Below are 53,886 nucleotides of genomic sequence, written 5' to 3' on the forward strand. Positions count from 1 at the left end.
TCGTCACGTTTGCAGAACGCGAACCGCAGCAGCGTGCGCGCGGCTCCGGAGTCGTCGTGGAACGCCTGTACCGGGATGGCCGCCACGCCCGCCGCCGCCGGCAGCAGCCGGGCGAACGCGCTCGCGTCCACCACGCCCAGCGGGGCGACGTCGGCGACCACGAAGTACGTGCCCGACGGCACCGCGACGGGCAACCCTGCGCCAGTGAGGGCCCGGACCAGGAGGTCGCGCTTGTCGCGAAGCGTGTCCCGGAGCCCGTCGAAGTACGCATCCGGCAGGCCCAGGCCGGTGGCGACGGCCAGCTGGAACGGCCCGTTCACGCCGAACGTGAGGAACTGCTTCACGCTCCGTACGGCGGCCACGGCCGCCGCCGGGCCGCTCACCCAGCCGACCTTCCACCCGGTGACCGAGAAGGTCTTGCCCGCAGAGGAGATCGTCAGCGTGCGCTCCGCCATCCCGGGCAGGGTGGCCATCGGCACGTGCTCCGCCCCGAACGTGAGGTGCTCGTACACCTCGTCGGTCACCACCCAGGCACCGTGCTCGGTCGCCAGCCGAGCGATCAGCTCCAGTTCGGCCCTGGTGAACACCTTCCCGGTCGGGTTGTGGGGGCTGTTCAGCAGCACCAGCCGGGTGCGCTCGCTGAAGGCCGCCCGCAACTGCACCTCGTCGACGGCGAAGTCCGGGAACCGCAGCACCACCGTCCGTCGGGTCGCGCCCGCCAGATCCACCAGCGCGGCGTAGGAGTCGTAGTACGGCTCGAACATCACCACCTCGTCGCCCGGGGAGCAGAACGCAAGGATCGTGGCGGCGATCGCCTCGGTGGCACCGACCGTCACCAGCACCTCCCGCTCGGGATCCAGGTCGATGCCGTACCGTCGCCGCTGGTGTGCGCTGACGGCGGCCAGCAGCTCCGGGCGTCCGGACAGCGGCGGGTACTGGTTCGCGCCGTCGTCGATCGCCCGCTTCGCGGCGGCCAGCACTGTGGCCGGACCGTCGGTGTCCGGGAACCCCTGGCCGAGGTTGATCGCCGCGTGCCGCTGGGCCAGCGCCGTGATCTCGGTGAAGACCGTCGTGCTCTGACCGCGCAGCCTGCTCACCAGCTCCATCCCGGGCCCCCTCGCGCCGGCCCCGCCGTCCACGTCATGCCAGCGCCTGCTCGATGTCGTCCACGAGGTCGTCGACGTCTTCCAGACCCACCGAGAACCGGACGAGCTCCGGCGCGATGGCGTCCGGGGAGCCCTCCTTGGCGGCGTGGGTCATCGACGCCGGGTGCTCGACCAGCGACTCGACCGCCCCGAGCGACACCGCCAGGGCGAACAGGCGAGTGCGCTCGCACGCCCGCCGGGCAGCGTCCGCGTCCCGGAGCGTGAGCGACACGACGGTGCCGAAGCCGCGCATCTGGCGTCGCGCGACGTCGTGGCCGGGATGATCGGGCAGGCCCGGGTAGTGCACCCGCCGCACCGCCGGATGGCCCCTGAAGTGCTCCGCGATCCGTCCCGCGGACGCCGCCGCCCGCTCCGCCCGGACGTGCAGCGTCTTCAGCCCGCGAGCGGCCAGCCAGGCGTCGAACGGGCCGGGCACCGCGCCGGTGGCGTTGCGCAGGTAGGCGATCGAGTCGGCCACGTCGCTGCTCCCGCCGACACCGGACCGGTCGCGCGGAAGAGGCAGCCCCGGACGGGTCACCAGGGCCCCGCCGACCATGTCGGAGTGGCCGCCGATCAGCTTGGTGGTCGAGTGCACCACCACGTCGGCGCCCAACGCGAGCGGCTGCTGGAGCGCCGGCGACGCGAACGTGTTGTCCACCACGAGCAGCGCACCTGCGGCGTGGGCGAGGGAGGCGATGCGGTCCAGGTCGGCGATCTCGAGCAGCGGGTTCGACGGCGTCTCCAGCCACAGCACGACCGGCCGCGTCCGGGCGAGGTCCCGCTCGAGCGCGGCGAGGTCGAACACGTCCGTCGCCACCGGGGTCCGGCCCTCGCCGGCAAGCACGGCGGTGAGCAGGCGGAACGTGCCGCCGTAGACGTCGCGGCCGAACAGCACGGTGTCACCGGGCCGGGTGAGCACCCGCAACAGCGTGTCCTCCGCCGACAGACCCGAGGGGAACGCGAACGCCGCCCCGCCCGCTTCCAGCGTCACCAGCGCGGTCTCCAGGGCTGACCGGGTGGGGTTGCCCGAGCGCGAGTAGTCGTAGCCGGAGCGGGGGACGCCCGGAGTGTCCATCACGAACGTGGACGCCAGCGTCAGCGGTGGAACGATCGCACCGCTCAACGAATCGGGCGCCTGCCCGGCGTGGATCGCGTCGGTGGCGCGGGCTGCGGGCGGCCGGTTCATCGCTCCTGCCCGTGGCGGTCGTCGGCGAGCGGGTCGAGGACCCGCTTCAAGAACTCCCGCGTCCGCGGTTCCACCGGCGCGGCAAGCACCTGCGCGGGTGGGCCCTCCTCCACGATCACGCCGCCGTCGAGGAACGCGACGTGGTCGGCGACCTGCTCGGCGAACCGGATCTCGTGGGTGACGACGACCATCGTCCAGCCCTGCTTCGCCAGATCGCGCATGACGACGAGGACGTCCCCGACCGTCTCCGGGTCGAGGGCGGAGGTCGGCTCGTCGAACAGGATCAGCCGGGGACGCAGCGCGAGCGCGCGGGCGATACCCACACGCTGCTGCTGGCCGCCGGAGAGCTCACTGGGAAAGGCGTCCGCCTTGTCGGCCAGCCCGACCTGTTCCAGCAGCGCGCGGCCGCGCTCGCGTGCCTGGGCTGCCGGCTCCTTCTGCACGTGGATCGGGCCCTCGGTGATGTTCTCCAGCGCCGTCCGGTGCGGGAACAGGTGGTGGGCCTGGAAGACCATGCCCGAGCGAGCCCTCAACGCGGCGAGCTGGTCGCGTCCCGGGCGGGCGGCGAAGTCGACCGTGACGTCGTCCACGGTGACGATCCCCGCCTGCGGGTGGGACAGCCCGTTCAGGCAGCGGAGCAGGGTGGTCTTCCCCGAGCCGGACGGCCCGATCAGGACGGTGACCGATCCCTCGGCCACGTCGAGGTTCACCTCGTGCAGCACGACGTGGTCGCCGAACGCCTTGCGCAGGTTTCGCACGCTCACCAGGCTCATCGGGATCCTCCTAGACGGTGGTGTAGCGGCCGAGCCTGCGCTCGAGCCGCTGCTGGGCGACGGACAGGACGGTGCACACCAGCCAGTAGATGAGCGCGGCCAGCGTGTACAGCTGGAGAAAGGCGAACGATGGCGCGGCGATCTCCTGCGCCTTCCGCAGCAGCTCGGTCACCATTACCGACGAGGCCAGCGAGGTGTCCTTCACCAGCGAGATGAAGGTGTTGGACAGCGGCGGGACGGCCACCCGCAGCGCCTGGGGCAGCACCACCCGGCGGAGCGTGAGCGAGTAGCCCATGCCCACCGTGCTGGCCGCCTCCCACTGGCCACGCGGCACGGCGAGGATGGCCGCGCGGATCGTCTCCGCCGCGTAGCCGCCGACGTTCAGCGAGAACGCCACCACGGCCGAGGGGAACGGGTCGATCACCACGCCGAGGCTCGGCAGGGCGTAGACGATCAGGTACAGCTGCACCAGAAGGGGCGTGCCACGGATCACCGACACGTAGAACTGCGCCAGCCGCGCCAGCACCGGCACCGACGACAGCCGGGCGAGCGCGACGAGCAGGGCGATGACCAGCCCGATCGCGAACGAGATCACGGCGAGCGGGATCGTCCCGGTCACCGTGCCCAGCAGCATCGGGACGATCGAGTGCAGCAGCAACTCCCAGTCACCCTGGCCCATGGCACACCCTTCCGAAGAGGGAACTACTTCGAGATGTCCTTGCCGAAGTACTTCTGCCCGATCCCGGCCAGCGTGCCGTCGGCGGCCAGCTCCTTCAGCGCGGCGTTGATCGGCTCGAGCAGGCCGGAGTCCTTGCGCAGCGCGAACGCCTGGCTCACCTTCTGGTCGGGGACCTCGAAGCCGATCTTCACCGAGGTGTCCTTGGTGGTCGTGAAGTACTCCAGGGCGGCGAGGTTGTCGTTGAAGGTGGCGTCGACGCGGCCGTCCTTCACCGCGGCGACCGCCTCGGTGAAGCCGTCAACCGGCTCGACAGTCGCACCGGCCTTGCGGGCGAAGTCGGCCCAGTTCGAGGTCGCCGTCTGGGCGGTGGACTTGCCCTTCAGGGACTCGACGGAGGTGATGGCGGCGTTGTCGGCCTTCACGATCACCACAGGGTAGGAGACCGAGTAGGGGTCGGACAGGTCGTACTTGGCCTGGCGCTCTGGATTGATCGACACCTCGTTCGCGATCAGGTCGTAGCGCTTGGCCTCCAGGCCGGCGAAGATCGAGTCCCACTTGGTCTCGGAGAACTGCGGCTTCACGCCCAACTTCTGTGCCACCGCGGTGATCACCTCGATGTCGTAGCCGGTGAGCTGGTTGGAACTCGCGTCGTGGAACGAGAACGGCGAGTACGTGCCCTCGGTCGCGACCTTGAGGACGCCGGACTTCTGCAGCTCGGCGAGGGCGGGGTTGGTGCTGGTGGCGGACGAGGACGCCGGGGCCGGGGCGGCAGACGGCGTGGCGGGGGCCGCGCAGGCCGCGAGGCCGGTCAGCGTCACGACAGCGATGGCGAGGGCGGGGACGAATCGGGTGAGCTTCATGAACTTCCTGCTTTCCGGAGGTGGCGAACGGGGGACGGCACGGGCCGTCGGGGATGGAGCAATCGAGGATGGCGGGCTGTCGTGGGGACGGGTACCCGCGCCGGAGGCTCTGTGCCCGCCTCGCCTCCGGCGCGGGCGCAGTGGGTCAGCCCTGGCTGCCCGGAATCACGTCACCGGAGGGCCAGGTCTTCGTGATGAAGTCGGCCACCTCGGGCGAGTGCAGCAGCTTCTCCAGAACGGCGACCCCCGGGTTGGTGTTGTCCGTGCGCCAGACCAGCAGGTTCGCGTACGGGTTGCCCGCCACCTGCTCCACCGCGAGGGCGTCCTTCGTGCTCAGCCCGGCGGTGAGGATGAAGTTGCCGTTCACGAAGGCCAGGTCGACCTTCGGGTCGTCGAGCTGCTGCACGATCACCTCGGGCTGGTTCTCGATGAACTTCAGGCCCTTCGGATTCTGCTCCTTGGTGAGGTTCAGCACGTTCGATGCGTCCGTGATCCCCTTCAACAGGCCGGCCGTCTCCAACACCCGCAGGCCCCGGATCTGGTTGGACGCGTCATTGGTGATCGCGACGCTGGCACCATCCGGAAGCTCGGCGAGGCTCTTGTACTTCTTCGAGAACGCGGCGTACGGCTCGATGTGCACCCCTGCGCCGTGCTCGAAGGCGTAGCCCTTCTCCTTGATCTGCGCCTCGAGGTAGGGCAGGTGCTGGAAGTAGTTCGCGTCCAGTTCCTTCGAGGCGAGGGCCTCGTTCGGCTGGACGTAGTCGTCGAACTCGACGATCTTGAGCTCGATCCCCGCCTTCGCCGCCAGGTTCTGCTGGATGAACTCCAGGATCTTGGCGTGCGGCACGGGGCTGGCGCCCACCGTGACCTTCGTCAGCGTGGCCGGGGTCGCCGACGGCTGGGGCGTGGCGGCCGTGCTGGTGCCGGCGCAAGCCGTCAGCGCCATGACGGCCGCGGCGATGGCGACGGCGGACAGGTGCTTGCGTAGTGATCCCATGAGTGACTCCTTGCGGTACTGGCCCTGGGTCGGGGCCGTGGGTTGTTCGACCGTGTGGTCGGCCCGGCGTGGTGTGCCGGGGGCTGTGGGGGCGCTCATCGGTGGTCCACCCGTCGGACGAGCGCGTCTCCGGCCAGCTGCACGAGCTGGACGAGGAGCAGGAGGATGACGAGGACGACGAGCATCACTTCGGGCTGGAAGCGCTGGTAGCCGTAGTTGTAGGCGAGCCGGCCGAGGCCACCGCCGCCGATCAGGCCGGCCATCGCGGAGTAGCCGATGAGGGCGACCAGCGTGGTCGTCACGTTGGCGACCAGCGACGGCAGGGCCTCGGGCAGGAGCACCTTGGTGACCGTCTGGAACCGCGTGGATCCCATGGCGTGGGCGGCGTCCACCTTGCCGGGGTGAACCTCGCGCAGCGAGGCCTCAACCAGCCGGGCGAAGAAGGGTACGGACGCGATGGTCAGCGACACCGAGGCCGCGACGGGCCCGATCGAGGTGCCGGCGACGAGACGCGTGAACGGGATCAGCGAGACCATCAGGATCGCGTACGGGATCGACCGGGTGATGTTCACCACGATGCCGCCGAGCACCACGTTGACGGCACGGTTGTGCGCCAGCCCCCCGGGCTGGGTGACGAAGAGGACGACGCCGAGCGGCAGCCCGAACAGGACCGTCGCGAAACCGGAGATCGCCACCATCAGCAGCGTCTCCAGGAGCGCGGGCCACAGAGCGGTGCTGATCGCCGGGTTGTCCAGCAGCGACGTGATCCACCCACTCATCGGATGGCTTCCCCGCCGGGCGTGCCGAGACTGGCCCGGACGCCGCGCCGGTGGAGGTGTGCGACTACCTCCACCGGGTCCAGCGGCGGACGGACCAGAACCCGCCAGCGGCCGAAGGTGGTGCCACCCAGTCGTTCCACAGTCGCAGCGACCACGGCGAAGTCCACGCCGAAGTGCCCGGACGCCTCGGTCAGCGCGGTCAGCCGGTGGTCGGTCGCGACATCGAGCACCTCGATCGTCGTCCCGATCTCCGGATCGACCGCCGGTGTCGCCGGCAGGCCGATCAGGGTCTCGCTGAGCCTGCTGCCGAACGCTCCCACCACGTCGGTGAGCGCTCCGGACTCGACGACCCGGCCGCTCTCCAGGAGCGACACCGAGTCGCAGATCCGCTTCACCACCTGCATCTCGTGGGTGATCACGAGGACGGCGAGCCCGAGGCGGGCCTTAAGGTCGCCGATCAGGTCGAGGATCTCACCCGTGGTGGTCGGGTCGAGGGCGCTCGTCGGCTCGTCGCACAGCAGCACGTCGGGGTCGGTGGCCAGCGCCCGGGCGATGCCCACCCGCTGGCGTTGGCCCCCGGACAGCTGTGCCGGGTAGGCGCCGCCGGTGTCGGCGAGTCCGACCAGGCCGAGCAATTCGCGTGCCTTGGCGGTACGTTCAGCGCGCCCGACCCCGGCGAGTTCGAGCGGGTAGGCGACGTTGCCCTGGATGGTGCGAGCGTCGAAGAGGTTGGCGTGCTGGAACACCACGCCCAGCCGGCGCCGTGCGCGACGGAGGTCGTCGGATCGGACGGAGGTGAGTTCGACCCCGTTGATCTCGACCGTGCCCTCGGTGGGCCGGTCGAGCAGCGCAAGGCACCGCACCAGCGTCGACTTGCCCGCCCCGGACTGGCCGATCACGCCGTGCACCGAGTTCTCCGGCACAGCGAGGGTGACTCCGTCGAGCGCACGCACCTCGCGGTGCGCCTGGCGGTAGACCTTCTTCAGATCGGTGACTGCAATCACGATGGCGACTCCTGTCGGGCGGACGCAGCGCGCGAACGCGCGGCGAGAGGGCGTGGAAGGAGGTGGCCCGACAGGGCAGTGCGGACGCCTCGGAGGCGTCAGCAGGAGGAGATCAGGCCGCTACCGGCCGACCAGGGGCGCTGTCGGGTCGAAGATCACCGACAACACATTCGCGCACACATCATGGCCGGCGTCAGCGGACGCAGGCTGGTGTGACGGCGCGAGGTGATGAACACGGCGCCAAGGTAGACCGGTCGGACCGGGACGCGCAAATCCCGGGCTCATGCCCACCATGCGAGATCGCGATTCGTATACCCGTGGATACAACTGGCACGATGTCTCCCATGAGTCCGGACCTGGTGGTGCGCGTCGGCGCTGTCGCCGTGGTCTGTGCGTGTTGTTGTCGAATGCCCCGCTGACACTCGACCCAACCCCTCCCGCCCCGGCCTGGGCGTCCCGCTCGCGGCCGACGGTCATACCCAAGGACTCTCATGGCCACCCTGATCGAGGCGTCGCTGCCTCTCGCCGACCGCCCCCAAAGGCTCCTCGCCGGTCCGGTCACGGTGCTGCGCGGACGCGCTCCGCTCCGGCTGCCGGCCGTCCCGGCCACGGCGCTGTCCCGCGTGCGGGGAGGCACGTTCTCCTCGACCGTCGACGTGATCCGCCTCGCCGACGGCACGGTGGCACACACCGACCTGATCCGGCTGAACCCGAACATCGACGCCTACTCCCTCGACTTCACCGGCACTAGCCCGCGGCAGCTCTCGCACTACCGCGAGGTGTCGTTCCGCAACGCGCCGGTACGGGCCGCGCAGCTGTGGCAGGAGGAGATCACCCGGATCCTCACCCACGGATACCCCCACGTCTCCACCACCGAGCTCACCCGGCGGCTCGTCGAGGCCGGGTACCCCGTCGGCGCCGGAGCGATCCGCGAGCACGAGGCCATCGCGGCGACGCAGGCCGCGATCTGGCGCCTGACGAACGGCCTCGAACTCGACACCACGGCCCTGGACGAACCGGTACGCGCGTGGGCCCGGATCGGCGACCACCCCAGCGCCCGTCCCGTCGCGCCGACCGGCGCCGGGGTTCTCGACTGGCACACCACCGTGCCGGCGGGCGAGGCGGTCCACCTCGAACTGGAACTCGCCGAGGAACCGGAGCTGGAGTCGTTCGGGTTCGTGGTCGGTGCCCGCACCGGACGCCAAGAGATGCAGGTCACGCTCGAGCGCTCGCTCGACGGCCGCACCTGGCAGCCGGTCTCGCACTCCTCGCTCCCGCTTCCTGCGTCCCGCGGACGACGGGTGCAACGCCGCCTCGGCGTCGGCGCGACGGTCTCCCGCGCGACCGCGGCGTCCGGGCGGCGGGGCTACCGCTTCTACCGGCTCGTCGCCACCGGGCCGTCTGATCGCGACGGCCTGCTCGACCTCCGCGACGTGCGGCTGGACGTGGCCGGGGGCTCCCGTTTCCGGAACAACGAGCGGGTCGTCTTCCTCTACGACCTTCTTCTCTCCCAGGCCACCGGTGAGGCACCGGCCGTTCGCAGGGAGCCCGTGCGCACAGCGGCTGGGGAGGTGCTGGGGCCGTTCGTGCTCGCGGAGGCCCCTGCCACCGTCGACGCCGGCGGCGCGCGGGTGGTGGACACCGACGGCAACCACCTCTGGGGCCCGATCGAGCCCGGCACCCGCTTCTTCGTCCAGAGGGACGGCGGGCCCTCCACGACACGCCTGGAGCTGAGGGTCCACCACTCCCACCTCCACGCGCGGGTGCTCATCGGCGCCCGCACCCCGGGCGGCCCCAGCGCGTTCACCCCGCTGGTCTCGCTGGCGAATCTCGCGGGCACGGAGGCCGGCCCGCGCACCGTCGTCCTGGCCCACGACTCCTGACCTCGTCCAACCAAACCTGAGGAGCCCCATGTCCATCGACCAGACCGAGTCGCAGGCGCTCGGCGATCTCGCCGCACGGCAACTCGCCAACGCCACCAAGACCGTCCCCCAGCTCGACACCATCACGCCGCGGTGGCTGCTTCACCTGCTGCAGTGGGTGCCGGTGGAAGCCGGCATCTACCGCGTGAACCGGGTGATCAACCCCGAGCGTGTGGCCGTGCAGGTCGGTGAGGCCGGCGAGGAACCGTTGCCCACCACCTTCGTCGACTACCAGACAAACCCCCGCGAGATCACCCTGCGTTCGATCTCGACGATCGTCGACGTGCACACCCGCGTCTCCGACCTCTACTCCAGCCCGCACGACCAGGTGACCCAGCAGCTGCGCCTGACCATCGAGACGGTCAAGGAGCGCCAGGAGTACGAACTGGTCAACAACCCCGAGTACGGCCTGTTGTCCCAGGTGGTGCCCGAGCAGACCCTCACCACGCTCGCCGGCCCGCCCACCCCCGACGACCTGGACAGCCTGCTCACCAAGGTCTGGAAGACGCCGAGCTTCATCCTCACCCACCCGCTCGGTGTGGCGGCCTTCGGTCGCGAAGCCACCCGGCGCGGCGTGCCGCCGGTGGTCACCAACCTGTTCGGCGGCCAGTTCCTCACGTGGCGGGGCATTCCGATCATTCCGTCGGACAAGGTGCCGCTGGAGGATGGGAAGACCAAGTTCGTCCTGGTGCGCACCGGCGAGGAGCGCCAGGGCGTCGTGGGACTGTTCCAGCCCGGCCTGGTCGGCGAGCAGTCCCCCGGCCTGTCGGTGCGGTTCAACGGCATCAACCGCCAGGCGATCGCGTCCTACCTGGTCTCGCTGTACTCGGCGCTGGCCGTGCTCACCGACGACGCGCTCGCCGTGCTCGACGGCGCCGAGGTCGGCGTCTTCCATGACTACGCCTGAGCTCCGTTCTGCCGGCGCCGGCGGCGAGGCACCGATCAGTCCGGCGGAGCTGTCGCGCCTCGCCTCGCAGATCTACGCCGAACTGGCGCCGTTGCAGGTGGCCTCCCCGGCCCCTCCGACCGCCCCGCCCGCTCCGCGTGGCTCGGCGTCGGACACCACGTCAGCGGCGTCCGGGCTTCCTCAGACCGCTGACGCCGCCGGCGTCGCCTCCCCCGTCGGCCAGGTCGCGCCGGACGGGATCGAGCCGGCAACCTTTGCGCTGGCCCTGCCCGGACCGGACACCCCGCCCTACACCGTCCCGGTCGCACCACGGGGTTCCGCCCCCGGCTCGAGTGCCGCCACCGAGCCGCTGACCGGCCACAGGGTTCCCGTGGTCAGCCCGTCGGCCCTCCCGTCCGGCCCGGCGGGGCCGGCCGCAGGGCCAGTCCTGCGGCCATCGGGCTTCGCGGCCGGCGGGCTTCCGTCCCTCCCCCTGGCGCCCGGTGTCGGGGGCGTTGCGATCCCGCAGCTGCCGGACCTCGGCCGGCTCCTCGCCCCGTGGGGTGCCGCCGAACCGACACCCGTGCGGCCCGACCGGTTCAGCCTCGCGGACCAGCAGCGGTCGGGCGGGCTGCCACCGAACGCACTCAAGGCCCACCCGGACGGGTTCGACGTCGAGACAGTGCGCAAGGATTTCCCGATCCTTACCGAGCAGGTGAACGGACACCCGTTGATCTGGTTCGACAACGCGGCCACGACCCAGAAGCCGCAGGCGGTGATCGACCGGCTCGCCCACTTCTACGCCCACGAGAACTCCAACATCCACCGTGCGGCGCACGAACTCGCCGCCCGGGCGACCGACGCCTACGAGGACGCTCGAGACACGGTCCGCGACTTTCTCGGCGCCGGGCGATCCGAGGAGATCATCTTCGTCCGGGGGGCGACGGAGGGCATCAACCTCGTCGCCCACTCCTGGGGCAGCAAGAACCTGGGCCCGGGCGACGAGATCCTGATCACCCACCTCGAACACCACGCCAACATCGTGCCGTGGCAGATCGTCGCCCAACGAACCGGTGCCGTGCTGAAGGTTGCCCCGGTGGACGACAGCGGCAACCTCCTGCTGGAGGAGTTCACCCGACTGCTGGGACCCCGGACCAGGCTCGTGGCTGCCACGCAGGTCGCCAACGCCGTCGGTACGGTCAACAACGTCGAGGCCATCGTCGCGCTCGCCCACCGGGCGGGAGCGCGAGTGCTGATCGACGGCGCGCAGTCGGTCCCCCACCTCGCAGTGAACCTGCAACGGCTGGATCCTGACTTCTTCGTGTTCTCCGGTCACAAGGTCTTCGGCCCCACCGGCATCGGCGCGGTTTACCTGAGCGAGCGGATCTGGGACGAGACCCCTGCCTGGCAGGGGGGCGGCAACATGATCGCCGACGTCACCATCGAACGCAGCATCTACCAGGGCCCGCCCAACAAGTACGAGGCCGGCACCGGCAACATCGCCGACGCGGTCGGGCTCGCTGCTGCGCTGCGGTACGTCAACGGCGTGGGGATCGAGCGGATCGCCGGCTACGAACACTCGCTGCTGGACTACGCCACCCCACGGCTCGCCGCGATCCCCGGCGTGACGCTGGTCGGCACGGCCGACGCCAAGGCCAGCGTCCTCTCGTTCGTGCTCGCCGGGCACGAGCCCGAGGACGTCGGCAAGGCGCTCAACGAGCGCGGCATCGCCGTCCGGGCCGGGCACCACTGCGCCCAGCCGATCCTGCGTCGCCTGGGCGTGGAGAAGACCGTCCGTCCATCCTTCGCCTTCTACAACACGGTGGGCGAGATCGACCGGTTCCTGGAGGCGGTCCGAGACCTCAGTGAGCGGGGCACAGCGGTGTAGCCGCTCACCGGGATGAAAAGCCCGGCGCCCCTCGTTCACGCTGGAAGAGGGGCGCCGGCCCCTAGATCCGAACCTGAGGCACCAGCCGGCGTCCGCGCGGAGGGATGCCGGTGGCGCTGATCAGCTCGCTGTGGAAGGCGGGCTCGCCGGTGAGCTCCGGATGGAAGGAGAGCCCGGTGACCCCGCCCGCGCGTGCGCCCACGACCCGGCCGGCGTGCGTACCGACGACGTCCACCCCGGGGCCCAACCTGGTCACGATCGGTGCGCGGATGAAGGCCACGCGGACCGCGCCCAAAGGCGTGGCCAGGGTGGTCTCAGCGGAGTCGACCTGGGGGCCGAGTGCGTTGCGCTGCACGGTCACGTCCAGCACCTGGAGCGAGCGCTGGCCAGGCGCTGGATCGACCACCTCGCGGGCGAGCAGCACCAGTCCGGCGCAGGTCCCCAGCGTGGGCAGGCCGCCGGCGATCGCCACACGCAAGGGTTCGAACAGGTCGAACAGGCGCAGGAGCTTGTCGATCGTCGAGGACTCGCCGCCGGGCAGCACCAGCGCGTCCACGCGCAGCCCGTCCGGCCCGGCGAGGTCGGACGGGGCGCGTACCAGCGTGACGCGGGCACCGAGGTGCTCGAGCAGCTCGCGGTGCTCCCGCACGCCGCCCTGGAGCCCGAGGACGCCGACGGTGGGCGGCATCACCAGCCCCGTTCCGCCAGCCGGTGCGGCGCCGGGAGGTCGGCGACGTTGATCCCGACCATGGCCTCCCCCAACCCGCGTGACGCCTCGGTGATCACGGCGGGGTCGTCGTAGCGGGCGGTCGCCTTCACAATCGCCGCCGCCCGCGCGGCAGGGTTGCCCGACTTGAAGATGCCCGAACCGACGAACACGCCGTCGGCACCGAGCTGCATCATCAGCGCGGCGTCCGCGGGGGTGGCGACACCACCGGCGGTGAACAACACGACCGGGAGCACGCCGGTCTCAGCCACCTCGCGGACGATCTCGTAGGGCGCCTGCAGGTTCTTGGCCGCAGCGTAGAGCTCGTCAGGGTTCGCCGCGTAGGTGGCCTGGAGCACGGCGATCTCGTGCCGGATGGTGCGGATGTGCCTGGTCGCCTCGGAGACGTCCCCGGTGCCGGCCTCGCCCTTCGAGCGGATCATGGCCGCACCCTCGGCGATCCGGCGCAGCGCCTCGCCCAGATTCGTCGCACCGCAGACGAACGGGACGGTGAACGCGTGCTTGTCGATGTGGTTGACGTAGTCGGCCGGCGAGAGCACTTCGGACTCGTCGATGTAGTCGACCTTCAGATGCTCCAGTACCTGGGCCTCGACGAAGTGGCCGATCCGCGCCTTGGCCATCACCGGGATCGACACCGCCTCGATGATCGCGCTGATCAGGTCGGGATCGCTCATCCTGGCCACCCCGCCCTGCGCGCGGATGTCCGCCGGAACCCGCTCCAGCGCCATCACCGCCACTGCGCCGGCGTCCTCGGCGATCCGGGCCTGCTCTGGGGTGACCACATCCATGATCACCCCACCCTTGAGCATGTCCGCGAGTCCGCGCTTGACCAGTGGGGAACCGAGTGTCGTCGTCATGGCTCCATCGTGCGGGGGTTACTGGTACAGCGCCAGATCCGGAACTGGGAACAATCGACTGGACCAGTAAGCTGACGGCGTGCGCAGCAGCCCCGAGATCACCCTGCCGGTGAGGCTGGACCGGTCCGGCACCGACCCCCTGCCGGCCCAGCTCGCCGGCCGGCTTCGGGAGCTGGTGACCGCGGACGTCCTCGCCCCCGGTGACACGCTGCCCTCGACGCGCGCGCTGGCCGTTCACCTCGGGGTGTCCCGGGGCACCGTGCTGGCCGCGTACGACCAGCTCCTCGCCGAGGGCTACCTCAGTGCCGCCGCCGGGCGCTCCACCGTCGTCAACCCGCAGTTGCGGCGGGTCCACCCGCACCCGCCCCGGGCACACCGCCCGTTGCCGCCGGAGCCGACGCCGGCCTACGACCTGCGACCCGGCCGCCCGTGGGCAGAGGAGGTCACCGGGCCGGCGTGGCGCACAGCGTGGCGGCAGGCGTCCGCGGCACCGGTCGGCGGGCCGGTGCCGGTGCTCGGGCTGCCGGCCTTGCGTTCGGCCTGGTCGGAGCACCTGCGCCGGATGCGCGCCGTGGTGCGCGATCCCGCGCAGATCGCGGTCACCGGCGGCGGACGCGAGGGCTTCGCGCTGGTGTTGCTCGCCCGGGCCGGAGCCCGCCCGCTCCGGGTGGCGGTCGAGGAGCCCGGCTACCCGTCGCTGCGTCGCGTGCCGGCCCGCTTCGGCGCGACCGTCGTCCCGCTGCCCGTTGACGAGCACGGCCTGCGAGTGGCCGACCTCCCCGGCGGACGAGCCGCGCCGGACGTCCTGCTGGTGACCCCCAGCCACCAGTACCCGCTGGGCGGATCGCTCCCGGTCGACCGGCGCCAGGCCCTGCTCGAGTGGGCCCGACGAAACCACGTCCTGATCGTTGAGGACGACTACGACTCCGAACTGCGCTACACCTCGCAGCCGCTGCCGGCCCTGGCTGCGCTCGACGACCCGGTCGAGGGCAACGTGGCGCTCCTCGGCACGCTATCGAAGACCCTGACCCCGGCGCTCGGCATGGGCTTCCTCGCGCTTCCGGCCACCCTCGTCCCCGCCGTCGCCGCCGCCCGGCACGATCTCGGCCAACCCGTGGGCGCCGTAGCTCAGCAGGCGATCGCCCACTACCTCGCCGCGGGGGCGCTACGCCTGCACACCCAGCGCATGCGCAACCGCTACCGCCGCCGGCGCGCCCAGGTCACCGCCGCCCTCGCCGACACCCCGGGGGTGCGCGTCTACCCGATGGACGGCGGCCTGCACGCGGTGGTGCAGACCCGCCGACCCGAGGCCGAGGTGGTGGCGGCACTCGCGGCCGCCGGGGTACTGGTGAGCCCGCTGTCGGAGTACTGGTCGGGAGCCGGGCAGCGCCAGGGCATCGTGTTCGGCTTCGGAGCTCTCACTGAGCGTGAGCTGGCCGAGGCGATGTCACTAGTCGCACCAGAGGTCGGTCTGAACCGCCTGTAGATCGCTTTCGGGCGGCCTGGGACGGGCGGGCAGCGTTTCTGTCGTGCTCGTCTGCGGGTAACTCGGGAGTCATCTGCCCCCGGGGCACCGCCGGTCACGTGAACACCGTCACCGGCGTCTTCCCGGTCACCGCAGCGGCCGCCGATCGCCTCAGCCGATTCCGGGCCGGCGGAGTCATCCTCGCACTGGTGGCCATCTGAACCGAACGACGGGCACCCGCGGGCGGCGGACCTCCCGGCACAGCGTCACGCAACGCGAGCGCGGCGCCCAGCGGTTCAGATACCCCATTCGTCGATGGCTGTCCCGGTTCGGGAAAAGGTCGATGGACAATCGTCCAAAATCAAGGTATGCATGATAGTATTCCTCTCACGGCAGGGTTCTATATCCTGTTGATCCGGTTGAAGGCGCGGAAAGGAGGAGCCATGAGTCAGATCAGTGGCACCACCGCCTGTTGTTGTTGTCTCTGACAGCATCCGACCTGCTCTCGTGAGCAGCAGTCCTGCTTGTGGGCCGCGATCAGGCGGCCGAACGCGGACTCTCTCCAACGGCCCGGGAGCCTGGACGCATCGGTCGAAGTCGTCCACAGATCGCCTTCCAATCCTGAGCAATAGTGCTGGTTCGTTGCGTGGGTGGCCTGCCTCGCGTCGGACATGAATTTCCCTTGGGAAAGTGCCGCATTCTGCACGTCCCTTTCTGGCGGAGTGGCCGAGTGGTTAGGCAGCGGCCTGCAAAGCCGTACACGCCGGTTCGAATCCGGTCTTCGCCTCTGATGCATCAAGGCATACATGCCTGCCATTTCGAGCGGGAGAGCCACCGTCAGCGCACCTAGTCCACACCCACGAGTGAACGGGAAGGCCCGCCGGCACACCTCCCGCCAGGACTGGAGCTCCGCCACGCGAGTCAGGGGCGGGCGTCCGGGCCAGGGCGTGCGTGGCGGTCAACACCGCCACCGGGCCGCAGGGGAAATCGGTCGACTGCCGGTAGGAGACGAGCTCCGGTGAGCTCCGAACTGCCGGTCATCGAAGCCCAGCCGCGAGCGAACTCGCGGCTGAAGCGAGCGCGTGGTCTGCATCGCGGGCGTGCTTGCGGCTGCCCAGTCCCCTGGCTACCGTTGCTTCGTGATCATCACCTCGCGCCGTTCGACCGCCCTGCGTCTCACGACGCCGGCGATGATGCGCGAGCGAATGCCCCGCTCCTGACGTCTGGCACCTGGCAGCGCGCACGATCACCAGATCGCCCCTGTTCGACGCACTCGTGGGACTGCCCCACGGCTGTCGGGTTGCCCTCCCGCCCAATCCGTCACGAGAGGCAGCACCATGACCACAACCGCACTGACCCCGCTCATCCCCACCGACGCCCGACCGCAGGTACTCGACACCGTCGCCGCCGCTCGCGCCGCTGACTCGGCACTCTCGCCGGCCGATCCCGGCCCAAGGCAACCCGGCCGGACGGGTCCGCGGACCCGGGCCGTCCGCGCCGGCATCACCACCGACTCGTCCCACGGTGCGGTGATCCCGCCGCTCTACCTGTCTGTGTCGTATGCCTTCGACGGGCTCGACGGGCGGGGTCGCTACGACTACAGCCGCTCTGGCAACCCCACCCGCGACCTCTTCGCAGCGGCGGTCGCCGACCTCGAGGCCGGGACCACGGGATGCATCACCGGCTCCGGGATGGGCGCCATCACCGCCACGGTGAACGCCCTGGTCCCGGCCGGCGGCACCCTGCTCGCCCCGGTGGACTGCTACGGCGGTTCCTGGCGGCTGTTCGACGCCCTCCAGCGCACCGGACGGCTCAGCCTTCGACTCGTGGACACCAGCGATCCTGGAGCGATCGCGTCCGCCATCACCGAGGGCTGCGACCTGCTGTGGCTCGAGACCCCGTCCAACCCACTGCTGCGAATCACCGACGTGGCGGCGGCCGCCTCAGCCGCCCACAGGGCGGGAGCGGTCGTCGTCGCGGACAACACCTTCGCCGGGCCAGTCCTGCAGCGCCCGCTGGAGTTGGGCGCAGACGTCGTGGTGCACTCGGCCACCAAGTACCTCAACGGCCACAGCGACGTGGTTTCCGGCGCCGTCGTTACCGCCGACCCGGGACTGGGTACAGACATCGCTTGGTGGGCCAACACCCTCGGAGTCACCGGGGCTCCGTTCGACTCCTACCTCGCGCTCCGCGGCCTGCGGACCCTCCACCTGAGGATGGCGGAGGCCCAGCGCAACGCTGCGGCCGTCGCGGACACCCTTGTCGCTCACCCCGCGGTACGCGCCGTGCACTACCCCGGTCTCGCCGACCACCCCCAGCACGCCCTCGCCGCGCGTCAGATGGACGGCTTCGGCGCGGTCGTCACGATGGAGCTCGCGGGCCTCGAGGAGGTCAGGGCGCTGGTGGACGGGCTGCGATGTTTCGCCCTCGCCGAGAGCCTCGGCGGGATGGAATCACTCATCTCACACCCCGCGACAATGACTCACGCCGGCATGGCACCGCAGGCCAGGGACGCCGCGGGGATCACCGACGGCATGGTGCGACTCAGCCTCGGCATCGAGGAGGCGACCGACCTGGTCGACGACCTCGAAGCGGGCCTGGACCGAGTGCTCGCGCTCGGGTGAAGGGCCCCGGAGGGCAGCGCCGTTCGGAGCCCGCGCGCGGCTGCGCGCTCCTGGCATCGAGGTTCGACGGGCCAAGTGGCCGAGAGTTGCTCGCGCGCCAGCGCGCTGATCCCTTCATTGGTGTTGGCGGGCCCCGCCATCCCCATCCGCCAACGACGGCTTCACGCTGGCGGGCCGCCTCAGGCGGCCGGGCTGGCAGCCACGTGTCCGAGAGCCTCGAACACGTCCGCCCTGCGGGCGGCGCCCACGATGCGGTGACGCACCACCCCCTCACCGTCCAGCAGCAGGACGGTGGGCGTCCGGGTGATGCCGAACTCCTCGGCCAGGTCGAGCCGCGTTTCGGCGTTGATGTCGATGTGGGCGAGTCCCGGATCCTCCGCGGCTACTTCCGACAGCAGGCGGTAGGTCGCGCGGCAGGGTGCGCAGACGGTGGACGAGAACTGCACGAAGGTGGCCTGGCGTCCCAGTTGGCCACCGAGACGCTCCGCGTCCAGCCGCGGGCGCGTGTCGGCTCGGACGATCCTGGCCCGTCCATCGGTCACCGCGCGGTAGCCCCCGAACGCCAGGGCGAGCACCAGGGCGATGATCACGACCAGCACACCCGTCATGGCTACTCAGGCCACCCCGCCCGCGGCCGGGCGGTTCAGCAGGCGCTTGCCGAGGAGGTACATCTCGCAGCCGAGGCAGAAGTCGAAGATCGCGTTCAGCAGCGCGGCGACCAGTGCGAAGCCGACGGCGATGTAGAACAGGACCGGAAGGCCGAACACCACACCGACGAGTCCGGCGAGGGCGAAGACGAGACCCACGGTCTGGGCGAACCGGGGCGGACGCGAGTCCTCCAGTTCGGCCGGCGGCTGCAACCGCGGCCGCACGACGGTGCGGAAGATCCAGCCGTAGGGCTGGTAGCCGAGTCCGAGCAGCGACCCGGCGGCGAAGGCCAGCGTCTGGATGATCAGGAGCGGCAGGCCCCCGGCCGGTCCGAGGAGAAGGGTCAGCGCCAGCACCACGGAGGTGATGGCGGCGCCGAACCGGGGGCCGCGAGGGTCGACGGACTCCGGTGCCTTCACGGATTGGGCTGAACTCATCTGCGGGCCCTTCTTCGGTCGAGTGGTGGTCTGCGGAGGCCGCCCGGCGGGCCGCCGGCGGTCTTGGAAATGGTGGGATCGGCCCGGCGTTGAGCGCGCGAGCGAAAGGGGTTCGGGGTCGTCTGGCGCGGTCAGCGGCGACAACACATCCGCGACGGCCGCGCACCCATGTGGAGGCTGGCGTATACATGTGCGGACATGCGCCGAGGATAGCACCCCTCCCCGCCTCACACACCCCCTCCCACGAGGACGACTGGCGTGTATACATTTGTATGCACTAGGCTTCGGGTCGAGCCATTCGAGACGGGACCACGCGATGAACACGACCACCGGCATCCACGCCGTGGCAATGCGTGCCGCCCGGGGCCGAATGCCGCGATGTCGCGCCGCGTGAGCTGACCTCCCCGCGCCCAGCACCCGGCGCCACCGCATCTCCGGCCTCAGACCCCGCCGTCCAGGCCGCACGCCTTCACCGACTCCCCCGTTAGGTAGCGATGACCGACCCGCACACCGTGATCGCCGTCCAGGACGCCCTCGCTCGTATCGACCGCGGCGAGCGCCCGGTCATCCTCGACGCGTCCCTCGACCTGGCCACCCCCCGCTTCGACGGGGACTACCGCGCCACCAGCGGGCACGGCGAGTGGCGGCGGCTCCGGATCGACGGCTCCCGGCACATCGACCTGCTCACCCAATGGGTCGACCCCGCGGCCCCCTACCACTTCGGCGCGCCGCGCCCGGACGCCTTCGCCCGCGAGCTCGCCGCGGCCGGCATCGATGGCAGCCGGCCGGTGTGGCTGTACGACCGGACGAACCTGATGTGGGCCTCCCGGCTGTGGTGGACGCTGCGGAACGCCGGCATTCCGGCCGCCGTACTCGACGGCGGCCTCCGGGCGTGGCTGCGCGCCGGCGGTCCCGTGGCCAGCGGCGGGACCGACGACCCCGTCCGTCCCGTCGCCCCACCACCGGCGGTCGACCTCGGGCTGTGGGTCACCCGCGCCGAGGTCGAGGAGGCCCTCGTCGGCGCCGCCCCACACCGGCCCGCCCTGATCTGCGCCCTCTCCTCCGATGCGATGTGGGGACGGGTGCCCACTCGCTACACGCGCCGCGGCCACATCCCCGGCAGCCTCAACCTGGCCGGGCACGCGTTGCTCGACGGCGACGGGTCGGTGCTGCACGGGCCCGGGGCCGCCGCCGTCGACGCCCTCGGTCTCGACCTGCGGCGCCCGCTGATCGTGTACTGCGGCGGCGGTATCTCCGCCAGCCTGACCGCCCTGGGACTCGTGCACTGGGGGGCGGCGGACGTCCGCATCTACGACGGTTCCCTGGAGGAGTGGTCGGCTGTGCCCGAACTCGCGTTGGTGAGCGCATGATGCCGCGTCCGCCCTTCACGACCGCGGTGGCCAGGGCCATCGCGCGATGTCGCCCACGGCGACTCCCCCGTCCGGCGGCGCCGTGCCGCACCACCACTCATCATCGACCTCATCTCACGAAGGACCGACATCATGTCCAGCTCAGCTGAAACCGAAACCAGCAAGATCCCGGCCGCCGCGCCTGACGCTGCCACCGCAACCACCAATACCCCAGCGGCTTCGGCCACCGGCTCCCGCTACGCCTGGCGGGTCGTCGACATCATCATCGCCAGTGTCATCGGCGTCGCTTCCGGCATCGTCTTCTGGGCGTGGGGCCTGGCCTACAACGGCCTGAGCGCCCCGCTCCAGCTCCTGCCCGGCCTCTCGGCCATCCTCGGCGGCGGCTGGCTCTTCGCCGGCGTCCTGGGCGGCCTGGTGATCCGCAAGCCGGGTGCCGCGATCTACACCGAGGTGCTCGCCGCCGTGGTGTCCGCCCTGATCGGCACCCAGTGGGGATTCCTCACCCTCGAGTCGGGCCTGGTCCAGGGACTCGGCGCGGAACTCGTCTTCCTGGCGTTCGCCTACCGCAAGTTCGGCCTCGGCGTCGCGACCCTCGCCGGAGCCGCGGCGGGCGTCACCCTCGCCATCAACGACCTGATCCTCTGGTACCCGGGTGTCGACGTCGGGTTCCAGGCGGTCTACTTCGTCTCGGCCATCGTGTCCGGCGCCGTCATTGCGGGCATCGGTTCGTACTACCTCGTCAGGGCCCTGGCCCGGACCGGGGCCCTGAGCCGCTTCGCGGCCGGCCAGGAAACCGCAGAGGCCGTCTGAGATGACCACTCGCGGAGCGCACGTCCAGGCCCGGGACTGGGGCTGGCGGCACTCCGGCCGGAAGGCATTCGCCGTCGCCGGGCTGGATCTTGAGGTCCAGCCCGGCGAACGGGTTCTGCTCCTCGGGCCGTCGGGTGCCGGGAAGTCGACCCTCCTCCATGCGCTGGCCGGCGTGCTCGGCGGCGCGGACGAGGGTGAGGAACGCGGGCGACTGCTCGTCGACGGGCTCCCGCCGCAGCACCAGCGTGGCCGGATCGGCCTGCTCCAGCAGGATCCGGACGCCCAGGTGGTGCTCAGCCGGGTGGGCGACGATGTCGCCTTCGGGCTGGAGAACCTCGGGGTGCCCCGGCCGGAGATCTGGGGACGCGTCCGTCGTGCGCTGGCCGATGTGCGGCTCGACCTGCCCCTGGACCACTCCACCTCTGCCTTGTCCGGTGGTCAGAAGCAGCGGCTCGCGCTCGCCTGCCTGCTGGCGATGCGACCGGGACTGTTGCTGCTGGACGAGCCGACCGCCAACCTCGACCCCGACGGGGTCGAGGAGGTCCGCGCGGCGGTACGTCGCGTCCTGGACAGCACCGGCGCCACCCTGGTGGTGATCGAGCACCGGGTCGAGATCTGGGCCGACATGGTCGATCGAGTGATCGTCCTCGACCCGAACGACGGCCTGCTCGCGGATGGCTCGCCGGGGCAGGTGCTCGGCCGCGAAGGCGCGCACCTCGCCGCCGCCGGGGTCTGGGTGCCGGGGTTGCACCCGGTGCACCGACGGTCCACCGCGCCGCAGGACGACGTCGTACTCAGTGCCAGGGACCTGTCCACAGCGCGGGTTCCCGGTCATCTGGTCGCCGAGCGCATCGGACTCGACCTCACCCGCGGTCAGGCGGTGGCGATCACCGGCGAGAACGGCGCCGGCAAGTCGACCCTGGCCCTCACCCTCGGCGGACTGCTGCCCGCGGAGGCCGGATCGGTGGTGGCGGCACCCGCCCTGGCCACCGGAGCGGGGACCGACCCGTTCAGGTGGAAGTCCCGGCAGCTGCTCAGCCGGATCGGCACCGTATTCCAGGAACCCGAACACCAGTTCCTCGGCGCCACCGTCCGCGACGACCTGCGCCTGGGCCCCCGCGCGCTCGGGCTCCCACCGGCAGAAGTCGATGCCCGCGCGGACGAACTCCTCGAACGGCTCCGCCTGACCCGCCTCGCCGGCGCCAACCCGTTCACCCTGTCCGGTGGGGAGAAGCGGCGGTTGTCGGTCGCGGGTGTTCTGGCCAGTCGGCCGCAGGTCCTGATCCTCGACGAGCCGACGTTCGGCCAGGACGCGCGGACGTGGCTCGAGCTCGTCGTCCTGCTCGACGAGCTTCTCGCGGCCGGTCGCACCGTGCTCGCCGTCACACACGACCGCTCCTTCATCGACGCAGTGGCCGACGCGGAGATCGAGCTGGAGGCCCGCTTCGCCGGCGGCACGTACACCGGTGCCGCGGTCAGGGAGGTAGCACGATGAGTGCCACGATCCAGCCCGTCCTCGGCTCGGCGGCCTCGCGGCTGAACCCGGTATCCAAGATGGCTGCGGTGGCCATCCAGACCGTCGCGCTGCTGACGTCCATCGACCCGGTGTCCGCGGCGATCGCGCTCGCGCTCAATCTGGTGCTGTTCGCCTGGGCGGGGCTGACCTGGACGCAGTTCTGGAAGCGGACCTTCGCCGTCTGGACGGCCGCCCTCCTGGCGGGAGTCACCACCGCGCTCTACGGCCGCGTCTCGGGAACCGTCCACCTCGACTTCTGGTTCGTCACGGTGTCCGACGGTTCGATCACGCTCGGCATCGCGACCGCGCTGCGCGTCCTGGCGATCGGACTCCCCGGGATCGTGCTGTTCGCCACCACCGACCCCACCGACCTCGCCGACGGCATGGCGCAGATCCTGAAGCTGCCCGCCCGCTTCGTGCTCGGCGGCCTCGCGGGGATCCGCCTCGTCGGGCTGTTCCTCGACGACTGGCACCAGCTCAGCCTCGCGAGACGCGCCCGCGGGGTTGCCGACGCCGGCGGGTTCGTGGAGCGGCTCAAGCGGTTCCTCGGCCAGGCGTTCGCGCTCTTCGTGGTCTCGATCAGGCGCGGCAGCAAGCTGGCCACGGCCATGGAGGCGAAGGGCTTCGGCGCCCCCACCCCCCGCACCTGGGCCCGCCCGTCCGTCCTCCGTCCCGCCGACCTGTGGCTCATCGTGACCGCGCTCGCCGTCGCGGTGGCGTCGATCGGCGGGGCGGTCGCCGCCGGCACCTGGGTCTTCCTGCTGAGGAACAGCTGATGGCGCCCACGGCCGTGTCGTCCTGGCAGCAGGCCGTCGACGAACTTCTGGGGCGGCTGGCCGAAGGGAGTCGCCTCGTCCTCATCGACGGCCCTTCGGGGTCTGGCAAGTCGACCCTCGCGACGCTGCTTCACCAGCGCGCAAGCCAGGCCGAGCCGGCGACCCGGCTGGTGCGCCTGGACGACGTCTACCCCGGCTGGGACGGACTCGCCGACGGTGCGCGGGAAGTGGCCGAGGACCTGGTGGCCCCACTGGCGGCCGGGCGCGCCGGACGGTACCGCCGATACGACTGGGCGGCGGGCATGAAGACGGACGCGATCGAGATCGAACCGGGCGTCCCCGTCATCGTCGAGGGTGTCGGCGCGCTGCACCCGCTCTCGACACCGCTCGCCAGCGGACGTGCCTGGGTGACCGCCGCTCCCAGGGAGCGCCGCCGACGTGCGCTGAACCGTGACGGCGACACCTACCGCCCCCACTGGGATCGCTGGGCGGCCCAGGAGACGGCCTTCTACGCCGACACCCGTCCGGCCGCCCGCGCCGATCTCGTCCTCAACACCACCCGCACCCGCATCCTGGAGGCCCCCGATGACTGACCGTGTCCGGCTCGTGCAGGAGTACTTCCACCCCTGGCCCAACTCGGCCGGGTTCTACCTGGCCCGCAGCCACGGCTGGTACGCCGAAGCGGGCATCGAGCTGGAGTTCGTCCTCTTCGATCCGGGCGTGGGCGACGCCCTGCACTACCTGAACACCGGTCGCGCCGACGTCGGCGTGTTCCCGACCAACCGGTTGTGGCAGCGCCGCGAACTCGGCCAGCCGCTGGTCGCCGTCGCGGCGGTGAACCAGCGCGGGCTGGAGACCGTGCGCACCGTGGCTGCGACCGGGATCCGCCGGCTGCGCGACCTCGCCGGGCGTCGGGTCGGCCTGAACCCGACCCCCAGGGGGCGGGCGATCGTGCGCGAACTGGTCGCCCGCGACGGCGGCGACCCCGACCAGGTGCAGTTGGTCGACCTCGGCTCCCGGGAGCTCACCGCTGCCGAGATCGCCTCAGGTCGCGTCGACGCGACCTACGGCTCCTACTTCGCCTGGGACAATCTGCGCGACGAGTATCCCGAGGACCAGCAGCTGGCCTGGGAGGTCGACACCTGGCTGGGCGTCGAGTACCCCAGCTACCTTCTCGGCACCCGGGCCGACCTGCTGGCGAGTTCTCCCGACCTGGTGCGCCGGTTCACCGAGGTGACCGCTCGCGGGTACGAGGCCGCAGCCGCTCAGCCCGAACTGATCGCCGACCTGTACGAGCCGGTCACCCCGTACTTCCCGCGCTCGCTCCTGGCGCGCTCCGGGCACCTGATCTCGGCCACCTGGCTGCACCAGGGACGGTGGGGCGAACTGCGCCGCGAACTGATCGAGCCGTACGCGCACTGGCTCGCCGCCCACCGGGTGATCGCGTCCGCGGACAACTGGGACCAAGGGATCCGGCCGGTACTGGTCCCCGCCTGATCCGGCACTCAGCCGAGCTGGCGGAGCCGGATCTCGCGGCTGCGCGCGAGGTGAGCAGTCATCGCATCCCGGGCGGCCGCCGCGTCGCCGGCGGCAATTGCCTCCTGCACCACGAGATGCTCCTGCGCGGTGACCATCAGGTCGTCCGAAGGTCCGGGCGGGCCCTGGTCGTAGATGCGCAGTTGCGCCGACCAGCGGTTCAGCGTGTGCGAGAAGATGCTGTTGTGAGCGGCCTCCCAGAGCGCCCGATGCCACGCGGAGTTCGCCTCGTGCGCGTCCCGGGGCTCGGTGGCTTGGCGGGCCCTGTCGTACTGGGTGGACAGCCGCACCAGATCGAGGTCGGTATGACGGCCGGCGGCCATCGCCGCGGCGGCCGCTTCGAGCACGATCCTGGCCTCGTAGATCTCGATGACGTCCTCGGCGGTCCCGGTGCGCACGCGGAAACCGTTGTCGACCCGCTCGATCAGGCCGTCCTGCTGCAGCGCCACCAGTGCCTCGCGCACCGGCGTCCGCGACACGCCGTACCGCGCCGCCAGGGACGTCTCCAGGAGACGCTGGCCGATCGGGAAGACGCCGTTCAGGATGTCGTCGCGGATGCGCAGGTACTGATCACTGGCCAGTGATCCTGAACCAACCCTTTCCGGCATCCGGACTCCAATCGCGTGGGGTTGGCCGAATTCTCGCACAACCGACCTTGTCAGCGGGCCACGGACCCGCCTGGGAACAGACGGAGGCACCCGCTGGTTGAAATACCGGTGGATACACTGGTGTCCACTCGGGTGGTCGCTGGACGGTCACCTGACTACAGTCTGCTCGCCGACCCGAAAGCGATCCTCCGTGTCCGACCACAACCTGCGCACCTACGACACGATCCTCGACCTCCTGCCCAGCGCCGAGAACCCCACACCGATCGTCCGGCTGCGCCACATCCCGGGGTTCCAGCACGCGCAGGTCTACGCCAAGCTCGAGTGGTACAACCCGTTCGGCGCGGTCAAGGACCGGGTGGCGGCCAACCTCGTGCAGGACGCCGAGGAGCGCGGCGAGGACCTGGAGAACCTGGTGGAACCGACCTCCGGCAACACCGGCATCGGCCTGGTGATGGTGGCGAACGCCCGCAAGTACGGCTTCTCCGCGACCCTGTCGAAGCAGATCCCGCTGGAGAAGCGGACGGCGCTGCGCCTGTTCGGCACCGACCTGGTCGAGCTCGACGACGACCTGTGCCCGATGCCCGGCCAGCCGGAGGGCGCCATGGAGAAGGCCGCCGAGCTCGGCCGGCGTCCGGGCTGGACCCAGCTCAACCAGTACGCCAACCCGGCGAACCCGGACGCGCACTACCGCACCACCGGCCCGGAGGTCTGGCGCCAGACCGAGGGAAGGGTGACGCACTTCGTCGCCTCGCTCGGCACCTGCGGCACGATCACCGGTGCCGGCCGGTTCCTGAAGGAACAGAACCCGGACGTGCAGGTGATCGGCGTGCACCCCGCCCTGGGCCACGACATTCCCGGCGTCCGCAGCAGGCGGGCGCTCGCCCTCACCGAGTTCTTCACCCCCGAGGCGTACGACAGCATCCTCGAGATCACCGACGACGAGGCGTACGGCCTGTGCCGGCGGCTGCACCTGGAGGAGAGCATCATCGCCGGCCCCAGCTGCGGGCTGGCCCTTGCTGGCGCGCTGAAGGCGATCCCCGACGAGCCCGGGGTGGTGGCGGTCGTGGTGTTCCCCGACAACGCGTTCAAGTACCTGTCGTCGTTCCGGCGCCACCTGCCCGACCTCTTCCCACCCGAGGCCGACGAGGTGGCGGTGCCGGCGAACCCGTTCGCCGAGCACCTCGAGGCGGCCTTCGCGTTCGCGAAGAAGGGGCCGGACGTGATCGACGTCCACCAGGCCAAGCTTCTCCTCGATGCCGGTGTCACGCTGATCGATGTGCGGAACCCGCCCGAGGTGGCCCGGGTGCAGATCCCCGAGGCGATCAAGCTGCCGCTGCCAGACCTGTCGCAGGGCAGCCTCGACGGGCTCCCCGCCGACAAGGACGCACCGATCGTGACGATCTGCGCGGCCGGCACCCGCTCCCTGTACGCGCTCCTGCTGCTCAAGGCGCTGGGCTACCGGGACGTGAAGAGCGTCGACGGCGGCATGGGCGCCTGGGTCGAGGCCGGCCTCCCGGCACGCTAGCCGTCCGCCGCCCTCGCGTGTCGCCACGCCGGCTCTCTCAGGCAGTGCCCGTCGCGAGGTCGAGCGCGGCGGCGAGGTCGGCGAGCAGGTCGTCGGCGTCCTCCAGTCCGACGGAGAAGCGCAGGTGGCCGAGGCGGCGGAACGGCTCGGGGTAGTACTCGCTGCCGCCCCGGCCGGCCGGACCCACGTGCACGATCAGCGACTCGTCGTGGCCGAGCGAGACGGCCGAGGTGATCAGCCTCAGCCCGGAGACGAAGCGGTCCTGGAGGCCGGAGTCGCCGTCGAGCGCGAAGGCGAGCACACCGCCGAACCCGGTCGTGCCGAACTGGCGGCGGGCCACCTCGTGTTGCGGGTGCGAGATCAGCCCGGGGTAGGAGACGAAGGCGATCCTGGGGTCGGCCTCGAGGAACTCCGCGACCCGCTGGGCGGTGGCGAGGTGCCGCCGGATACGGAGAGGCAGCGTGACGGACCCGCGCAGGATCAGCCACGCGTTGAACGGCGAGATCACCGCCCCCAGATCGGCCAACGCGTCGGATCGGACGCGGCCCACCAGCGATGCGTCGCCGATCACCGCTCCACCCATCGCATCGCCATGGCCGTTGATGAACTTGGTGAGTGAGTGCACGACGAGGTCGGCGCCCGCCGCCAGCGGCCGGAACACGGGCGGGGGCGTGAAGGTGTTGTCCACGCTCAACAGGAGGCCGGCGGAGTGCGCGAGCCGGGCGAGTGCAGCGATGTCAGCGACCTTCGTGGTCGGATTGGCGATCGTCTCGGTGTGAATCAGGCGGGTCTCGGGACGGATGGCGGCGAGAACCTGCGCATGGTCGGTGATGTCGACGAAGGTCGCGCTGATCCCGTACCGCTGGGGCAGCAACTCGGCAAACAGCCGCCACACCGCCTCGTAGGTGACGTCGGAGACGATCACGTGGTCGCCGCTGCGCAGCAGCGAGAAGAAGACCGCGTGCAGCGCGCCGACACCGCTCGCCACCACCATCGCCGCCTCGCCGCCCTCCAGGGCCGCGAGCTTCGTCTCCAGTGCCTGCTGGTTGGCCCCGGTGGTGCGGGTGTACAGCAGGCGGTCGGGGTTGGACCAGTCGACGCCGGTCGGATCCTCGGGAAGCAGGTAGGAGTTGGCCATGACCAGGGGCCGGCGCAGCGCACCGGTGCCCACGTCGGGCTCGTTCCCGCCGTGGACGGCCCAGGTGTACTCACCGACACTCGTCGGGTCGTGCTTGTCGGGACGGCCGGTCATCGCCACTCCTGCCTCGGCCCGCGCATCGGGCCACGCCCGAATTGTCGAACTCACGCCTGGCCGTTCTCGGCGTGAACGCCATCCGGACGGAGCCCGCCGCGACGGTTGCCGTCCTCGCCGGGCCGGACGGCCCTGCCCAGGTACGCCTCCTGGATCTGCGGGTTGTCGAGCAGGTCGCGGGCCGCGCCCTCCAGCACGATCTCCCCGGTCGCCAGCACGTAGCCCCGGGACGCGATCGACAGCGCCAGCTCGGCCTGCTGCTCGACCAGCAGGACGGCCACACCGAGCTCGGTGTTGATGCGCACGATCTCCTCGAGCACCTGCTCCACCAGCCGCGGGGCCAGCCCCATCGTGGGCTCGTCCATGCAGACCAGGCGCGGGCGGCTCATCAGCGCACGGGCGAAGGCCAGCATCTGCTGCTCACCGCCCGACAACGTGCCGGCTTCCTGCCGACGGCGCTCGGCAAGCCGGGGGAAGTGGGCGCGCATCCGCTCGAGGTCCTCGGCGATGCCCGCCCGGTCCCGTCGGGTGTAGGCGCCGGCGATGAGGTTCTCGTCCACAGTCATCTGCGGGAACACCCGGCGCGCCTCCGGAACCGAGGCGATTCCGGCCCTGACGCGATGGCTGGTGGAGTCGTGGGTCACGTCCCGCCCGGCGAAGCGGACGCTGCCCGACCTGACCTTCACCAGGCCGAGGATCGACTTCATCGTGGTGGACTTGCCGCTGGCGTTGCCGCCGAGCAACGAGACGATCTCGCCGTCGGCCACCGTCAAGGTGTTGCCGCGCAATGCGTGGAACGGGCCGTAGTAGACGTTGACGTCCTCCAGTTCGAGCAGGTCAGCCACGGGTGCTCCCTCCCGCCGCGCGGCGGCGTCCGAAGTAGGCCTCGATCACGGCCGGGTCGCGACGCACCGCCTCCGGCACCCCCTCCGCGATGATCCGGCCGCCGTCCATCACGACGATCCGGTCCGACACCGTCATCACCAGGTCGAGCTTGTGCTCGACCAGCAGGATGGCCTGGCCGTCCGCCTTCAGCTCGAGCAGCTGGTCGAGCACCTCCGCGGTCTCGGACTGGTTCATGCCGGCCGTGGGCTCGTCGAGCACGAGCAGCTTCGGCTGCAGCGCCAGGGCACGCGCGATCTCGGTGCGGCGACGGTTGGCGTAGCTCAAGGAGTACGCCGGGTCGTCGAGGCGCGGGCCTAGCCGTGCCTCGAAACGATGGATCTCGGTCTCCACGACGGCGTCGATTTCCCGGGCCTCGCGCCGCGAGTACGGCGTCCCGACGACGGCGACGAACAGCTCGGCCAGCAGCGGGATCCAGCGCAGCAGGAACAGGTGCGACAGGCTCCGGAACGGCCGGGTGGCGCGCAGGGTCGAGTGCAGCCCGACCCTGATGTTGTCGGCCACCGTCAGGGTCGCGAACACCCGGCCGTTCTGGAACGTCCGGGCCACCCCCTGCTCGGCGATCCGCGCGGTGTCGGCGTGGTCGATCGGGACGCCCTCGAGTGTGATCGTCCCGCCGTGGGACGGGATCGTCCCGGTGACCAGGTTGAGCGTGGTGGTCTTGCCGGAGCCGTTGGGCCCGATGATCGACACCACCTCACCGGGGCCGACCGTGAACGAGATGCCGTCCACCGCCTTCAGCCCGTCGAAGTGGCGCTCGAGGTCGCGGACCTCCAGGAGGGGGCGGGTCATGAGTTCCTCACCAGGACGCCGCCCGGACGGAACCTCACCACGAGGATCAGCACCAGGCCGTAGACGATGATCCGCAGTTCGGGGGTGAATCGCAGCAGCTCCATCGCCCCGATCAGGATCAGCGATCCCACCACAGCACCGTGCGAGAGGCTGACGCCGCCCATGATCACGATCGTGACCACAAGGAGCGACATCAGCATTGTGAAGATCGTCGGGTCGATATAGGTGTACTGGTGAGCGAGCAGCGAGCCGCCGACACCGGCGAAGAACGCGGAGATGGCGAACGCGAGGGCCTTGTAGTCCCGCGCTCGGACGCCGGAGGCGAGCGCGGCCACCTCGTCCGACCCGACCGAGGAGATCACGCGTCCGAGGTGGGAGTGCCGGACGCGCCACATCACCACGAGAGTGACCACCAGCACTCCGAAGTCGATCAAGTAGAACGCGACGGGGCTCGCCAGCGGAGTGTCCCCCCAACTCGGCATCGGGATCCCGTAGATGCCCTGCGGCAGTACCAGGCGGATGATGGCGACGATCACCGTCCCGACCCCGAGGGTGGCGATCGAGATGTAGTGGCCCTTCACCCCCCAGATCGGCGAGGCGAGGACGGACGCAAGGATCGCCGCCGCGACACCGGCCAGCGGCACTGCGACCCAGAACGACACCGGCAGGTACAGCGTGAGCAGCGCAGAGGTGTAGGCGCCGATGGCGATCGGCCCGGCCTGGCCGAGCGCGAGCACGCCGGCCTGCCCGGCGGTGACGGTGAACCCGGCGGCGATCACGGCGTAAACCAGCACCTGCGTACCGGTGATCAGCACGTAGTCACCGGCCACCAGCGGGATCACGATGCCGCCCACCACGAACGCGGCGATCCAGACCCAGCGCGGGATCCTCAGCGGGCGACCCTTGCCGAGGAAGGTGCCGGTGAGCGGCTCGGCGGAGATCAGCGGCACCTTTCCCAGGAGGCCACCGGGACGCAGGATCAGCACCACGATCAGGATCGCGAAGACGATGATCTCCCTGGCGGTGTCGCCGAAGAAGTGGATGCCGAAGGCCTCGAGGATGCCGAGGGTGAAGCCGCCGAGGACCGCCCCGACGAGCGAACCCAACCCCCCGAGGGTCGCTGCGACGAAGGCGGTCATGCCGATGCTCAGTCCGGAGGTGGGGTTCGCCACGCCGACGTACAGGGCGATGAAGATACCGGCGATCCCGCCCAGGGCGGACGCGATGATGAACGACAGGTGTTGCACCAGGCCGACCGGGATGCCCATCTGCAGCGCAGCCTCCTGGTCCTGGGCCGTGGCGCGGATTGCCTGGCCCACCTTGCCGAACTTGAGGAACAGCGCCATCACCACCATGACGACCGCGGTGAACCCGAGCATCACCAGGTCGGAGGTGCCGAAGCGCATGTTCCCGACAGCGAAGTCCGAGGTGGGCAGGACCTTCGGGAAGACCCGGAACTCGGCGGTGAAGGCGATCTGCGACAGGTTGTCCAGGATCTGCGAGACCGCGTAGGTCGAGAGCATCGCGGCCAACGGGAGGTACTTCGCCAGCGGCCGCACCACCGACACGTTGATCAACAACCCCAGAGCCCCACAGATGGCCGCCACCAGGAGCAGCGCCACCCAGAACGACCATCCGAGCTGGGCGATGAGGAACCAGGCCAGCATCGCGCCCAGGCCGAAGAACGAGAACTGGGCGAAGTTGACGACGTTCATCACCCCGAAGACCAGGGAGATGCCGACCGCTCCGAGGGCGTAGACGTTCCCTCGGAGCAGGCCGGCGATCAGTGTGTCGAGCATCGTGTGCGGTGGGTCAGCAGCGGATCAGCAGCTCAGCTGTTGATCTCGACCCACTTGCCCGCATTGAGCACGGTGGGCGTCAGCTGGGGCGAGGCCACCCTACGGGTCGCCGGGTCGAAGGTGATCGTGCCGTAGACGATGCTCGGCACGTCCTTGACCTGGCCGAAGCCCTTCAGGATGCCGTCCCTGGTGGTGCCGCCGGCCTTCGCCGCTGCCACCGCGACGTTCAGTGCGTCGTAGGCACCGGCCTCGAAGCCGGTCACTGCCGACTCGCTCGGGTACTTGGCTTTGAAGTCCTTCACGAACGTCTGGACCGCCGGGTCGGAGCTGCCTTCCAGGAACTGCGCGCCGACGACGGAGCCCTCGGCGTCCGGGGTGCCGTTGAACGACTTCTCGTCCTGGCCGCCGTAGAAGGTGCCCTTGTAGCCGATGGCCCGGAGCTGTGTGACGAGCTTCGCGGCGTCCGGGCCGTACCCGATGTGGGCGAAGGCTTCTGGATTGCCGGCGACCGCCTTGGTCAGCGAGGGACGGTAGTCGTCGGAGGTGTCGAGCACGCCCTCGGCATCGGTGATGGTCAGGCCGATCTTCTCGGCCTCGGCCTTGAACGCGTTGAACGCCGGGATGCCCCAGTCTGCGGTGTTGAGGTAGGTGACGCCGACGGACTTGACGCCCTTGCTCTTGATGTAGTCGGCGGTCCACTGGTAGCTGGCGCTGGTGGTGATCGAGGTGGACCACTGGTACTCGCTGCCCTTGGCCGTGAAGTCGGGGTTGGAGTTGTTGAACCCGTACTGCACGAGTTTGCCGGACGTGTAGATCGGCGAGGCCGGGATGGACGCGGCCGACGAGTAGTCACCGAACACCAGGATCACGTCCTTGTCGCTGACGAACTTCTGGGCGACGGTCACCGACTGCTTGGGGTCGGACTGGGAGTCCTCGTACTTCAGGGCCACTTTGTGCCCGTCGATGCCGCCGGCGGCGTTCACCTTGTCGAGGGCCAGTTCGAAGCCCTCCTTGAACTGCTGGCCGTACTGGGCGTACTGCCCGGTGATCGCGGCGGAGACGCCGAAGTAGACGGTGCCGTCGGAGCTGCCGCCGGCCGCCGCGGCGTTGCTCGAGCAGGCCGACAGCCCGAGCGCCGCAGCGGTTGCCAGAGCGACGGCGGCGAGCGATCGCTGGTGGATGGTCGTGTGCTTCATCGTTGTTCCTTCGTGGTGTGTCGTGGCTGGTCGGATGGGGTTCAGTGGGCGTCGCGGAGGCGGCGAAGGGATTCCGGCTCGGCCGGAGTGGGGATCGTGCAGCTGGGAGCGAGCAGGAACGGCCGGTGCACCCGGGTGGCCAGGGTTGCGTCCAGCTGGCGGGCCACCTCGGTCTGGTCGCCACCGACCGCGAACAACTCGCTGCTGACCCCGCCCACCACGGCGAGGCCGAAATCGGTGTCCAGCGGCGGGTTTCCGGGCTGGAACTGGTCCCAGTGCAGGGCATCGACCCTGTAGCCGGTGAACCAGTCAGGGTGGGAGTGCGCGCGGCAGGTGTGGAACACCACCTGGCTGCCGCCCGCGGCGGCCAGCACCTGCTGGTCGTACGGGCGGGAGAACTCCAGGAAGGCCTCCTTGTCGACGCGGTTTCCGCTGGCGGTGCCGGTGACGGCATAGAAGATGCCGTCCAGGCCGGCGCCACCCTCGTCAAGGGGCGCCACCAGGAGCTCGACGTAGTCGGCGAAGGTCTGCGCGATCGAGGCCAGAGCGGCGTGGGCGCCTTCGGGGTCACTGCGCAGCAACTCGTCGGCGGTCAACTGAGCGGCGGAGCCGGGCACGGGATCGTCCAGGTAGAGCGGGAGGCCGGCCAGCTGGAGCAGCACCGACAGCGGCGAGAACACCGTCTGGAGCAGCGTCCGGTCCGGGAGTTGCTCGCGGATCAGCCGGGACGAGAGCAGGTGCTCGGACAGCACGGGGTTGGCCGCGGGGTCGAGCGGGCGGATGGACGCCAGGTCGGCGACCGTGCTGATCGCCGGGCTCACCAGTCGGGGAACCACTCCGACGTAGTCGTCCGGATCGTAGATCGAGCCCCACACCTCGGAGTAGTAGGTGGCACGGGGGTTGATCTTGACCCAGTCCCAGTCCCACCGGCGGTTGAACTCGACGGTGGTGGCGGCGAAGCGCACCGGGTCGTACTCGTCGCCGACGAAGTGCTGCCATGCGCTGGTGAGGAACCGCCGCGTGGACTCACCGTGCAGCAGGGCGCCGAACTCGGCGCGCCTGTCGGCGACGGCGGTTGAGGTCAGTGTGGCCATTGTTCAGGGCTCCTGAAATAGTGCTGTTAATGGCGGGCATGGTGGTGGTTCAGAGCAGCACGAATACGCCATTCGCGATGCCCGAGCAAGGCGTGCTGAATTCTTGGGCGAACCCAGGGTATTCGGGCGCTACGAGCGTCGGAATTGCGCATTGCGCGATCTTCAAGAACCGCAATCGGGTTGCACACAGCGCGAGCGAGGATGCCTGTGGCAGGTGAGGCGGAGCGCGAACGGGGCGAGATGCCTGCCGGCAGGAGCCAACGGCCGCACCTGGCCGGCAGGTGCGGCGACAGTGCCGTGGATCAGGGGGTCAGACGCTCAGTTCGCGCTCGGCATACAGCGCTGACAAGGACAACAGTGACGGGGCATGGCCATGGCACGCATCGTGCGGTGGCTCGCGCCACTCATCGATCGGCTCATCACAGGTCGCTTTCTGCCAACGGGCGGACCGGAATGTTCCGGCCCCGCACGCCGAGCCCTCACTGGCACCCGGCAGGCATGACACTAACACCGACAATGACCAATTGCCAAGGATTGCCCAGATTGCGGACACCGCAGGGAAATACGCTGGACGCGACCGCCAGCCCAATGGTTCCATTCTGGGCAAGGCATCGAACGCCATCGATCGCCCGGATACCTCGGCTAAGGAATGTGGACGATGACACACGTGAAACTGGGCTTCTTCACCCGGCTCCTCGACCGCGGCGGAGCCGGCGACCGCTACCGGCTCGCGCTCGAGCAGGCCCGCCACGCCGAGCGCCTCGGGTTCGACACGGTGTGGGTCGCCCAGCACCACTTCCACGCCGACGAGGGTGGGCTGCCCTCACCCCTGGTGTTCCTCGGCCACCTCGCGGCGCTGACCAGCCGCATCCGGCTTGCCACCGGCGTCATCACGCTTCCGCTCGAGGACGTGGTCCGGGTGGCGGAGGACGCGATCGTGGCCGACCTGCTGTCGGGCGGCCGCCTCGAGCTCGGCCTGGGATCCGGCTCCACACCAGCGTCCTTCGCGGCGTTCGGCGTCGACCCGTCCGATCGTACCCGGGTCTACGAGGACGGGGTGGAGACCCTGCTCGCAGCCCTGGCCGGTCGCGAGCTCGCGCACCCGGAGAACCACCTGTATCCGGACGGCACGGACCTGCTGGAACGCATCTGGCAGGCGACCTTCTCCCCGTTCGGCGGCACCCGCGCGGGGACCGCGGCGCATGGCCTGCTGCTCTCGCGCACCCAGCCCCGACCAGACGACCAGCCCGATCTGCCCCTTGAGCAATTGCAGCAGCCGATCGTGGACGCCTACCTCGCGGCGCTGCCCGAGTGGGTCGCCCCCCGCATCCTGGCCTCGCGCACTCTCGTGGTGGCCGACACCGAGACCGAGGCCGAGAAGTACCTGGAGGCGGCGTGGGTGCGTTACCGGGCGCGTCCCGGGGCTGGCGGCTTCCTGGTGCCGGCGGAGGACGCGCACACCTGGGCGCGGCGCACCGACACCCACATCGGCACGCCGGAGCAGGTGAGGGCGTCGTTGCAGGCCGACCCGATTCTCCCGCAGGCGACCGAGGTCGCCTTCCAGGTGCACAGCGTCGATCCCGGTCACGAGGCCACGCTGCGCTCGCTCGAACTCATCGCCGCGGAGGTGGCACCGGCGCTCGGGTGGGCTCCGGCCGTCCCTGGCCTCGAGCCGGCCGCGGCCGGCGTCTGACAAGGGAGGGGACCGATGGCATCCGACATCATCGACCAGCTCGCCGGAGTCGCCGGCGGGTCACCCGTCGACGGCCTGCGCCACCGCCGCGAGCAGGCCCGCACGCACTCCCAGGCCAGCTACGACGCGCTCTTCACCGCACCCGACGAGACCGGGGTCGGCCGCGACGAGCGGCTCGCGGTGGCCACCTTCGTCGCCGCGCTGCACCGCGCCCCGTCCGCCGCCGACCACTACCGCCGGCTCCTGGTGACGGCGGCCGGACCCGAACTGGCCGGCCTGATCGACGCTGTCGTAGCTGCCGCGGCCACCGAGGGTCCCTACGGACGACTCCCGGCGACCGCCGACCTGCGCGGAGAGGACGCTCCCGGGCCCGTCTTCCACGTGGACGAAGGCCCGGCAGCACAACTCGGCACCCGACTCACCGCGGCGCTGGAGCACGCGCACCTGCTGGTGTTCCGGCCCCGCGAATCCTCGCCGGCCGCGCTCGATGACCTCCTCGGCGCGGGCTGGAACACGTCGGCCGTCGTCACCCTCTCCCAGCTGGTGGCGTTCCTGAGCTTCCAGTTGCGGGTTGTCCACGGACTGCGCGTGCTGTCGGAGGTGGCGGCATGAGCACCCACGGCGTGAGCGTCGACCTCGTCCAGCACCCGGAGGTGGTGTCGCCACCACGGTTCACCACGGCGCCGATCGGCTGGCAACCCTGGCTCGAACCGGTGGCAGAGCACGAACTCACCGCCGTTCAGCGTGACGCCCTGATCGACGCGGGCCGGGTGAAGTCGGACTACTTCCGGCTGTTGGCTCGCGACCCGGCGATCCTGAAGGCGCGGACGCTGACCGACAACGACATCTTCTACAACCCCGATGCCGGCCTGTCGCGCGGTGAACGCGAGTTCGCGGCAGCGGTGACCTCACGGTTCAACGGCTGCATCTTCTGCGCGTCGGTGCACGCCCGCTTCGCCGCGCACTTCCTCGAGGACGGCTCCGACGTCCAGCCCCTGCTCGATCACGGGGTCGCGGCGGACGTCAGCGACGCCCACCGCGCGATCGTCGACGCGGTCGTGGCCCTGACCCGGACACCGGTCGCGTTCGACGCCGGGCACGTGGCTTCGCTGCGTGCGGCCGGTCTCGACGACCAGTCGATCGCCGATCTGGTGCACGCGTCCGCCTTCTTCAACTGGGCCAACCGGCTCATGCTGTCGCTCGGCGAGCCAGATGCGTCCGGTGTTCCGCTGTGATACTGCGCCGCCACACGGAGCGATGAACCCCGGCGTGCCGACCGAAAACCGCGTCGGGCGGAGCGTGGGCATCATCGGGGCGGGCAGGCTCGGGCTCGTGGTCGCCCGCCACGCGCTTGCCTCCGGATACCAAGTGAGGATCACCGCGTCCGCGGCACCGGGCCGGCCACTCGAGCGGCTCGGGCCGCGGGTCACCGTGACATCACCGAGCTCCGTCGCCGAGGGCGTCGAGGTCGTCATCCTCGCCGTGCCGTTCCACCGCTTCCGGGAGCTTCCGCTCGGCTGCCTTGCCGGCCACATTGTCGTCGACGCCATGAACCACTGGCCGAGCGTCGACGAGACGATCATCGGCTTCGACTCGACCACGCCAACCAGCGTCCTCGTCGGGCGTGCGCTGCCCTCCGATGTCCTCTTGGTCAAGGCCCTCAACCACCTGAGCTACCACCAGCTGCGTGACCGAGCACGTCCTCCGGCAGCCCCGGATCGGATCGCGCTCGCCGTGTCCGGTGACGATCCCGGCGCCGTTGCCCGGATCGAGGACCTGGTTACTGACCTCGGTTTCGACCCTGTGGCAGCGGGGAGCCTCGATTCGAGCGATCGGCAGCAACCGGGATCACTCCTGTTCGGCTCAATTCTCGACGCCTCAACCATGCGCCACCTCCTGGACATCGGCGCGCCCCCCGCTGGTGTCGGTGCTGGGTTGCCGATGTCCCGACGCGAGAGACGTGCAGGGACCCCGACTGCATGTTGCGAGAGCCCCCTCGCCGCCGGGAACCCCAACGTGCGATTCCGACCCGTTCCCTGAGGACCCGTCTCTTGCGTCGGGGACGGTTCGCTAGACCGCCTGGGAGGTGTACTGCTCCTCGAGCCAGGCTTCGACGTCGCGCTTGAGGTAGGCAACCTTGCGGGCGCCGAGCTTGAAGCTCCTGGGGCCTTGACCGATGTGGCGCCACCACCGGATGGTCGTGGCGGGGGTCTTGAGGTACTCGGCGACCTGTGCGGTGAACCAGATCTCGGCTTCGTCGATCATCGCTCGCTCCATATCAGGGTGATGGGACACCAGCACACTGATTGTGCGTTGCGGGCGAGCGGTTGTCAAGCACCATATTGGCAACGCAACATGGTGTTGTTAAAGTTCAGGTATGCGCGCACCCAAATTGCCCCCGAAGAGCGGCCGGCCCGACCAGGACGGCGGCGCCGATGTCGGCCCCCTGGGCCGGACCTTCGCACGCGAGGTGCGACGCCTCCGTGAGCTGCGCGGCCTGTCCCAGACCGACCTGGCGGCGCAGCTGCGAGAGCGGTACGGCCTGAAGTTCCACCAGGCGACGATCGACCGGGTCGAGAAGGGTGCCCGCCCCTGCCGCCTGGACGAGGTGTACGCCCTCGCCGAGGTCCTGGGGTCCACCCTGGACGACATGCTGGCCGACTGGTCGAACGCTCACGACGCCTTCCGAGAACTCACCAACATAGGGATGCGAGCCCACGAGACCGAGTTCCGGATCTCGATGGGCATCCAACAGGAACTCGCAGCGATCGACGGCGACCGCGAACGCGTCGCCGCCGGCCTGGCCCGAAGTGGCGACTCCCCCGACGGCGACCAGATACGGGCCTGGGCCGAAGAAGTGCTGGAACTGCTCGACACCCTTTCCGCCGGCGCCGAGCAGATTATCCAGGGCATCACGTCGCAACTGCCGCCCAGACCGGGCGGCGTCCTGGAGGAGGTGAACCGCCAATACTTCGCGGGGATCCTGACCGCCCACAACGCGGCGGTCGCCGCCCGTCGCGCCGAGGCCGAAGCCGGCACTGGGGACGCTCCGGACCTCACGGATGCGGGGTCGAGCTGATGGCAGGCAAGAACATCGCGGAGGTGCAGGCTGTCCCGGCATGGATGGCCCGTTTCCTGCACAACTTCCCGCCCGGAGCATTGGTCCGTGAAAGGGAGGAATGATGGCGTCGATCTCACGCAGGCCGGACGGCATCTGGCGAGCCCGCTACCGAGATCAGGAGGGCAGAGAGCACTCCCGCCACTTCGGACGCAAGGTGGACGCACAGCGATGGCTGGACGAGGTCACCGCGGCGATCCTGACCGGCCTGTACGCCGACCCCAAGGCCGGCAAGGTCACCTTCGCCTCGTACTACCAAGGCTGGTCGTCTCGTCAGGTTTGGGTGCGCAGCACCCGGCTGTCATTTGACCGGGCGGTCGAGACCGCATCCTTCAGGGCGCTCTCGATCCGGTCGATCCGCACCTCCCAGATCGAGGCGTGGGTGCAGCAGCAGGTCTCCGACGGTCTCGCGCCCTCCACGATCGGCGTCCGGTTCCAGCAGGTGCGCTCGGTCTTCCGCGCCGCGATCCGTGACAGGGTGATCGCCGTCGACCCGTGCATCGGCGTCCGGCTGCCTCGCAAGCGGCGCGCGGACGCAGCCATGGAGATCCCCTCAACAGACCAGGTGGCGCTGCTGCTCGGCGTCCGCACCCGGTTCCGTGCGTTCGTGGCGCTGTGTGCGTTCGCGGGGCTGCGCAGGGGTGAGGCCGCCGGCGTCCAGGTCGGCGACATTGACTTCTTGCGACGCACCCTCACCGTGGCGCGTCAACTGCAGCGTGCCGACGACGGCCAGATGGTGGCCGTGCCGCCGAAGTACGGTTCGGAGCGCGTGGTCTACTTGCCCGGGAGCCTGGTCGAGATGCTCGCCGATCACGTCGCGCGATGGTGCCCCGGCAAGGACCCGGCGCGCTGGCTGTTCTCCGACAGCGGGACACCGTGGCACGACAACCGTGCCACCTACCTGTGGCGACGGGCGTCCAGCGGTGCGGGCATCGAGGGCATCACGTTGCACGACCTGCGGCACTTCTACGCCTCCGGGCTGATCGCCGCAGGGTGCGACGTGGTGACCGTCCAGCGGGCTCTGGGCCACGCGTCGGCGACCACGACGCTGAACACCTACGCCCACCTGTGGCCCTCCGCCGAGGACCGGACGAGGGCCGCCGCCAGCGGTCTGATGGCCACCGTTCTCGGACTTCCTGCGGACTCTTTGCGGACTGACGAGACCAGACTTCGCTCTGACTAGGTCTTATAGGACTGTTTCAGTAGTAGTAGGGGAACCGCGACCAATCCGGCGGACGCTTCTCGAGGAAGGAGTCGCGACCCTCGACGGCCTCGTCGGTCATGTAGGCCAGACGGGTGGTCTCGCCGGCGAACACCTGCTGCCCGATCAGCCCATCGTCGATCGCGTTGAACGCGAATTTCAGCATGCGCTGGGCGGTCGGGCTCTTGGCGCACACCTTCGCCGCCCACTCCAGCCCCTCGGTCTCGAGGTCGGCGTGCGGCACGACCTTGTTCACGGTCCCCATCTCGTACGCGCGCCGGGCGTCGTAGGTGTCGCCGAGGAAGAAGATCTCGCGGGCGACCTTCTGGCCGACCTGCCGGGCGAGGTAGGCGGAACCGAAGCCGGCGTCGAACGAGCCGACGTCGGCGTCCGTCTGCTTGAACCGGGCGTGCTCCTCGCTGGCGATGGTGAGGTCGCAGACCACGTGCAGGGAGTGCCCGCCGCCGGCCGCCCAGCCGTTGACCAGGGCGATCACGACCTTCGGCATGAACCGGATCAGCCGCTGCACCTCGAGGATGTGCAGGCGTCCGCCCTCGGCCGCCGCGCGCCGGGCGTCCACGGTGTCCGCGGTGTCGCCATCGGCGTACTGGTAGCCGGAACGCCCGCGGATGCGCTGGTCGCCACCGGAGCAGAACGCCCAGCCGCCGTCCTTCGGCGACGGCCCGTTGCCGGTGAGCAGGACGCACCCCACGTCCGCGCTCCTCCGGACGTGGTCGAGCGCGGTGTACAGCTCGTCGACCGTGTGCGGACGGAACGCGTTGCGCACCTCTGGCCGGTCGAAGGCTATCCGGACCGCGGGCACGTCGACCGCGCGGTGGTAGGTGATGTCGGTGAACGCGAACCCCTCGACGGGCCGCCACAACTCTTCACGCCACGGACTGGACATGGAGCACAGGCTAACGTCTCGGCCTCTGCGGCAGGCGCACCGGGGCCAGGCTCGGGCGGCCCGGTACCTGTTTCAACCAGCTACCTTGCGTAACAAGGTAGCTGGCGTTACCCTATAGAGGTGAACAAGGAACAGGAAGGCTGGGCATCCCAGCTGCGCAAGGGCGTCCTGGAGCTGGCCGTGCTCGGACTGCTCGCCCGCGAACCGCGCTACGGATCGCAACTGGTCGAGGAACTGGCCGCACGGCCGGAGCTCGCGATCACGGCAGGGACGGTGTACCCGCTGGTCGCCAGGCTGGCCAAGGCCGGGCTGGTCACCTCGACCTGGCAGGAGTCGCCGGTCGGCCCGCCCCGCAAGTACTACACGCTCACCCCGGCCGGACGCGACACGCTCGCGGGCATGGCCGGCACCTTCGCCGCGGTGGCCGCAGCCGTCCGCGGAATCGTCGAGGAGGGACGATGATCACCTCACTGGAACAGCTCAACCCCCGCGCACGCGCGGCAGCGCACGACTGGCTCGACCGGGCCGTCGCCGGCGTGGACGCCGACTACCGCGACGCCGTCCGCGAGGACCTGGCCGCCTACTTCGCCGACCACCTGGACGCCTCCGCCACGCCGGCGGACGTCGCCCGCCTGGCGGCGGGGGTCGGCGAGGCGCAGGACGGGACCGGCGAGCGCGCACGTTTCGGCGACTGGCCGATCGACTTCACCCCGCCGACGGCGCGGAAGGTCGCGCACCGGTGGTGGAACCCGCGCGACGAGCGCCTCTTCGTGCCGCGCGTGTTCGGCCTGGGCTGGACGCTGAACGTCGGCGCGGCCGCGGTGAAACTCGGTCTCATCGAGCCGGACGCGGAGGATGAGCCGTTCACGTCCACGCCGGAACCCGCGTTCCGGGCGGCGCTGGCCGTGCCGGCCGCGCTCACCGCAGCCGTGGCCGCGCACTACCTCTTCCGCTGGCGCGGGCTGCCCGGGCGACTGCCCGCCCAGCTCGGCGCGACCGGCCGGGTGGACGGCACGATGCCGCGCGGTGCGGCCGCGGCGGTGGATGTCTCCGTCGCCGCGCTGCCGACGGCCTGGGCCGCTTACCAGGTGGCACGCGGGACCGACGGCGCATCCTCCGCCGGGGCGGTTGCCGCGGCGACCGCCGCCGCCGCGACGTCCGCCGGCCTCACGCTCTGGCGTGCCGCGGCCACCGACGGACGCCCGCGCCCGTGGGCCGGGCCGGGCCTGGTGGCCCTGCTGTGGGTCCCCTCCGGTGTCGTGCTGCTGGGGCTCGCCCTCGCCGGACGTGCCGCGGAGCAGCGTCGGGACCTGGGGGTGGCGCGATGAGCGTCCAGGTCTCGGCCCCCGTGGCCGCCCGCGTCGCCTGGTCGCGCGTGGGCCTCTACTACGGCATCGCCCTGGGCGGCGCGGCGCTGGTCGCCGTGCTGCTGCGGGTCGTGTCGCCGCTCGCCGGTGCCTGGTCGACGCTGGTGATCCAGCTCGGCGCGGCGGTGCTGTACATGCCGCTGCCCCTGGTGGCCGGCCTGGTGGTCGAGCGCCGGAACGGCCGCGTCCCGCTGCTGCGCAGGGAGTGGCAGCGCCTGCGCACGGAGTTCTGGCCGACCTTCGGGCGCAGCGCGGGGTACGCCGTGCTCGTCATGGTGGCGATCCTCGCCCTCGGTTTCGGCGTGGCCTGGCTGGCCGGGGCGCTGGGTGTCCCCGGCGCGGGCCACCTCGTCACCAGCGACGCCGAGTTCCGGGCACGGATGATGGAGATCGTGCCCGGGATGAGCGCGGACACCCCGCTGCCGCCGGCAGCTGTGGTGGCCACCGGCGGGATCATCCAGGGTCTGCTCGCCGGGCTCACCATCAACGCCCTCTTCGCCTTCGGTGAGGAGTACGGGTGGCGGGGTGTGCTGGCCGAGGAGCTGCGTCCGCTGGGGACGGTCCGGGCGAACCTGCTCACCGGCGTCCTGTGGGGGCTGTGGCACGCGCCGATCATCATGCTCGGCCACAACTACGGGGCCGAGTGGGGCTGGGGCATCCCGATGATGGTGCTGTGGACGACCCCGCTGGCGTTCCTGCTCTCGTGGGTGCGCGACCGTTCCGGCTCGGTGCTGGCCCCGTCGTTCCTCCACGGCGCCTACAACGGCACGATCGGCTTCTACGTGTTCCTCCTGATCGGCGGCAACACCTTCGTCGCCCCGCCGATGGGCTTCCTGATGGTGCTCGTGCTGACGGTGCTCGCGGTCGTCGTGCACCGCCTTCCGGCGCGGACACCCGCCCGCGCCTGACCACCGCGCCCCCCGTCCCCGAGGCCGGTTCGCGCCCCCGATTGCCACTCGTGCTGCCGGAATTCCGGTGGCGGGAGTTGCAGTCGGCGGCGAACGGCGCGGGTGGGGCCGGTGGGACGCGGGCAGCCCGGCGTTGAGCGGGCGCCAGGAGGGCGCGGAGCGACCTCGGCTGAGGGACGGACGTGGCCCCGGAGGGATCCTCCGGGGCCACGCGTGTTCCGGCCCGCGTTCATCGCAGCGAGCGCAGGATGGCGACGGAGCTCTGCACGTCGAGCTGCCGCTCCGCCACGGTCTCCAGCATCCGGTCGAACCGGGCCTGGCGCTCGCTCCGCGCCCGGCGTCGCTCCACGCGGGTGGCCCCGGCGAGGTCGGAGCGCTTGGCCCAGTGCAGCAGCCAGAGCCCGAGCGTGGTGGCGACGTGTGAGGTCATGCCGCGCGCGGTCAGCGCTATCGGCGGACGGGTGTGTTCGCGGTCAATGGTGGAAATGGACATGGTGAATCCTTCATCGGTGGTTTTTGGGCGCGCCACAAAATGCGGCGCGCAAAGGAACCGCCCGGCATTGGGCGGGAAATACTCCGGTGGGTATCCGGATCAGGACGGGGCGGAACCCCGGTCAGGGACCGTGAGGGGTTCTCGAGGCTTCGTGAGCGTCGCCACCGTCGGACGGTGGCGGATCGAAACCGCTAGCCGTTCCGGACGGAAGAGACGCCGGCGATGCCGGCAGCGAGCCCGTTCCGATTTGTCATGGTCTGCATTTGCCGGCCTCCTTTCAGATGTGTGCGGCGTGGCGTGGAACAACATAAACCACGGTGGCGACGGAATGCAAACCCGATCGCACAATTGCGTGGGCGTGGCCTAGACTCCGGGTCCATGTTCGGCTCGCTCGATCCCGTCCGTGCGCTGGAGCGCCCCGACCTGCTGCCCCCGGCCGTGCTGGCCGCCGTCCGCGACCACGTGCCCTCCGCCCTGGTCTTCGAGGTCGACCCCGCCCACTCGGACACCGAGACGCTGTGCCGCGTCCACGACCTGCCGCTCGAGGTGATGGCGAACGCCGTCCTGGTGCTCGGGCGCCGCGAGGGCGAGGAGCGCCGCGCGTGCTGCCTGACGCTGGCGCACCGCCGGGTCGACATCAACGCCGTGGTCCGGCGCCGGCTCGACGTGCGCAAGGCATCCTTCGCCCCGATGGACGTGGCGGTGGCCGAGTCGGGCATGGAGTACGGCGGCATCACCCCCGTCGGGCTGCCCGCGGGCTGGCCGGTGTGGGTGGACGCCGCGGTGGCCGACACCGAACTGGTGTGCATCGGCGCCGGCATCCGTGGCGCGAAGCTGCTGGTACCCGGTGCCGCGCTGCTCGACCTGCCCCTCGCCGAGCGCGTCGAGGGCCTCGCCCGGGACGCCTGAGCGCTAGGACAGGCCGATGAACGACCGGAACGCGTCCGCGCCGGTGACGGTGATCGGCTCTCCGCGCACGAGCCGCTCGGGCGTCAGCATCCAGTTCTGGTGCTCGACCGGCGCGCCGCCACGGGCCAGCCGGGTGGTCCCGTTGGGCACGTAGCCGACCTTGCGGCTGACGGCGGCGGACGCCGGGTTGTCGGCGAAGCTGCCGGACGTGATCCGCGCACCGCCGAGGTGGTCGAAGACGAATGCGCAGATCGCCTGTCGCATGGCGGTGCCGATGCCCCGCCCGTGGACGCGCCGGGCCAGCCACGAGCCGGTCTCCCCGGTGCGGGTGACCAGGTAGTCGCGCGTGACGAACCCTTGGCAGCCCACGACCTCGCCGTCCCACTCCACGGCCAGTTCGAGCTGCCAGTGCTCGGGAGTCCACGTCGCGCGGGTGCCCCAGTGGAAGCGCGTGAAGTCGGCCGGCAGCCGGGCGGCCGGTACCTCGGTCCACGGGACGAGGAACGGCATCACCGCAGGATCGTGGACGCCCGACAGCGCGGCGTCCACGAGCAGGGGCAGGACGTCGTCCGTGACCGACCGCAGCACCAGCGGTCCCGCCTCGATGCGCAGGCCGAGCGGCGGGAAGGCCTCGGCCGGCGTCCGGGTCACTGCGCCAGGCCGTAGAGGCGGTCGCCCGCGTCCCCGAGGCCGGGGACGATGTAGCCGACCTCGTTCAGGTGGTCGTCGAGGGCCGCGCACACCAGCGTGCAGGGGACGCCGATCGGGTCGACCAGTTCACGCATGCGCGCCACGCCCTCGGGCGCGGCGATCAGGCAGATGCAGGTGATGTGGTCGGCGCCGCGGTCGACCAGGAACTGCACGGTGCCACCCAGCGAGCCGCCGGTGGCGAGCATCGGGTCGAGCACGTAGCACTGCCGTCCGGACAGGTCCTTGGGCAGGCGCTCTGCGTAGGTGAACGGCTGCAGGGTCGTCTCGTCCCGCACCATGCCGACGAAGCCGACCTCGGCGGTGGGGATGAGCCGCATCATGCCCTCGAGCATCCCCAGGCCGGCGCGCAGGATCGGCACGACCAGCGGGCGGGGACGGGTGAGGCCCACCCCCGTGGTGGTGGTGATCGGAGTCTTCACCTGCACGGGCTCCACGCGCACCTCGCGGGTGGCCTCGTAGGCGAGCAGCGTCACCAGCTCCTCGACGAGTTGGCGGAAGGTCGCGCTGGCGGTGCTCTCGTCGCGCAGGATGCTGATCTTGTGAGCTACCAGGGGGTGCTCGATGACACGGAGTTCCACACCGATAGGTTCCCACACCGCCCGCCGCACCATTTGCCCTGACCGGACTGTGCCCAACGCCCCCACTTCTGACACGATGGAGCGATGCTTCAGGTGAGGAGGCGGCGATGAGAGCAACGGAGGATCCGGAGTTCGAGATGCCGAATCGCGGTGACGACCGTCCGGGGATGGACGAGCTCGACGACCTGGTCAGCGACGACGAACTCGACGACGCCGACGTGGACGACGACGAGGACGACTACCCCGACGACGCCGGCGAGGACGACATCGACCTGGTCATCGCCCTCTACCGGGAGGACGGCCAGCCGGTCGCACTGGCGCTCGACTACGACCTGGCCAACGACCTCGAGGCCCTGATCACCCAGCTGCGCCGGATGCCCGGCGACGGGGGAGCGGTCGGCCTGGTGTCGATCGCCTCCGAGGTGTTCGTCATCGTCCGCGTGCGCGGCAAGCACGTGCAGGCCTTCGTGTCCGACGCGGTCTCCGCCGCCGACTGGCCGCTGGCCCGTGACGTGGTGGACTTCCTCGGCGTCGAGGTTCCCGAGGACGACGAGGAGTCCGGTCCGGCGGGCGACCTCGGCATCCTGGCCGACTCCGGGCTGCACGACTTCGAGCTCGAGGCCATGGCCGAGGACTACGACGAGGACTCCGCGACCCTGGTCGAGCGCATCGCGCAGCGGATCAAGTTCGGGCCCGAGTTCGCCAAGGCGCTCGCCGACTTCGAGTGAACCGCTGGGAGCCGGCGATGGCCGAGGCGCTCGCCGAGGCCCGGCTGGCGCCCGTCCACGCCGACGTGCCGATCGGCGCGGTCGTGGTGGACCGCACCGGCGCGGTGATCGCCCGGGCGCACAACGAGCGCGAGGCCTCCGGCGACCCGACAGCCCACGCCGAGGTGCTCGCCCTGCGGCGGGCGAGCGCGCTGCGCGGCTCCTGGCGGCTGGACGACTGCACCCTCGTGGTGACCCTCGAGCCCTGCACGATGTGCGCCGGCGCCCTGGTGCTGGCCCGGGTGGGGCGGCTGGTGTTCGGCGCCTACGACCCGAAGGCGGGCGCGGTCGCCTCGTTGTGGGACGTGGTGCGCGACCCGCGCCTGAACCACCGTCCCGAGGTGGTCGGCGGGATCGACGAGGCCGCCTGCGGGCAGCTCCTCCAGGACTTCTTCTCCGCCCACCGCTGACGCGCGGCCCGGTGGCCCGCGTCCCGTGCGGTGTCCTGCGGGGGCGCGGGCGGGTACGGGCGGGCGCAGCGGGAAGCGGGTCTTTCCCGATTGGCCCGGTCCGGCGTGTGATCGGTACACTCCTGCGCGGTGGCGTGTCTGAGCGGCCTAAAGAGCGCGCCTCGAAAGCGCGTGAGGGGCAACCCTCCGAGGGTTCAAATCCCTCCGCCACCGCCGGTGTCCCCAGGGACATGCGAAGCCGGTGAACCCCAGGGTTCACCGGCTTCTTCGCGTCCGGGGGTCGATGCGCCTCAGGCGCGCACGATCACGCAGATCCGGATGCCGGTGAGCGGGTCCACGGCGACCACCACGCACGTCGGCGTCGGCGTCGGCGTCGGGGCTGACGGCGGGGGCGAGGGCGGGACGGACGGCGTCGGCGTGCGCGTGGGCGTCGGGCTCGGCGCAGGGGTTGTCGGGGTCGGCGAGGTCGTCGGCGTCGGGGTGGGGCTCGGCGTGGCGGTGGTCCCCGGGTCTGGGGTCCCGCTCGCGCTCGGCGAGGCGCTGGGTGTCCCCGACGGGTCCGAGGTCGCGGACGGGCGGGGCGTCGCCGTGCCGGTGGGCGTGGGCGTCCCGGTCGGGCCGGTCGTCGGGCTCACGTCCGGGGTGGGCGCGGTGGTCGCCGACGGGCTCGTGCGCGGGGACGCGGGCGTGGCCCGGGGCTCGGTGGTGCCGGCGGTGACCTCGCGGGTGGTCGGTGTCGCGGACGGCGTGGCCGGCGGTTCCACGGTCGGCGTCGGCGTCGGCGTCCAGGTCGGTGACGCAACGGTCGGCACCGGTGGCGCAGCGGCCATCTGGGTGACCTGCTCGGCGACGGAGGTGGCCGGCAGGCCCAGGGCGACGGCGACCGCCGCCGCGGTGACGGCGCTGGCGGCGACCCCGACGTGCAGCGGAGCCGCGGCGTGCTGGAGGGTCGCGCGTGCGGCGCGGCGCGCCCCCGAGCCGAGGGTGGCGGCGGCTGCGGTGTTGCCCGCACCCCAGAACCCCAGCGCCCGCAGGGAGGCGAGCGTCACGCCGGTCCCGGCGAACAGGGTCGCCGTGCGCAGCGTTCCGCCGATCACGGCCAGCCGCCGCGAGGTGCCCGCGCAGGACGCGCACTCGGCGAGGTGCGCCTCGACGCGCGTGCGCTGCCCCTTCGGCAGGCGCCCCCGGGCATGGGCCCCGAGCCGCTCGAGCACCCAGCGGCACTCGGTGTCCTCGGCCGAGTCCTCGACGTGGGCCTGGAGCCAGGCGACGCGCAGGCCCTCCCGGGCACGCAGGCACAGTGCGGACGCGGCGTTGACGCTGAGCCGGAGTTCCTCGGCCAGCTCGGCCACCGGGCGTCCCTCGACCTCGGTCGCCCACAGCGCGGAGCGCCAGCGCTCGGGCAGCGTGCCGAAGGCGCGCACCACCATCGAGGCCTGGGAGATCGCGATCGCGGTGTCCTCGACCGCTGCTCCGCCGCCGGTGTCCTCGATGACCTCGCTGAGGGTGGCCGGCTCGATCGGCGTCTCCTGCCGGCGTGACCAGTTCAGGATGACGTTGCGGACGGCCGTGGCCAGATAGGGCTTGAAGGTGCGCTCCGGGCCCCCGCCCGCGCGGAGCGAGTGCCACACGCGGGCGAAGGCCTCCGCCGAGGCATCGTCCGGGTCCACGCGGCTGCTGGTGCGGGCCGCCACCCGCACGGCGAACGGCCGGTAGCGCCGGAAGAGCTCGGCGAAGGCGTCCGTGTCCCCGGCGCGGCTCAGCTGGAGCAGCAACCGGTCGTCGGCCTCGTCCGGGGTGGTGCGCGCCAGCGCCGTCCGGTTCTCGTCCGGACGGCCGCTGGGCGCGTCAGAGTGCAGCGTCATGCGACAGCGTCGCTTGCCATTCCTGGGACCCCTCCCGACTGACTGACTCCCCACCACGATAAACGCGGGTCGGGTGCTGACGTCAGTTCCCGAATGGGCTACACCACCCCCCTGCCGGACGGGGGAGCTCTCCCCGTCCGATGAGTGCGGGCACGTCCCCCCGAAGGTGCCCTACTCACCTATCAAGACACCGGGTCGCCACCGGCATGACGCGATCCGGGCAGGAACTTTCGCCGGCCGTCCTCCCAGAGGCGCCGGGACGGCCCGATGATGCGGCGCGACTAGGGGGTTAGCGCTTGACACTCGTTCAGCGATCACGGTCGGCGTGAACGAAAGTGCGCCGCGGTGCCCCTTTTCCGCCGCTCGGGTTAGCGGCAGAGTTGGCTGTGCCCACCCACAACGCGCCTCAAAGGAGAGCCCTGTGAAGAAACTGATCAACGATCCGGCCAATGTCGTGGCCGAGACCCTGGCCGGATTCCAGGCGGCCCACGCCGATCTGGTCACCGTTCATTTCGACCCTGACTACGTCGTTCGCGCGGACGCTCCGGTCCAGGGCAAGGTCGGCCTGGTCTCCGGTGGTGGCTCGGGTCACGAGCCGCTGCACGCGGGCTACGTGGGCAAGGGCATGCTCGATGCGGCCGTTCCCGGCGCTGTCTTCACCTCCCCGACGCCCGACCCGATCCTCGACGCGACCAAGGCCGTCGACGGCGGCGCCGGCGTGCTGCACATCGTGAAGAACTACACCGGTGACGTGCTCAACTTCGAGACCGCAGCCGAGATGGCCGAGATGGAGGGCATCACGGTCAAGGCGATCGTGGTCAACGACGACGTGGCCGTGGAGAACTCCACCTGGACCGCCGGGCGCCGTGGCGTCGGTGGCACCGTCCTGGTCGAGAAGATCGCCGGCGCCGCCGCCGAGCGTGGCGACGACCTCGACGGCGTCCTCGCCGTCGCGACCAAGGTCAACGACAACGTCCGCTCGATGGGCATGGCGCTCACCGCCTGCACCGTCCCGCACGCCGGCAAGCCCTCCTTCGACCTCGGCGAGGACGAGATCGAGATCGGTATCGGCATCCACGGCGAGCCGGGCCGCAAGCGCGTCCCGATGGCCACCGCCGACGAGATCACCGACATGCTGGTCGACCCGATCCTCGAGGACATGAAGCCCGAGGCCGGCAGCAAGGTCCTGCTCTTCGTCAACGGCATGGGCGGCACGCCCGAGGCCGAGCTGTTCATCGTGTACAACCACGCCCGCAAGCGCCTGATGGACGCCGGGCTGGAGGTCGCCCGCTCGCTGGTCGGCAACTACATCACCTCGCTGGAGATGCAGGGCTGCTCGGTGACCGTGCTGAAGCTCGACGACGAGATGACCGAGCTCTGGGACGCCCCCGTCCTCACCCCGGCCTTCCGCCGCGGGCTCTGAGGTAGCGGCAGGTGAGCGACAGCTTGTCGGTGGCCTGGGCGGACGCGTGGATTCGCGGCGCCCAGGCCGTCCTGGCCGAGCACCGGATGGAGTTGATCGACCTCGATCGCGCCATCGGTGACGGGGACCACGGGGAGAACATGGACCGGGGCTTCAAGGCGGTCGTCGCCAAGCTGGACGAGGGCGGCATCGCCGACGTCCAGGGCGTGCTGAAGATCGTGGCCTCCACCCTGATGTCGAAGGTCGGCGGTGCCGCCGGCCCGCTCTACGGGACGGCGTTCCTGCGGGCGGCGAAGGCGGTCGAGGGCGACGTCGACGCCAACGGCGTGGCGGACCTGATCGCCGGCGCGCTGGACGGGATCGTCTCCCGCGGCAAGGCGACGACGGGTGAGAAGACCATGGTGGACGCCTGGACCCCGGCTCTGGAGGCGGCGCGGGCCGCAGCCGCGAGCGGGGCGACGGCGGCCGAGGCGCTCCGCGCAGCCGCCACGGCGGCGGCCGAGGGTGCCGAGGCGACCATCCCCCTCCAGGCCACCAAGGGTCGCGCGTCCTACCTGGGCGAGCGGTCCATCGGGCACAAGGACCCCGGGGCGACCTCGACCGCGTACATCCTGAACGCGGCCGCGGACGCAGCGGAGGCGCTGTGAGCGGCGTCGCTCTGGTGATCGTCTCCCACTCGGTACAACTCGCCGAGGGGGTGGTGGAGCTGGCCGCCCAGATGGCCAAGGACGTGGCACTCAGGGCGGCCGGCGGCACCGATGACGGGCGTATCGGCACGTCCTTCGACAAGGTGAACGACGCCGTGACCGAGCTGCGTGCGGCCGGCCACGACGTCGCCATCCTGACCGACCTCGGATCGGCCACCATGACGGTGGAGTCGGTCCTCGATTTCCTCGACGACGAGGAGGCGGCGCACGTGAAGTTCGCCGATGGTCCTCTCGTCGAGGGAGCGGTGGCAGCCGCCGTCACCGCCCAGGTGGGCGGCGACCTCGACGCGGTTGTCGCTGCCGGCCGGGCCCGCGAGCTGTTCAGCTGAGCACTCACCCCTCCGATCAGCCGGCCAGCCCTCGCGGGCCTCGCTGCGACGTCCGGCACGTGGCGCCACGTGCCGCACGGGCGTGAGTGCGTCGACAGGCGCCACCACGGGCCGGTCCTTCGGGGCCGGCCCGTGGTGTGTCCCCGGCCTCCGCCCCGGACGTTCCGGTGGACGCCGCAATCGGTGCCCGGTGCCCTGCGTCACTAGACTCCGGCCAGAGGAGGCGGCGTGGGACTCGACCAGGTGCTGTTGCTGGGATCGGTCGTGCTTCTGGTCGCCGTCGGCGCGGCCCGCCTCGGGTCGCGGCTGGGGCTGCCGTCCCTGATCCTGTTCCTCGGCCTCGGCGCCGGGCTGCAGTTCTTCGTCGAGTTCGACAACGCAGAGCTCGCCCACTCCCTCGGCTTCGCCGCGCTCGTCCTGATCCTGGCCGAGGGCGGCTACACCACGCGCTGGACGGAGATCCGCGGCGCGCTGCCGGCCGCCGTGATGCTGGCCACGGTCGGGGTGGGGATCTCGGTGGCCACCGTGGCGGCCTTCGCCCACTTCGTCCTCGGGCTGGCGCCGACGACCGCCGTCCTGCTCGGGGCGATCATGTCGCCCACCGATGCCGCCGCCATCTTCTCCGTGCTGCGCAAAGTGCCGCTGCCGGCCCGGCTGCGCGCCGTCATCGAGGCCGAGTCGGGCTTCAACGACGCACCGATCGTGCTGCTCGTGGCCACGGCCACCGAGTGGGCCCTGGGCCGGGGGACGCACGACAACCCCGGCGTGATGGTCGGCATGATCGTGCTGGAACTGGTCGGCGGCGTGCTGCTGGGCGCGGCGCTCGGCTGGCTCGGTGTCCGGGCGCTCCGGAGCATCGCGCTCCCGGCGTCCGGCCTCTACCCCCTGGCCGGGCTCGGCTGGGCGGTCATGTCGTACGGGCTGGGCAGCATGCTCCACCTCTCCGGCTTCGCGGCGGTGTACGTCACAGCGTTCGTCCTCGGCAACGGCCAGCTGCCCCACCGGCACGCTACCCGGTCGTTCGCGGAGGGCGTGGGTTGGGTCGCGCAGATCGGCCTGTTCGTCATGCTCGGCATGCTGTCGGAGCCCTTGCGGGAGTCGCCCTGGTCGATCTTCGTCGGGATCGCCGTGGGTGCCTTCCTCACCTTCGTGGCCAGGCCCCTTTCCGTGATGGCCTGCCTCACGATCTTCCGGGTGCCGTGGCGTGACCAGGCGTTCGTCTCCTGGGCGGGACTGCGCGGCGCGGTGCCGATCATCATGGCCACCGTCCCCCTGGCCGCGCGGGCGCCGGACGCGATCGCGCTGTTCGACATCGTGTTCGCCTTCGTCATCGTGTTCACCCTCGTCCAGTCGCCGACCCTGCCCTGGGTGGCCCGCAAGCTCCGGGTCTCCACGGGGGAGGACTCGACCGACGTCGAGTTCGAGTTCGCGCCGCTCGACACCATCAAGGCCGACATGATGCAGGTGCACGTGGCCAGCGGCTCGCGGTTGCACGGCGTGACGATCCGGGAGCTACGGCTGCCGAGGAACTCGGTGGTCTCGCTGATCGTCCGCGACGGCGAGCCGTTCACCCCCAAGCCCGACCAGATCGTGCGCTCCGGGGACGACCTGCTGATCGTGACCAACGGCACCGACCGGCGCCGGGTGGAGGCGCGGCTGCGCAGCATCTCCCACGGCGGACGCCTGGGGGGCTGGCTGCCGGGGGAGTGAGCCCCCCGTCGCTACTTCTTCTTCTTGGTGGGCGTCTCGCTCGGCGTCGGCGTGGGGGTGACCGTCTCCTCGGTCGGCTCGGCCGAGGCCGTGGTGATCACGGGCAGGCAGACCGGGCCGGTCACGGCGACCTTCGGCTCGGGCGGGTTCTTGCGGTCCTGGTAGGGCGTCGGCACGATCACGTCGACGACGTGGTCGGCGCGGCCGTCACCCTCGGTGACCGCGCCGTCGAACATCTGCGCGACCAGCTTCACCTCGGGGTCGTCGGCGGAGTTGCCGATGACCGTCGTGGTCTCCACCTTGCGGTCGGAGTTGTTGTAGTGGGTCACGTGGAAGCCGTGCGAGATCAGGAAGAAGCGGGTGTTCTTGGCGTGCCCGCCGGTCTCGCCGCCGTTCAGCACGCGCACCGTCACCTTGTCCGAGGTGAGGTAGTCCCCGACGTCCTGCATGACGCAGGCGGCGTCCGGCTTGGAGGTGTCCTTCGTCGCCTGGTCGTAGCCCCACTTCGCGCCGTAGCCGAGGATCGCGAGCAGCAGCAGCAGCGTGACCGGGGTCTTGAGGACCCTGATGACCTTGCGCACGTGCACTCCCGGGACAGACGACTGGTGGCGAACCTCGTTCAAGCCTACTTGAGTTCCAGGACGCGGGCGTGCATGGTCTGGCGCTGCTGGAGGGCGGCCCGGAGGGCCCGGTGCAGGCCGTCCTCGAGGTAGAGGTCACCCTCGAAGCTCACCAC

55 protein-coding genes and 2 tRNA genes (2 of these 57 running past the window's edge) are annotated in these 53,886 nt (G+C 70.8%); 30 read left to right on the forward strand and 27 right to left on the reverse strand.

What is annotated here, in order from left to right; all coding sequences use genetic code 11:
• The 8 genes from ACFQQJ_RS12660 to ACFQQJ_RS12695 form a co-directional block, all read right to left on the reverse strand.
• Positions 1–1,106 carry the 5' portion of a pyridoxal phosphate-dependent aminotransferase gene (locus tag ACFQQJ_RS12660; protein ID WP_377106942.1) on the reverse strand. 55 nt of this gene lie to the left of the window's left edge, so 1,106 of the gene's 1,161 nt are visible here — the first part of the coding sequence; it begins with the start codon at positions 1,104–1,106; the stop codon falls past the left edge of the window.
• A 34-nt stretch (positions 1,107–1,140) separates the two neighbouring features.
• A complete protein-coding gene (locus tag ACFQQJ_RS12665; RefSeq protein WP_377106944.1) occupies positions 1,141–2,331 on the reverse strand; it encodes an aminotransferase class I/II-fold pyridoxal phosphate-dependent enzyme in 1,191 nt (396 codons plus the stop codon).
• The gene (locus ACFQQJ_RS12670; RefSeq protein WP_377106946.1) at positions 2,328–3,104 is read right to left on the reverse strand and encodes an amino acid ABC transporter ATP-binding protein; all 777 of its coding nucleotides are present in this window, start codon (positions 3,102–3,104) and stop codon (positions 2,328–2,330) included. Before ACFQQJ_RS12670 ends, ACFQQJ_RS12665 begins: the two co-directional genes overlap by 4 nt.
• A gap of 10 nt (positions 3,105–3,114) precedes the next feature.
• A complete protein-coding gene (locus ACFQQJ_RS12675) occupies positions 3,115–3,783 on the reverse strand; it encodes an amino acid ABC transporter permease (protein WP_377106947.1) in 669 nt (222 codons plus the stop codon).
• A 23-nt stretch (positions 3,784–3,806) separates the two neighbouring features.
• A complete protein-coding gene (locus tag ACFQQJ_RS12680; RefSeq protein WP_377106948.1) occupies positions 3,807–4,643 on the reverse strand; it encodes a transporter substrate-binding domain-containing protein in 837 nt (278 codons plus the stop codon).
• A 145-nt stretch (positions 4,644–4,788) separates the two neighbouring features.
• Positions 4,789–5,739: a MetQ/NlpA family ABC transporter substrate-binding protein gene (locus ACFQQJ_RS12685; RefSeq protein ID WP_377106949.1), complete on the reverse strand. Its 951-nt coding sequence runs from the start codon at positions 5,737–5,739 to the stop codon at positions 4,789–4,791.
• Positions 5,736–6,419: a methionine ABC transporter permease gene (locus tag ACFQQJ_RS12690; protein WP_377106950.1), complete on the reverse strand. Its 684-nt coding sequence runs from the start codon at positions 6,417–6,419 to the stop codon at positions 5,736–5,738. The genes ACFQQJ_RS12685 and ACFQQJ_RS12690 overlap by 4 nt, the downstream gene beginning before the upstream one ends.
• On the reverse strand, positions 6,416–7,423 hold the full coding sequence (locus ACFQQJ_RS12695) for a methionine ABC transporter ATP-binding protein (RefSeq protein WP_377106951.1): 1,008 nt from the start codon (positions 7,421–7,423) through the stop codon (positions 6,416–6,418). The genes ACFQQJ_RS12690 and ACFQQJ_RS12695 overlap by 4 nt, the downstream gene beginning before the upstream one ends.
• 491 nt (positions 7,424–7,914) lie before the next feature.
• Between ACFQQJ_RS12695 and ACFQQJ_RS12700 the strand changes: the two genes are divergently transcribed.
• The 3 genes from ACFQQJ_RS12700 to ACFQQJ_RS12710 are packed head-to-tail and all read left to right on the forward strand — an operon-like array spanning position 7,915 to position 12,119.
• The gene (locus tag ACFQQJ_RS12700; RefSeq protein WP_377106953.1) at positions 7,915–9,306 is read left to right on the forward strand and encodes a thioester domain-containing protein; all 1,392 of its coding nucleotides are present in this window, start codon (positions 7,915–7,917) and stop codon (positions 9,304–9,306) included.
• A 28-nt stretch (positions 9,307–9,334) separates the two neighbouring features.
• Positions 9,335–10,252: a family 2A encapsulin nanocompartment shell protein gene (locus ACFQQJ_RS12705; RefSeq protein WP_377106954.1), complete on the forward strand. Its 918-nt coding sequence runs from the start codon at positions 9,335–9,337 to the stop codon at positions 10,250–10,252.
• Complete coding sequence (locus tag ACFQQJ_RS12710; protein ID WP_377106955.1) at positions 10,239–12,119, forward strand: family 2A encapsulin nanocompartment cargo protein cysteine desulfurase; 1,881 nt, start codon at positions 10,239–10,241, stop codon at positions 12,117–12,119. Before ACFQQJ_RS12705 ends, ACFQQJ_RS12710 begins: the two co-directional genes overlap by 14 nt.
• Positions 12,120–12,180: 61 nt before the next feature.
• Here ACFQQJ_RS12710 and pdxT read toward each other — a convergent pair whose 3' ends face one another.
• Both pdxT and pdxS read right to left on the reverse strand, forming a co-directional pair.
• Positions 12,181–12,807 carry a pyridoxal 5'-phosphate synthase glutaminase subunit PdxT gene (pdxT, locus tag ACFQQJ_RS12715; RefSeq protein ID WP_377106956.1) on the reverse strand — a complete coding sequence of 209 codons (627 nt, stop codon included), beginning with the start codon at positions 12,805–12,807 and terminating at the stop codon, positions 12,181–12,183.
• Positions 12,807–13,703: a pyridoxal 5'-phosphate synthase lyase subunit PdxS gene (gene pdxS, locus ACFQQJ_RS12720; protein WP_377106957.1), complete on the reverse strand. Its 897-nt coding sequence runs from the start codon at positions 13,701–13,703 to the stop codon at positions 12,807–12,809. Before pdxS ends, pdxT begins: the two co-directional genes overlap by 1 nt.
• A 79-nt stretch (positions 13,704–13,782) precedes the next feature.
• Between pdxS and ACFQQJ_RS12725 the strand changes: the two genes are divergently transcribed.
• From ACFQQJ_RS12725 to metB, 3 genes are all read left to right on the forward strand, one after another.
• Entirely contained in the window at positions 13,783–15,189 is a 1,407-nt protein-coding gene (locus tag ACFQQJ_RS12725; protein WP_377106958.1) for a PLP-dependent aminotransferase family protein, read from the forward strand.
• A 695-nt stretch (positions 15,190–15,884) separates the two neighbouring features.
• Positions 15,885–15,955: transfer RNA gene (locus tag ACFQQJ_RS12730), tRNA-Cys, on the forward strand.
• A gap of 550 nt (positions 15,956–16,505) precedes the next feature.
• Positions 16,506–17,792, forward strand: coding sequence for a cystathionine gamma-synthase (gene metB, locus ACFQQJ_RS12735; protein ID WP_377106959.1), 1,287 nt, complete (start codon positions 16,506–16,508; stop codon positions 17,790–17,792).
• A 179-nt stretch (positions 17,793–17,971) separates the two neighbouring features.
• Here the strand turns inward: metB and ACFQQJ_RS12740 are convergent, their stop codons facing one another.
• Together ACFQQJ_RS12740 and ACFQQJ_RS12745 are read right to left on the reverse strand one after the other, a co-directional pair.
• Positions 17,972–18,400, reverse strand: coding sequence for a thioredoxin family protein (locus ACFQQJ_RS12740; RefSeq protein WP_377106960.1), 429 nt, complete (start codon positions 18,398–18,400; stop codon positions 17,972–17,974).
• 6 nt (positions 18,401–18,406) lie between these two features.
• Positions 18,407–18,877: a DUF4395 domain-containing protein gene (locus tag ACFQQJ_RS12745; RefSeq protein ID WP_377106961.1), complete on the reverse strand. Its 471-nt coding sequence runs from the start codon at positions 18,875–18,877 to the stop codon at positions 18,407–18,409.
• 494 nt (positions 18,878–19,371) lie between these two features.
• Between ACFQQJ_RS12745 and ACFQQJ_RS12750 the strand changes: the two genes are divergently transcribed.
• The 6 genes from ACFQQJ_RS12750 to ACFQQJ_RS12775 all read left to right on the forward strand — a co-directional run bounded on the left by ACFQQJ_RS12750 (position 19,372) and on the right by ACFQQJ_RS12775 (position 24,846).
• Positions 19,372–20,247, forward strand: coding sequence for a sulfurtransferase (locus ACFQQJ_RS12750; RefSeq protein WP_377106963.1), 876 nt, complete (start codon positions 19,372–19,374; stop codon positions 20,245–20,247).
• 132 nt (positions 20,248–20,379) lie between these two features.
• Entirely contained in the window at positions 20,380–21,057 is a 678-nt protein-coding gene (locus ACFQQJ_RS12755) for an ECF transporter S component (RefSeq protein ID WP_377106964.1), read from the forward strand.
• Between the two features lies 1 nt (position 21,058).
• Positions 21,059–22,552 (forward strand): ABC transporter ATP-binding protein, encoded by a 1,494-nt coding sequence (locus ACFQQJ_RS12760; RefSeq protein WP_377106966.1) that lies wholly within the window; start codon positions 21,059–21,061, stop codon positions 22,550–22,552.
• Positions 22,549–23,349, forward strand: coding sequence for an energy-coupling factor transporter transmembrane component T family protein (locus ACFQQJ_RS12765; protein ID WP_377106967.1), 801 nt, complete (start codon positions 22,549–22,551; stop codon positions 23,347–23,349). Before ACFQQJ_RS12760 ends, ACFQQJ_RS12765 begins: the two co-directional genes overlap by 4 nt.
• Complete coding sequence (locus ACFQQJ_RS12770) at positions 23,349–23,942, forward strand: AAA family ATPase (RefSeq protein ID WP_377106968.1); 594 nt, start codon at positions 23,349–23,351, stop codon at positions 23,940–23,942. The genes ACFQQJ_RS12765 and ACFQQJ_RS12770 overlap by 1 nt, the downstream gene beginning before the upstream one ends.
• On the forward strand, positions 23,935–24,846 hold the full coding sequence (locus tag ACFQQJ_RS12775; protein WP_377106970.1) for an ABC transporter substrate-binding protein: 912 nt from the start codon (positions 23,935–23,937) through the stop codon (positions 24,844–24,846). The genes ACFQQJ_RS12770 and ACFQQJ_RS12775 overlap by 8 nt, the downstream gene beginning before the upstream one ends.
• A gap of 8 nt (positions 24,847–24,854) precedes the next feature.
• On the opposite strand, the gene ACFQQJ_RS12780 is transcribed toward ACFQQJ_RS12775, so the two are convergent.
• Positions 24,855–25,532 (reverse strand): GntR family transcriptional regulator, encoded by a 678-nt coding sequence (locus ACFQQJ_RS12780; RefSeq protein WP_377106971.1) that lies wholly within the window; start codon positions 25,530–25,532, stop codon positions 24,855–24,857.
• Between the two features lie 151 nt (positions 25,533–25,683).
• Here ACFQQJ_RS12780 and ACFQQJ_RS12785 point away from each other — a divergent pair, with 151 nt between their 5' ends.
• Positions 25,684–27,018, forward strand: coding sequence for a pyridoxal-phosphate dependent enzyme (locus ACFQQJ_RS12785; protein WP_377106972.1), 1,335 nt, complete (start codon positions 25,684–25,686; stop codon positions 27,016–27,018).
• Positions 27,019–27,055: 37 nt separating this feature from the next.
• Here the strand turns inward: ACFQQJ_RS12785 and ACFQQJ_RS12790 are convergent, their stop codons facing one another.
• From ACFQQJ_RS12790 to ACFQQJ_RS12815, 6 genes are read right to left on the reverse strand one after another with little or no spacing between them, the layout of a single operon-like run.
• Positions 27,056–28,270: a trans-sulfuration enzyme family protein gene (locus ACFQQJ_RS12790; RefSeq protein ID WP_377106974.1), complete on the reverse strand. Its 1,215-nt coding sequence runs from the start codon at positions 28,268–28,270 to the stop codon at positions 27,056–27,058.
• 50 nt (positions 28,271–28,320) lie between these two features.
• Positions 28,321–29,106 (reverse strand): ABC transporter ATP-binding protein, encoded by a 786-nt coding sequence (locus ACFQQJ_RS12795; protein ID WP_377107062.1) that lies wholly within the window; start codon positions 29,104–29,106, stop codon positions 28,321–28,323.
• Between the two features lies 1 nt (position 29,107).
• Positions 29,108–29,965 (reverse strand): ABC transporter ATP-binding protein, encoded by an 858-nt coding sequence (locus ACFQQJ_RS12800; protein ID WP_377106976.1) that lies wholly within the window; start codon positions 29,963–29,965, stop codon positions 29,108–29,110.
• Positions 29,962–31,764, reverse strand: a complete 1,803-nt coding sequence (locus ACFQQJ_RS12805) for an ABC transporter permease (protein ID WP_377106977.1) — start codon at positions 31,762–31,764, stop codon at positions 29,962–29,964. Before ACFQQJ_RS12805 ends, ACFQQJ_RS12800 begins: the two co-directional genes overlap by 4 nt.
• A 32-nt stretch (positions 31,765–31,796) precedes the next feature.
• Complete coding sequence (locus ACFQQJ_RS12810; RefSeq protein ID WP_377106978.1) at positions 31,797–32,960, reverse strand: ABC transporter substrate-binding protein; 1,164 nt, start codon at positions 32,958–32,960, stop codon at positions 31,797–31,799.
• A 41-nt stretch (positions 32,961–33,001) separates the two neighbouring features.
• Positions 33,002–34,054 (reverse strand): uroporphyrinogen decarboxylase family protein, encoded by a 1,053-nt coding sequence (locus tag ACFQQJ_RS12815; RefSeq protein ID WP_377106980.1) that lies wholly within the window; start codon positions 34,052–34,054, stop codon positions 33,002–33,004.
• Between the two features lie 658 nt (positions 34,055–34,712).
• Here ACFQQJ_RS12815 and ACFQQJ_RS12820 point away from each other — a divergent pair.
• The 4 genes from ACFQQJ_RS12820 to ACFQQJ_RS12835 are packed head-to-tail and all read left to right on the forward strand — an operon-like array spanning position 34,713 to position 37,787.
• Complete coding sequence (locus ACFQQJ_RS12820) at positions 34,713–35,747, forward strand: putative FMN-dependent luciferase-like monooxygenase (RefSeq protein WP_377106981.1); 1,035 nt, start codon at positions 34,713–34,715, stop codon at positions 35,745–35,747.
• A gap of 15 nt (positions 35,748–35,762) precedes the next feature.
• Positions 35,763–36,359, forward strand: coding sequence for a CMD domain protein (locus ACFQQJ_RS12825; protein ID WP_377106982.1), 597 nt, complete (start codon positions 35,763–35,765; stop codon positions 36,357–36,359).
• Positions 36,356–36,982, forward strand: a complete 627-nt coding sequence (locus ACFQQJ_RS12830; protein ID WP_377106984.1) for an alkylhydroperoxidase domain protein — start codon at positions 36,356–36,358, stop codon at positions 36,980–36,982. The genes ACFQQJ_RS12825 and ACFQQJ_RS12830 overlap by 4 nt, the downstream gene beginning before the upstream one ends.
• A gap of 22 nt (positions 36,983–37,004) precedes the next feature.
• Positions 37,005–37,787: an NADPH-dependent F420 reductase gene (locus ACFQQJ_RS12835; RefSeq protein WP_377106985.1), complete on the forward strand. Its 783-nt coding sequence runs from the start codon at positions 37,005–37,007 to the stop codon at positions 37,785–37,787.
• Positions 37,788–37,817: 30 nt separating this feature from the next.
• Here the strand turns inward: ACFQQJ_RS12835 and ACFQQJ_RS12840 are convergent, their stop codons facing one another.
• The gene (locus ACFQQJ_RS12840) at positions 37,818–38,012 is read right to left on the reverse strand and encodes a helix-turn-helix transcriptional regulator (protein ID WP_377106986.1); all 195 of its coding nucleotides are present in this window, start codon (positions 38,010–38,012) and stop codon (positions 37,818–37,820) included.
• 112 nt (positions 38,013–38,124) lie between these two features.
• On the opposite strand from ACFQQJ_RS12840, the gene ACFQQJ_RS12845 reads away from it, so the two are divergent.
• On the forward strand, positions 38,125–38,826 hold the full coding sequence (locus ACFQQJ_RS12845) for a helix-turn-helix domain-containing protein (protein ID WP_377106987.1): 702 nt from the start codon (positions 38,125–38,127) through the stop codon (positions 38,824–38,826).
• A gap of 103 nt (positions 38,827–38,929) precedes the next feature.
• Positions 38,930–40,048: a tyrosine-type recombinase/integrase gene (locus ACFQQJ_RS12850; RefSeq protein WP_377106988.1), complete on the forward strand. Its 1,119-nt coding sequence runs from the start codon at positions 38,930–38,932 to the stop codon at positions 40,046–40,048.
• Positions 40,049–40,064: 16 nt separating this feature from the next.
• On the opposite strand, the gene ACFQQJ_RS12855 is transcribed toward ACFQQJ_RS12850, so the two are convergent.
• The gene (locus ACFQQJ_RS12855) at positions 40,065–40,973 is read right to left on the reverse strand and encodes a 1,4-dihydroxy-2-naphthoyl-CoA synthase (RefSeq protein ID WP_377106989.1); all 909 of its coding nucleotides are present in this window, start codon (positions 40,971–40,973) and stop codon (positions 40,065–40,067) included.
• Between the two features lie 120 nt (positions 40,974–41,093).
• Here ACFQQJ_RS12855 and ACFQQJ_RS12860 point away from each other — a divergent pair, with 120 nt between their 5' ends.
• From ACFQQJ_RS12860 to ACFQQJ_RS12870, 3 genes are read left to right on the forward strand one after another with little or no spacing between them, the layout of a single operon-like run.
• Positions 41,094–41,435, forward strand: a complete 342-nt coding sequence (locus ACFQQJ_RS12860; RefSeq protein ID WP_377106991.1) for a PadR family transcriptional regulator — start codon at positions 41,094–41,096, stop codon at positions 41,433–41,435.
• Positions 41,432–42,301 (forward strand): DUF5808 domain-containing protein, encoded by an 870-nt coding sequence (locus ACFQQJ_RS12865; protein WP_377106992.1) that lies wholly within the window; start codon positions 41,432–41,434, stop codon positions 42,299–42,301. Before ACFQQJ_RS12860 ends, ACFQQJ_RS12865 begins: the two co-directional genes overlap by 4 nt.
• Positions 42,298–43,248 (forward strand): CPBP family intramembrane glutamic endopeptidase, encoded by a 951-nt coding sequence (locus tag ACFQQJ_RS12870; protein WP_377106994.1) that lies wholly within the window; start codon positions 42,298–42,300, stop codon positions 43,246–43,248. The genes ACFQQJ_RS12865 and ACFQQJ_RS12870 overlap by 4 nt, the downstream gene beginning before the upstream one ends.
• Positions 43,249–43,477: 229 nt before the next feature.
• Here ACFQQJ_RS12870 and ACFQQJ_RS12875 read toward each other — a convergent pair whose 3' ends face one another.
• Positions 43,478–43,741 (reverse strand): hypothetical protein, encoded by a 264-nt coding sequence (locus tag ACFQQJ_RS12875; RefSeq protein ID WP_377106995.1) that lies wholly within the window; start codon positions 43,739–43,741, stop codon positions 43,478–43,480.
• A 378-nt stretch (positions 43,742–44,119) separates the two neighbouring features.
• On the opposite strand from ACFQQJ_RS12875, the gene ACFQQJ_RS12880 reads away from it, so the two are divergent.
• Complete coding sequence (locus ACFQQJ_RS12880) at positions 44,120–44,650, forward strand: YbaK/EbsC family protein (protein ID WP_377106997.1); 531 nt, start codon at positions 44,120–44,122, stop codon at positions 44,648–44,650.
• A gap of 3 nt (positions 44,651–44,653) precedes the next feature.
• Here the strand turns inward: ACFQQJ_RS12880 and ACFQQJ_RS12885 are convergent, their stop codons facing one another.
• Positions 44,654–45,301: a GNAT family N-acetyltransferase gene (locus ACFQQJ_RS12885; RefSeq protein WP_377106999.1), complete on the reverse strand. Its 648-nt coding sequence runs from the start codon at positions 45,299–45,301 to the stop codon at positions 44,654–44,656.
• Positions 45,298–45,924 (reverse strand): uracil phosphoribosyltransferase, encoded by a 627-nt coding sequence (gene upp, locus ACFQQJ_RS12890; RefSeq protein WP_377107063.1) that lies wholly within the window; start codon positions 45,922–45,924, stop codon positions 45,298–45,300. The genes ACFQQJ_RS12885 and upp overlap by 4 nt, the downstream gene beginning before the upstream one ends.
• Positions 45,925–46,046: 122 nt before the next feature.
• Here upp and ACFQQJ_RS12895 point away from each other — a divergent pair, with 122 nt between their 5' ends.
• From ACFQQJ_RS12895 to ACFQQJ_RS12905, 3 genes are all read left to right on the forward strand, one after another.
• Positions 46,047–46,667, forward strand: coding sequence for a tRNA adenosine deaminase-associated protein (locus ACFQQJ_RS12895; RefSeq protein ID WP_377107001.1), 621 nt, complete (start codon positions 46,047–46,049; stop codon positions 46,665–46,667).
• On the forward strand, positions 46,664–47,116 hold the full coding sequence (locus ACFQQJ_RS12900; protein WP_377107002.1) for a nucleoside deaminase: 453 nt from the start codon (positions 46,664–46,666) through the stop codon (positions 47,114–47,116). The genes ACFQQJ_RS12895 and ACFQQJ_RS12900 overlap by 4 nt, the downstream gene beginning before the upstream one ends.
• Positions 47,117–47,244: 128 nt before the next feature.
• Positions 47,245–47,329, forward strand: a tRNA-Ser gene (locus tag ACFQQJ_RS12905).
• Positions 47,330–47,406: 77 nt separating this feature from the next.
• On the opposite strand, the gene ACFQQJ_RS12910 is transcribed toward ACFQQJ_RS12905, so the two are convergent.
• Positions 47,407–48,981 carry a sigma-70 family RNA polymerase sigma factor gene (locus tag ACFQQJ_RS12910; RefSeq protein WP_377107004.1) on the reverse strand — a complete coding sequence of 525 codons (1,575 nt, stop codon included), beginning with the start codon at positions 48,979–48,981 and terminating at the stop codon, positions 47,407–47,409.
• A gap of 421 nt (positions 48,982–49,402) precedes the next feature.
• On the opposite strand from ACFQQJ_RS12910, the gene dhaK reads away from it, so the two are divergent.
• The 4 genes from dhaK to ACFQQJ_RS12930 all read left to right on the forward strand — a co-directional run bounded on the left by dhaK (position 49,403) and on the right by ACFQQJ_RS12930 (position 53,150).
• Positions 49,403–50,404, forward strand: coding sequence for a dihydroxyacetone kinase subunit DhaK (gene dhaK / locus ACFQQJ_RS12915; protein ID WP_377107005.1), 1,002 nt, complete (start codon positions 49,403–49,405; stop codon positions 50,402–50,404).
• A gap of 11 nt (positions 50,405–50,415) precedes the next feature.
• Positions 50,416–51,051, forward strand: coding sequence for a dihydroxyacetone kinase subunit DhaL (gene dhaL, locus ACFQQJ_RS12920; protein WP_377107006.1), 636 nt, complete (start codon positions 50,416–50,418; stop codon positions 51,049–51,051).
• The gene (gene dhaM / locus ACFQQJ_RS12925; protein ID WP_377107008.1) at positions 51,048–51,440 is read left to right on the forward strand and encodes a dihydroxyacetone kinase phosphoryl donor subunit DhaM; all 393 of its coding nucleotides are present in this window, start codon (positions 51,048–51,050) and stop codon (positions 51,438–51,440) included. Before dhaL ends, dhaM begins: the two co-directional genes overlap by 4 nt.
• A gap of 228 nt (positions 51,441–51,668) precedes the next feature.
• Positions 51,669–53,150: a potassium/proton antiporter gene (locus tag ACFQQJ_RS12930; protein WP_377107010.1), complete on the forward strand. Its 1,482-nt coding sequence runs from the start codon at positions 51,669–51,671 to the stop codon at positions 53,148–53,150.
• Between the two features lie 11 nt (positions 53,151–53,161).
• On the opposite strand, the gene ACFQQJ_RS12935 is transcribed toward ACFQQJ_RS12930, so the two are convergent.
• Entirely contained in the window at positions 53,162–53,731 is a 570-nt protein-coding gene (locus tag ACFQQJ_RS12935) for a LytR C-terminal domain-containing protein (protein ID WP_377107012.1), read from the reverse strand.
• A gap of 44 nt (positions 53,732–53,775) precedes the next feature.
• A protein-coding gene (locus tag ACFQQJ_RS12940) for a type II toxin-antitoxin system VapB family antitoxin (RefSeq protein WP_377107014.1) crosses the window boundary here: on the reverse strand, positions 53,776–53,886 show its 3' end. It continues 183 nt past the right edge of the window; only the last 111 of its 294 coding nucleotides appear in the window; its start codon lies off the right edge, out of view; it ends in the stop codon at positions 53,776–53,778.

The sequence above is a fragment of the Propionicimonas sp. T2.31MG-18 genome, assembly GCF_964266745.1.
Classification (GTDB): Bacteria; Actinomycetota; Actinomycetes; order Propionibacteriales; family Propionibacteriaceae; genus Propionicimonas.

What these genes read in the sequence shown, in the direction of transcription:
- pdxT (WP_377106956.1), bottom strand. Translation starts at nt 12,807, where the DNA reads ATGCCGCCCACCGTCGGCGTCCTCGGGCTCCAGGGCGGCGTGCGGGAG.
- ACFQQJ_RS12685 (WP_377106949.1), bottom strand. Translation starts at nt 5,739, where the DNA reads ATGAGCGCCCCCACAGCCCCCGGCACACCACGCCGGGCCGACCACACG.
- ACFQQJ_RS12765 (WP_377106967.1), top strand. Translation starts at nt 22,549, where the DNA reads ATGAGTGCCACGATCCAGCCCGTCCTCGGCTCGGCGGCCTCGCGGCTG.
- ACFQQJ_RS12855 (WP_377106989.1), bottom strand. Translation starts at nt 40,973, where the DNA reads ATGTCCAGTCCGTGGCGTGAAGAGTTGTGGCGGCCCGTCGAGGGGTTC.
- ACFQQJ_RS12745 (WP_377106961.1), bottom strand. Translation starts at nt 18,877, where the DNA reads ATGAGTTCAGCCCAATCCGTGAAGGCACCGGAGTCCGTCGACCCTCGC.
- ACFQQJ_RS12710 (WP_377106955.1), top strand. Translation starts at nt 10,239, where the DNA reads ATGACTACGCCTGAGCTCCGTTCTGCCGGCGCCGGCGGCGAGGCACCG.
- ACFQQJ_RS12690 (WP_377106950.1), bottom strand. Translation starts at nt 6,419, where the DNA reads ATGAGTGGGTGGATCACGTCGCTGCTGGACAACCCGGCGATCAGCACC.
- ACFQQJ_RS12810 (WP_377106978.1), bottom strand. Translation starts at nt 32,960, where the DNA reads ATGAAGCACACGACCATCCACCAGCGATCGCTCGCCGCCGTCGCTCTG.
- metB (WP_377106959.1), top strand. Translation starts at nt 16,506, where the DNA reads ATGACCACAACCGCACTGACCCCGCTCATCCCCACCGACGCCCGACCG.
- ACFQQJ_RS12750 (WP_377106963.1), top strand. Translation starts at nt 19,372, where the DNA reads ATGACCGACCCGCACACCGTGATCGCCGTCCAGGACGCCCTCGCTCGT.
- ACFQQJ_RS12675 (WP_377106947.1), bottom strand. Translation starts at nt 3,783, where the DNA reads ATGGGCCAGGGTGACTGGGAGTTGCTGCTGCACTCGATCGTCCCGATG.
- ACFQQJ_RS12865 (WP_377106992.1), top strand. Translation starts at nt 41,432, where the DNA reads ATGATCACCTCACTGGAACAGCTCAACCCCCGCGCACGCGCGGCAGCG.
- ACFQQJ_RS12880 (WP_377106997.1), top strand. Translation starts at nt 44,120, where the DNA reads ATGTTCGGCTCGCTCGATCCCGTCCGTGCGCTGGAGCGCCCCGACCTG.
- ACFQQJ_RS12825 (WP_377106982.1), top strand. Translation starts at nt 35,763, where the DNA reads ATGGCATCCGACATCATCGACCAGCTCGCCGGAGTCGCCGGCGGGTCA.
- ACFQQJ_RS12775 (WP_377106970.1), top strand. Translation starts at nt 23,935, where the DNA reads ATGACTGACCGTGTCCGGCTCGTGCAGGAGTACTTCCACCCCTGGCCC.
- ACFQQJ_RS12670 (WP_377106946.1), bottom strand. Translation starts at nt 3,104, where the DNA reads ATGAGCCTGGTGAGCGTGCGAAACCTGCGCAAGGCGTTCGGCGACCAC.
- ACFQQJ_RS12910 (WP_377107004.1), bottom strand. Translation starts at nt 48,981, where the DNA reads ATGACGCTGCACTCTGACGCGCCCAGCGGCCGTCCGGACGAGAACCGG.
- ACFQQJ_RS12895 (WP_377107001.1), top strand. Translation starts at nt 46,047, where the DNA reads ATGAGAGCAACGGAGGATCCGGAGTTCGAGATGCCGAATCGCGGTGAC.
- ACFQQJ_RS12680 (WP_377106948.1), bottom strand. Translation starts at nt 4,643, where the DNA reads ATGAAGCTCACCCGATTCGTCCCCGCCCTCGCCATCGCTGTCGTGACG.
- ACFQQJ_RS12875 (WP_377106995.1), bottom strand. Translation starts at nt 43,741, where the DNA reads ATGTCCATTTCCACCATTGACCGCGAACACACCCGTCCGCCGATAGCG.
- ACFQQJ_RS12705 (WP_377106954.1), top strand. Translation starts at nt 9,335, where the DNA reads ATGTCCATCGACCAGACCGAGTCGCAGGCGCTCGGCGATCTCGCCGCA.
- ACFQQJ_RS12755 (WP_377106964.1), top strand. Translation starts at nt 20,380, where the DNA reads ATGTCCAGCTCAGCTGAAACCGAAACCAGCAAGATCCCGGCCGCCGCG.
- ACFQQJ_RS12830 (WP_377106984.1), top strand. Translation starts at nt 36,356, where the DNA reads ATGAGCACCCACGGCGTGAGCGTCGACCTCGTCCAGCACCCGGAGGTG.
- pdxS (WP_377106957.1), bottom strand. Translation starts at nt 13,703, where the DNA reads ATGACGACGACACTCGGTTCCCCACTGGTCAAGCGCGGACTCGCGGAC.
- ACFQQJ_RS12800 (WP_377106976.1), bottom strand. Translation starts at nt 29,965, where the DNA reads ATGACCCGCCCCCTCCTGGAGGTCCGCGACCTCGAGCGCCACTTCGAC.
- ACFQQJ_RS12815 (WP_377106980.1), bottom strand. Translation starts at nt 34,054, where the DNA reads ATGGCCACACTGACCTCAACCGCCGTCGCCGACAGGCGCGCCGAGTTC.
- ACFQQJ_RS12665 (WP_377106944.1), bottom strand. Translation starts at nt 2,331, where the DNA reads ATGAACCGGCCGCCCGCAGCCCGCGCCACCGACGCGATCCACGCCGGG.
- ACFQQJ_RS12820 (WP_377106981.1), top strand. Translation starts at nt 34,713, where the DNA reads ATGACACACGTGAAACTGGGCTTCTTCACCCGGCTCCTCGACCGCGGC.
- ACFQQJ_RS12850 (WP_377106988.1), top strand. Translation starts at nt 38,930, where the DNA reads ATGGCGTCGATCTCACGCAGGCCGGACGGCATCTGGCGAGCCCGCTAC.
- ACFQQJ_RS12770 (WP_377106968.1), top strand. Translation starts at nt 23,349, where the DNA reads ATGGCGCCCACGGCCGTGTCGTCCTGGCAGCAGGCCGTCGACGAACTT.
- ACFQQJ_RS12700 (WP_377106953.1), top strand. Translation starts at nt 7,915, where the DNA reads ATGGCCACCCTGATCGAGGCGTCGCTGCCTCTCGCCGACCGCCCCCAA.
- ACFQQJ_RS12805 (WP_377106977.1), bottom strand. Translation starts at nt 31,764, where the DNA reads ATGCTCGACACACTGATCGCCGGCCTGCTCCGAGGGAACGTCTACGCC.
- ACFQQJ_RS12845 (WP_377106987.1), top strand. Translation starts at nt 38,125, where the DNA reads ATGCGCGCACCCAAATTGCCCCCGAAGAGCGGCCGGCCCGACCAGGAC.
- ACFQQJ_RS12790 (WP_377106974.1), bottom strand. Translation starts at nt 28,270, where the DNA reads ATGACCGGCCGTCCCGACAAGCACGACCCGACGAGTGTCGGTGAGTAC.
- ACFQQJ_RS12840 (WP_377106986.1), bottom strand. Translation starts at nt 38,012, where the DNA reads ATGATCGACGAAGCCGAGATCTGGTTCACCGCACAGGTCGCCGAGTAC.
- ACFQQJ_RS12835 (WP_377106985.1), top strand. Translation starts at nt 37,005, where the DNA reads ATGAACCCCGGCGTGCCGACCGAAAACCGCGTCGGGCGGAGCGTGGGC.
- ACFQQJ_RS12760 (WP_377106966.1), top strand. Translation starts at nt 21,059, where the DNA reads ATGACCACTCGCGGAGCGCACGTCCAGGCCCGGGACTGGGGCTGGCGG.
- ACFQQJ_RS12740 (WP_377106960.1), bottom strand. Translation starts at nt 18,400, where the DNA reads ATGACGGGTGTGCTGGTCGTGATCATCGCCCTGGTGCTCGCCCTGGCG.
- ACFQQJ_RS12870 (WP_377106994.1), top strand. Translation starts at nt 42,298, where the DNA reads ATGAGCGTCCAGGTCTCGGCCCCCGTGGCCGCCCGCGTCGCCTGGTCG.